52 protein-coding genes (1 of these 52 cut by a window edge) are annotated in these 55,492 nt (G+C 72.3%); 19 read left to right on the top strand and 33 right to left on the bottom strand.

The window, feature by feature from the left end; translation table 11 throughout:
- Positions 1 to 240: 240 nt before the first annotated feature.
- The 7 genes from ACZ4MF_RS37530 to ACZ4MF_RS37560 all read right to left on the bottom strand — a co-directional run bounded on the left by ACZ4MF_RS37530 (position 241) and on the right by ACZ4MF_RS37560 (position 8,519).
- Positions 241 to 1,299, bottom strand: coding sequence for a zinc-dependent alcohol dehydrogenase family protein (locus tag ACZ4MF_RS37530; protein WP_467497282.1), 1,059 nt, complete (start codon positions 1,297 to 1,299; stop codon positions 241 to 243).
- A 325-nt stretch (positions 1,300 to 1,624) separates the two neighbouring features.
- Positions 1,625 to 2,326, bottom strand: a complete 702-nt coding sequence (locus tag ACZ4MF_RS37535) for a hypothetical protein (RefSeq protein WP_467497284.1) — start codon at positions 2,324 to 2,326, stop codon at positions 1,625 to 1,627.
- 107 nt (positions 2,327 to 2,433) lie between these two features.
- Positions 2,434 to 2,781 carry a DoxX family protein gene (locus tag ACZ4MF_RS37540; RefSeq protein ID WP_467497286.1) on the bottom strand — a complete coding sequence of 116 codons (348 nt, stop codon included), beginning with the start codon at positions 2,779 to 2,781 and terminating at the stop codon, positions 2,434 to 2,436.
- The gene (locus ACZ4MF_RS37545; protein WP_467497288.1) at positions 2,778 to 4,811 is read right to left on the bottom strand and encodes an acetoacetate--CoA ligase; all 2,034 of its coding nucleotides are present in this window, start codon (positions 4,809 to 4,811) and stop codon (positions 2,778 to 2,780) included. The genes ACZ4MF_RS37540 and ACZ4MF_RS37545 overlap by 4 nt, the downstream gene beginning before the upstream one ends.
- On the bottom strand, positions 4,808 to 6,442 hold the full coding sequence (mhpA, locus tag ACZ4MF_RS37550) for a bifunctional 3-(3-hydroxy-phenyl)propionate/3-hydroxycinnamic acid hydroxylase MhpA (RefSeq protein ID WP_467497290.1): 1,635 nt from the start codon (positions 6,440 to 6,442) through the stop codon (positions 4,808 to 4,810). The genes ACZ4MF_RS37545 and mhpA overlap by 4 nt, the downstream gene beginning before the upstream one ends.
- Positions 6,439 to 7,377 (bottom strand): fumarylacetoacetate hydrolase family protein, encoded by a 939-nt coding sequence (locus ACZ4MF_RS37555; RefSeq protein ID WP_467497292.1) that lies wholly within the window; start codon positions 7,375 to 7,377, stop codon positions 6,439 to 6,441. Before ACZ4MF_RS37555 ends, mhpA begins: the two co-directional genes overlap by 4 nt.
- A complete protein-coding gene (locus ACZ4MF_RS37560; protein WP_467497294.1) occupies positions 7,374 to 8,519 on the bottom strand; it encodes a VOC family protein in 1,146 nt (381 codons plus the stop codon). The genes ACZ4MF_RS37555 and ACZ4MF_RS37560 overlap by 4 nt, the downstream gene beginning before the upstream one ends.
- Before the next feature lie 138 nt (positions 8,520 to 8,657).
- Between ACZ4MF_RS37560 and ACZ4MF_RS37565 the strand changes: the two genes are divergently transcribed.
- On the top strand, positions 8,658 to 9,293 hold the full coding sequence (locus ACZ4MF_RS37565; RefSeq protein ID WP_467497296.1) for a TetR/AcrR family transcriptional regulator: 636 nt from the start codon (positions 8,658 to 8,660) through the stop codon (positions 9,291 to 9,293).
- 398 nt (positions 9,294 to 9,691) lie between these two features.
- Here ACZ4MF_RS37565 and ACZ4MF_RS37570 read toward each other — a convergent pair whose 3' ends face one another.
- From ACZ4MF_RS37570 to ACZ4MF_RS37585, 4 genes are all read right to left on the bottom strand, one after another.
- Positions 9,692 to 10,363 carry an alpha/beta fold hydrolase gene (locus tag ACZ4MF_RS37570; protein ID WP_467497298.1) on the bottom strand — a complete coding sequence of 224 codons (672 nt, stop codon included), beginning with the start codon at positions 10,361 to 10,363 and terminating at the stop codon, positions 9,692 to 9,694.
- Between the two features lie 202 nt (positions 10,364 to 10,565).
- On the bottom strand, positions 10,566 to 11,201 hold the full coding sequence (locus ACZ4MF_RS37575) for a TetR/AcrR family transcriptional regulator (RefSeq protein ID WP_467497300.1): 636 nt from the start codon (positions 11,199 to 11,201) through the stop codon (positions 10,566 to 10,568).
- A gap of 113 nt (positions 11,202 to 11,314) precedes the next feature.
- Positions 11,315 to 12,361 (bottom strand): zinc-binding dehydrogenase, encoded by a 1,047-nt coding sequence (locus ACZ4MF_RS37580; protein ID WP_467497302.1) that lies wholly within the window; start codon positions 12,359 to 12,361, stop codon positions 11,315 to 11,317.
- Positions 12,362 to 12,525: 164 nt separating this feature from the next.
- Positions 12,526 to 15,747, bottom strand: coding sequence for a bifunctional cytochrome P450/NADPH--P450 reductase (locus ACZ4MF_RS37585; protein WP_467497304.1), 3,222 nt, complete (start codon positions 15,745 to 15,747; stop codon positions 12,526 to 12,528).
- Positions 15,748 to 15,829: 82 nt separating this feature from the next.
- Here ACZ4MF_RS37585 and ACZ4MF_RS37590 point away from each other — a divergent pair, with 82 nt between their 5' ends.
- From ACZ4MF_RS37590 to ACZ4MF_RS37605, 4 genes are all read left to right on the top strand, one after another.
- Positions 15,830 to 16,642 carry a TetR/AcrR family transcriptional regulator gene (locus tag ACZ4MF_RS37590; RefSeq protein WP_467497306.1) on the top strand — a complete coding sequence of 271 codons (813 nt, stop codon included), beginning with the start codon at positions 15,830 to 15,832 and terminating at the stop codon, positions 16,640 to 16,642.
- Positions 16,643 to 17,046: 404 nt separating this feature from the next.
- On the top strand, positions 17,047 to 17,298 hold the full coding sequence (locus ACZ4MF_RS37595) for a hypothetical protein (protein ID WP_467497405.1): 252 nt from the start codon (positions 17,047 to 17,049) through the stop codon (positions 17,296 to 17,298).
- Complete coding sequence (locus ACZ4MF_RS37600; protein ID WP_467497308.1) at positions 17,247 to 17,459, top strand: TetR/AcrR family transcriptional regulator; 213 nt, start codon at positions 17,247 to 17,249, stop codon at positions 17,457 to 17,459. Before ACZ4MF_RS37595 ends, ACZ4MF_RS37600 begins: the two co-directional genes overlap by 52 nt.
- 436 nt (positions 17,460 to 17,895) lie before the next feature.
- On the top strand, positions 17,896 to 19,059 hold the full coding sequence (locus ACZ4MF_RS37605; RefSeq protein ID WP_467497310.1) for a PP2C family protein-serine/threonine phosphatase: 1,164 nt from the start codon (positions 17,896 to 17,898) through the stop codon (positions 19,057 to 19,059).
- Between the two features lie 56 nt (positions 19,060 to 19,115).
- Here ACZ4MF_RS37605 and ACZ4MF_RS37610 read toward each other — a convergent pair whose 3' ends face one another.
- The 3 genes from ACZ4MF_RS37610 to ACZ4MF_RS37620 all read right to left on the bottom strand — a co-directional run bounded on the left by ACZ4MF_RS37610 (position 19,116) and on the right by ACZ4MF_RS37620 (position 20,747).
- Positions 19,116 to 19,445, bottom strand: coding sequence for an NIPSNAP family protein (locus ACZ4MF_RS37610; protein ID WP_467497312.1), 330 nt, complete (start codon positions 19,443 to 19,445; stop codon positions 19,116 to 19,118).
- A gap of 42 nt (positions 19,446 to 19,487) precedes the next feature.
- Positions 19,488 to 19,877 (bottom strand): SsgA family sporulation/cell division regulator, encoded by a 390-nt coding sequence (locus tag ACZ4MF_RS37615; RefSeq protein ID WP_467497314.1) that lies wholly within the window; start codon positions 19,875 to 19,877, stop codon positions 19,488 to 19,490.
- Between the two features lie 384 nt (positions 19,878 to 20,261).
- Positions 20,262 to 20,747, bottom strand: a complete 486-nt coding sequence (locus tag ACZ4MF_RS37620; protein ID WP_467497316.1) for a hypothetical protein — start codon at positions 20,745 to 20,747, stop codon at positions 20,262 to 20,264.
- 371 nt (positions 20,748 to 21,118) lie between these two features.
- On the opposite strand from ACZ4MF_RS37620, the gene ACZ4MF_RS37625 reads away from it, so the two are divergent.
- From ACZ4MF_RS37625 to ACZ4MF_RS37635, 3 genes are read left to right on the top strand one after another with little or no spacing between them, the layout of a single operon-like run.
- A complete protein-coding gene (locus tag ACZ4MF_RS37625; protein WP_030176846.1) occupies positions 21,119 to 21,328 on the top strand; it encodes a ferredoxin in 210 nt (69 codons plus the stop codon).
- Positions 21,318 to 22,673, top strand: coding sequence for an NAD(P)/FAD-dependent oxidoreductase (locus ACZ4MF_RS37630; RefSeq protein ID WP_467497318.1), 1,356 nt, complete (start codon positions 21,318 to 21,320; stop codon positions 22,671 to 22,673). The genes ACZ4MF_RS37625 and ACZ4MF_RS37630 overlap by 11 nt, the downstream gene beginning before the upstream one ends.
- Positions 22,674 to 22,703: 30 nt before the next feature.
- Complete coding sequence (locus ACZ4MF_RS37635; protein ID WP_467497320.1) at positions 22,704 to 23,888, top strand: cytochrome P450; 1,185 nt, start codon at positions 22,704 to 22,706, stop codon at positions 23,886 to 23,888.
- Positions 23,889 to 23,910: 22 nt separating this feature from the next.
- Here ACZ4MF_RS37635 and ACZ4MF_RS37640 read toward each other — a convergent pair whose 3' ends face one another.
- A complete protein-coding gene (locus ACZ4MF_RS37640; protein WP_467497322.1) occupies positions 23,911 to 24,069 on the bottom strand; it encodes a hypothetical protein in 159 nt (52 codons plus the stop codon).
- 236 nt (positions 24,070 to 24,305) lie between these two features.
- Between ACZ4MF_RS37640 and ACZ4MF_RS37645 the strand changes: the two genes are divergently transcribed.
- The 3 genes from ACZ4MF_RS37645 to ACZ4MF_RS37655 all read left to right on the top strand — a co-directional run bounded on the left by ACZ4MF_RS37645 (position 24,306) and on the right by ACZ4MF_RS37655 (position 28,763).
- Entirely contained in the window at positions 24,306 to 26,771 is a 2,466-nt protein-coding gene (locus ACZ4MF_RS37645) for a SpoIIE family protein phosphatase (protein ID WP_467497323.1), read from the top strand.
- A 143-nt stretch (positions 26,772 to 26,914) separates the two neighbouring features.
- Entirely contained in the window at positions 26,915 to 27,667 is a 753-nt protein-coding gene (locus ACZ4MF_RS37650) for a PAS domain-containing protein (protein WP_467497325.1), read from the top strand.
- 58 nt (positions 27,668 to 27,725) lie between these two features.
- Positions 27,726 to 28,763: a lactonase family protein gene (locus ACZ4MF_RS37655; protein ID WP_467497327.1), complete on the top strand. Its 1,038-nt coding sequence runs from the start codon at positions 27,726 to 27,728 to the stop codon at positions 28,761 to 28,763.
- A gap of 72 nt (positions 28,764 to 28,835) precedes the next feature.
- Here ACZ4MF_RS37655 and ACZ4MF_RS37660 read toward each other — a convergent pair whose 3' ends face one another.
- The 4 genes from ACZ4MF_RS37660 to ACZ4MF_RS37675 form a co-directional block, all read right to left on the bottom strand.
- The gene (locus ACZ4MF_RS37660) at positions 28,836 to 29,762 is read right to left on the bottom strand and encodes a sirohydrochlorin chelatase (RefSeq protein WP_467497329.1); all 927 of its coding nucleotides are present in this window, start codon (positions 29,760 to 29,762) and stop codon (positions 28,836 to 28,838) included.
- Between the two features lie 190 nt (positions 29,763 to 29,952).
- Positions 29,953 to 30,927: an N-acetylglucosamine kinase gene (locus ACZ4MF_RS37665; protein WP_467497331.1), complete on the bottom strand. Its 975-nt coding sequence runs from the start codon at positions 30,925 to 30,927 to the stop codon at positions 29,953 to 29,955.
- Positions 30,924 to 31,601 carry a uracil-DNA glycosylase gene (locus ACZ4MF_RS37670; protein WP_467497333.1) on the bottom strand — a complete coding sequence of 226 codons (678 nt, stop codon included), beginning with the start codon at positions 31,599 to 31,601 and terminating at the stop codon, positions 30,924 to 30,926. The genes ACZ4MF_RS37665 and ACZ4MF_RS37670 overlap by 4 nt, the downstream gene beginning before the upstream one ends.
- 121 nt (positions 31,602 to 31,722) lie before the next feature.
- Entirely contained in the window at positions 31,723 to 32,811 is a 1,089-nt protein-coding gene (locus ACZ4MF_RS37675; RefSeq protein WP_402065118.1) for a WD40/YVTN/BNR-like repeat-containing protein, read from the bottom strand.
- Positions 32,812 to 33,083: 272 nt separating this feature from the next.
- Between ACZ4MF_RS37675 and ACZ4MF_RS37680 the strand changes: the two genes are divergently transcribed.
- The gene (locus ACZ4MF_RS37680; RefSeq protein WP_467497335.1) at positions 33,084 to 33,674 is read left to right on the top strand and encodes an Rv1733c family protein; all 591 of its coding nucleotides are present in this window, start codon (positions 33,084 to 33,086) and stop codon (positions 33,672 to 33,674) included.
- Between the two features lie 90 nt (positions 33,675 to 33,764).
- On the opposite strand, the gene ACZ4MF_RS37685 is transcribed toward ACZ4MF_RS37680, so the two are convergent.
- Positions 33,765 to 35,747, bottom strand: a complete 1,983-nt coding sequence (locus tag ACZ4MF_RS37685) for a HEAT repeat domain-containing protein (protein WP_467497337.1) — start codon at positions 35,745 to 35,747, stop codon at positions 33,765 to 33,767.
- A 145-nt stretch (positions 35,748 to 35,892) separates the two neighbouring features.
- Positions 35,893 to 37,572: an acyl-CoA dehydrogenase family protein gene (locus tag ACZ4MF_RS37690; RefSeq protein WP_467497339.1), complete on the bottom strand. Its 1,680-nt coding sequence runs from the start codon at positions 37,570 to 37,572 to the stop codon at positions 35,893 to 35,895.
- A gap of 72 nt (positions 37,573 to 37,644) precedes the next feature.
- Between ACZ4MF_RS37690 and ACZ4MF_RS37695 the strand changes: the two genes are divergently transcribed.
- Positions 37,645 to 38,403 carry a PaaX family transcriptional regulator C-terminal domain-containing protein gene (locus tag ACZ4MF_RS37695; protein ID WP_467497341.1) on the top strand — a complete coding sequence of 253 codons (759 nt, stop codon included), beginning with the start codon at positions 37,645 to 37,647 and terminating at the stop codon, positions 38,401 to 38,403.
- Entirely contained in the window at positions 38,400 to 38,810 is a 411-nt protein-coding gene (locus tag ACZ4MF_RS37700; RefSeq protein WP_467497343.1) for a DUF6221 family protein, read from the top strand. The genes ACZ4MF_RS37695 and ACZ4MF_RS37700 overlap by 4 nt, the downstream gene beginning before the upstream one ends.
- On the opposite strand, the gene ACZ4MF_RS37705 is transcribed toward ACZ4MF_RS37700, so the two are convergent.
- Together ACZ4MF_RS37705 and ACZ4MF_RS37710 are read right to left on the bottom strand one after the other, a co-directional pair.
- Positions 38,807 to 41,155: a DEAD/DEAH box helicase gene (locus ACZ4MF_RS37705; protein WP_467497345.1), complete on the bottom strand. Its 2,349-nt coding sequence runs from the start codon at positions 41,153 to 41,155 to the stop codon at positions 38,807 to 38,809. The two genes, ACZ4MF_RS37700 and ACZ4MF_RS37705, sit on opposite strands and share 4 nt — an antisense overlap.
- A gap of 120 nt (positions 41,156 to 41,275) precedes the next feature.
- Positions 41,276 to 42,355 carry an NADH:flavin oxidoreductase/NADH oxidase gene (locus tag ACZ4MF_RS37710; RefSeq protein WP_467497347.1) on the bottom strand — a complete coding sequence of 360 codons (1,080 nt, stop codon included), beginning with the start codon at positions 42,353 to 42,355 and terminating at the stop codon, positions 41,276 to 41,278.
- A gap of 151 nt (positions 42,356 to 42,506) precedes the next feature.
- Here ACZ4MF_RS37710 and ACZ4MF_RS37715 point away from each other — a divergent pair, with 151 nt between their 5' ends.
- On the top strand, positions 42,507 to 42,863 hold the full coding sequence (locus ACZ4MF_RS37715) for an ArsR/SmtB family transcription factor (protein WP_467497402.1): 357 nt from the start codon (positions 42,507 to 42,509) through the stop codon (positions 42,861 to 42,863).
- Here the strand turns inward: ACZ4MF_RS37715 and ACZ4MF_RS37720 are convergent.
- Together ACZ4MF_RS37720 and ACZ4MF_RS37725 are read right to left on the bottom strand one after the other, a co-directional pair.
- Positions 42,831 to 44,204: a nucleobase:cation symporter-2 family protein gene (locus ACZ4MF_RS37720; RefSeq protein WP_467497349.1), complete on the bottom strand. Its 1,374-nt coding sequence runs from the start codon at positions 44,202 to 44,204 to the stop codon at positions 42,831 to 42,833. The two genes, ACZ4MF_RS37715 and ACZ4MF_RS37720, sit on opposite strands and share 33 nt — an antisense overlap.
- 145 nt (positions 44,205 to 44,349) lie before the next feature.
- Complete coding sequence (locus ACZ4MF_RS37725; RefSeq protein WP_467497351.1) at positions 44,350 to 45,687, bottom strand: FAD-dependent oxidoreductase; 1,338 nt, start codon at positions 45,685 to 45,687, stop codon at positions 44,350 to 44,352.
- Positions 45,688 to 45,895: 208 nt separating this feature from the next.
- On the opposite strand from ACZ4MF_RS37725, the gene ACZ4MF_RS37730 reads away from it, so the two are divergent.
- Entirely contained in the window at positions 45,896 to 46,600 is a 705-nt protein-coding gene (locus tag ACZ4MF_RS37730) for a DUF6214 family protein (protein WP_467497353.1), read from the top strand.
- Positions 46,601 to 46,613: 13 nt separating this feature from the next.
- Here ACZ4MF_RS37730 and ACZ4MF_RS37735 read toward each other — a convergent pair whose 3' ends face one another.
- The 5 genes from ACZ4MF_RS37735 to ACZ4MF_RS37755 form a co-directional block, all read right to left on the bottom strand.
- Positions 46,614 to 47,282, bottom strand: a complete 669-nt coding sequence (locus ACZ4MF_RS37735) for a TetR/AcrR family transcriptional regulator (protein ID WP_467497355.1) — start codon at positions 47,280 to 47,282, stop codon at positions 46,614 to 46,616.
- Positions 47,283 to 47,488: 206 nt separating this feature from the next.
- Positions 47,489 to 48,181: an HAD family hydrolase gene (locus ACZ4MF_RS37740; protein WP_467497357.1), complete on the bottom strand. Its 693-nt coding sequence runs from the start codon at positions 48,179 to 48,181 to the stop codon at positions 47,489 to 47,491.
- A 10-nt stretch (positions 48,182 to 48,191) separates the two neighbouring features.
- Positions 48,192 to 48,389, bottom strand: a complete 198-nt coding sequence (locus tag ACZ4MF_RS37745; RefSeq protein WP_467497359.1) for a hypothetical protein — start codon at positions 48,387 to 48,389, stop codon at positions 48,192 to 48,194.
- A 122-nt stretch (positions 48,390 to 48,511) separates the two neighbouring features.
- Entirely contained in the window at positions 48,512 to 49,447 is a 936-nt protein-coding gene (locus ACZ4MF_RS37750; protein WP_467497361.1) for a M56 family metallopeptidase, read from the bottom strand.
- Between the two features lie 114 nt (positions 49,448 to 49,561).
- Positions 49,562 to 50,119, bottom strand: a complete 558-nt coding sequence (locus ACZ4MF_RS37755; protein WP_467497362.1) for a DUF5134 domain-containing protein — start codon at positions 50,117 to 50,119, stop codon at positions 49,562 to 49,564.
- Between the two features lie 165 nt (positions 50,120 to 50,284).
- Here ACZ4MF_RS37755 and ACZ4MF_RS37760 point away from each other — a divergent pair, with 165 nt between their 5' ends.
- A complete protein-coding gene (locus tag ACZ4MF_RS37760) occupies positions 50,285 to 51,970 on the top strand; it encodes an FUSC family protein (RefSeq protein WP_467497364.1) in 1,686 nt (561 codons plus the stop codon).
- 248 nt (positions 51,971 to 52,218) lie between these two features.
- On the top strand, positions 52,219 to 52,701 hold the full coding sequence (locus ACZ4MF_RS37765) for a MarR family winged helix-turn-helix transcriptional regulator (protein WP_467497404.1): 483 nt from the start codon (positions 52,219 to 52,221) through the stop codon (positions 52,699 to 52,701).
- A gap of 191 nt (positions 52,702 to 52,892) precedes the next feature.
- On the opposite strand, the gene ACZ4MF_RS37770 is transcribed toward ACZ4MF_RS37765, so the two are convergent.
- The 3 genes from ACZ4MF_RS37770 to ACZ4MF_RS37780 form a co-directional block, all read right to left on the bottom strand.
- Entirely contained in the window at positions 52,893 to 53,105 is a 213-nt protein-coding gene (locus ACZ4MF_RS37770) for a hypothetical protein (RefSeq protein ID WP_467497366.1), read from the bottom strand.
- 340 nt (positions 53,106 to 53,445) lie between these two features.
- Positions 53,446 to 54,210: a VOC family protein gene (locus ACZ4MF_RS37775; protein ID WP_467497368.1), complete on the bottom strand. Its 765-nt coding sequence runs from the start codon at positions 54,208 to 54,210 to the stop codon at positions 53,446 to 53,448.
- A gap of 514 nt (positions 54,211 to 54,724) precedes the next feature.
- Complete coding sequence (locus ACZ4MF_RS37780; protein ID WP_356023467.1) at positions 54,725 to 55,117, bottom strand: VOC family protein; 393 nt, start codon at positions 55,115 to 55,117, stop codon at positions 54,725 to 54,727.
- Positions 55,118 to 55,187: 70 nt separating this feature from the next.
- On the opposite strand from ACZ4MF_RS37780, the gene ACZ4MF_RS37785 reads away from it, so the two are divergent.
- Positions 55,188 to 55,492, top strand: partial view of a GNAT family N-acetyltransferase gene (locus tag ACZ4MF_RS37785; RefSeq protein WP_467497370.1) — the 5' portion only. 235 nt of this gene lie beyond the right edge of the window; 305 of the gene's 540 nt are visible here — the first part of the coding sequence; its start codon is at positions 55,188 to 55,190; the stop codon falls past the right edge of the window.

Below are 55,492 nucleotides of genomic sequence, written 5' to 3' on the forward strand. Positions count from 1 at the left end.
CCCGCCGGTACATGGGACTCGACCTCCTGGCCAAGGCCCGCCTCCACCCGATCGAGTCAGAAACCGACGAGACCGTCCTCCCGACCGAACTCACCGCATAGCCTCAAAGAAGAGATCACCGAGTGGCCGTCGATACACCACTCCAGCGGACGTGACCCCGGGGCCCTTCGCGACCAACAGTCATAGCCTTCGCCTCTGCGGAGCCGAATGCCTCTGGAGGGGTCTCAGCGGGACGGCTTCCTACCCATCACCCTCGTAACGGCCCTCGTCGAAGACGAACAGTGGCTTGGTGCCGTGTGCGGGTGCTTCGGCGAGCGCTACGGCTTCTGCGAAGGCTTCGAGCGGGAACGGCCGGCCCGGGGGAATGCTCAGCACCCCATCAACGACGAGGCCGCGCACCCGGGCCAGCGCGTGCAGCGTGTCCTCCGAGGAGGCGGTGCCGAACCAGCGGTTCAGCCAGAACCCACGGACCGTTTTGGTCTCGTAGATGACCGAGCGCGCCTGGAGCGGGATCGTCAGAGCCGCCGGGGCGGTCTGCCGGTGGGTGGAGAGCGCGCCGTAGACCACCAGCTCTCCTCCCGGAGCCAGTGCCTGGGACACTTGGGCGCCGACGGGGCCCGCGACACAGTCGATGGCCTTCCGCACGCCGGCCGGTCCCGCGATCTCAGCGACGCGCTGGATCAGGTCCTCGTCCTCGGTGCAGATGACCTCATCTCCACCGAGCGCTTTGATCTCCTCGACAGCAGTGCGTCGGTGCACGACATTGATCGTGCGAATCCCCAGATGCCGGGACAACTGGATCACGAGTCGGCCGACGGTGGAGCCGGCGGCGGTCTGCAACAGCCATTCGCCCGGCTGTACGTCGAGTTCGCGCGTAACGAGGAGCAGCGCGGTCAATGGATTGACGGCGACTTGGCAGGCGCTGGAGTCGCTCAGCTGCTCGGGGACCGCCAGCAGCCTGTATGTGTCGGCGACGAGGTATTCCTGCCAGGTGCCTGCCACAGGAGGCCCGGGTACAGCCGGGATCGCGGCGACCACCACGCGCTCTCCGACCTTCAGTCCGTCGGTTTGCGGGCCGAGGTCTGCGATAAGGCCCACGCATTCCATGTTGCCCCCGACAGCGGGAAACTCAGGCGAGAAGCCGTAGCGGCCGCGCAGCACGTGCAGATCACTCGCGTGAACCGGGGTCGCCTTCACACGGATCAACGCCTGACCGGCGTCCGGCGTGGGAACAGGCCGTGATTCCAGCCGCAGGACATCGGTGGGCTCGCCGGCCGCTACGGCTACGAGCGCGCGCATGGATCGAGGCATCAGTGGCCCTTCGTCTCTCCGTCCGCGAGGAACCCGGCGGACGCTCCAGGCAGAGCGCTGCCGGGGTCGGCGCCCTGACCGGTGCCGAGACTGTGATCGGCATCGGACTCCTTCAGACCCTTACCGGCTCACCCGAGGCGATCATGCAAGCGGGGCTCACAGGCCGCCAAGGCTCGTGCCGCGGACCCGCTCGCTGCAGCACGAGTTCGGACAGGCATCCGTCACTTCACGCTACGCCCAGCGTGGGGAACGATCTCGGTGGTGGACCATGACCACCGAGAGAATGCCCGCCGCGCCGATCCGGGACTCCGCATCAACCGCTCGTCTCGGCGTCGCCGTCACCCGGCGGATCTCTCCGTCTCCTGCCGTCCGGAGGGGAGTCGTCCCCGTGCTCTTCCAGCAGCTTGAGGAGGGCCGCATCGGCTCTCCTCTGATCTTCCTTCGTCAGCTCGACCGGTGCGTTGTTGTAGACGGTGTAGCGATCTGGATCGATGATGTTGGCAGCCCTCAAGGTGAACGTCAGCAGGGGGCGCCACCCCTTGCGGTGGCCGACCCGCACTTGTATCTGAGCCTTGTAGTCACGGGCTTCCGGGATGAATCCGGAAAACGGTGCCTCGAACTCGATGAAGAGTTGTTGTGCCTCTCTGCCGGGCACGACGAAGCCGGCCGGCAGCCTTGTTTCCTCGTCCGGTCCCGGCTGGAGGCGGGACGGGGAGCACACCCACAGGAGTGGCAGGTGGGATGCGGGCTCGTCGGGGAAGGTCAGGATGAGGTCCTGCACGACGATCGGCTTGGGACCGGTGTTGTGCAGGACGAGCGGAAGCCGCAAGCGGGCCGTGGAACCGTGCACGATCGCCGCGAAGGCATGAGGCTCCCACGCCTTCAGGCGTCCCTGCCGGGCGTTGAGCCACCAGAACGACGCGACGGTGAAGAGCAGTGCGCAGATCGACACCACGCCGGCGCCTGTGAGTGATGAGGACGAGGCCCATGGGGCCGCGGTCATCAGCGGAACCACAGATTCAGTGTGCCAGCCTCAGCGGGGGCCCGCTCACAGGCCCGGTGGCTCCTGGTCGCGTGCGGGACGGAGCCTTTGCCACAGGCGGCCGTCAGCACCTGAACGCGTCACAGGCCGGAAAGGAGCACGAGATACCAGGCGACCAGGGCTGTGCACGCCACCGCGGGGACGAGCTTGGGCACCCCGTCGCCCTTGCGCACGTGCGTGATCACGGCACCGGCGAGCAGCATCAGCAACCCGATACCGGCCAGGCCGCCGCACAGCGGTACGACCGGGCCGAGCGCTACGCCGACGGCGGCTGCCAGCTCCAGGCCGCCGATGACCCGGTAGGCCGCGGTGGTGAAGCCGGCGTGGGTGGCCAGCTCCGGCATGGGACCCAGGGCCAGGATCTTCGCTGTGCCCAGCAGGGTGAAGACCAACGCGATGAGACAGGTCAGCGAGGTGGAGAGGATCACGAGACGCCCTCGGGGGTGTGCTGGTACGGGAGCCGACGGCGTTCGGCTCCCAGGCCGGCGAAGTAGATGATCAGGTCCGGGTTGTCGACCGCCGAGGGATTGAGGACCTGCTCGGCGGGGGTGCCCTGGAGCAGGCGCTTGACGGGAACCTCGAGTTTCTTGCCGGTCTTCGTGTGCGGGATGGCCGGTACGGCGAGGATCTCGTCGGGGACGTGGCGGGGTGAGGTGCCGGTGCGGATCGCGTCGCGGATCTTCTCGCGCAGGGCGTCGTCGAGGGTGACTTCGGGGGCGAGTACGACGAACAGCGGCATCCAGTAGCCGCCGTCGGGTTCCTCCGCGCCGATGACGAGGGCCTCGGTGATCTCGGGGAGACGTTCGACGATGTCGTGGATGTCGGAGCTGCCCAGGCGCACGCCGTTGCGGTTGAGGGTGGCGTCGGAGCGACCGTGCACGATCACCGAGCCATGACCCGTGACCGTGATCCAGTCGCCGTGCCGCCACACGCCCGGGTAGGCGGCGAAGTAGGTGTTCCGGTAGCGGCTGCCGTCGGGGTCGTTCCAGAAGTACAGCGGCATCGACGGCATGGGCCGCGTCACGACCAGTTCCCCGACCTGATCGACGACCGGCCGTCCAGCCCTGTCGTACGCCGCAAGCGCCACGCCCAGGTTCGGGGCGGACAGCTCGCCCGCCCGGATGGGAGTTGTGGGGGCGCTGCCGGCGAAGCCGGAGACGACGTCCGTGCCGCCGCTGGTGGAGGCCAGCCGGATGCCTGCGCCGACGTGGTCGCGGACCCAGGGGTAGGCGGAGGCGGGCAGGGCTGAGCCGGTGCAGCCGATGACGCGGATCGCCGACAGGTCGTGCACGGAGGGGTCGACGCCGAGCTTGGCCATGGCCAGCAGGTACTGGGGGCTGGTGCCGAAGACGGTGACCTCGTGGCGGGCCGCCAGCTCCCAGAGGATGTCCGGGCGTGCGACCGGCGCGGGGCTGCCGTCGTAGGCGCAGGTGGTGGCGCCGGTCAGCAGGGTGGAGACGACCAGGTTCCACATCATCCAGTGGGTGGTGGTGTACCACAGCAGGCGGTCCCCGACGCCCAGGTCGCTGTGCAGGCCGAGGGTCTTGAGGTGCTCCAGCAGGACGCCGCCGTGCCCGTGGACGATGCCCTTGGGCAGGCCGGTGGTGCCGGAGGAGAAGACGATCCACAGGGGGTGGTCGAAGGGCACCGGGGTGATGGTGAGGTACTCGGTGCGGGTGGCCGCGTCCTCCCAGGGAACCGTCAGTCCCGCGGTGCTGGTCTCGGGCCAGGCGAGGCCCACGCGGTCCACGAGGACCGTGGCCTTCAGCGTGGGCAGGGCCGCGGCCAGGTCGAGTGAGGCGGCGCGGCGGTCGTGCGTGGTGCCGTTGAAGAGGTAGCCGTCCGCGGTGATGAGCACGGTCGGTTCGAGTTGGGCGAAGCGGTCGGCGGCGGCCTTGGGGGCGTAGTCCTGGCCGCACACCGACCACACCGCGCCCAGGCTGGCGGTGGCGAGGAAGGCGATGATCGCGTGGGGGGTGTTGGGCAGGTACCCGACCACCCGGTCGCCCTGTCCGACGCCGAGGTCGCGCAGGGTGGCCGCGACGGAGGCGACCTGGGCACGCAGTTCCCCGCCCGTGATCTCGTAGCCGGCTCCGGTCTCGTCCAGCGCGGTGATCGCGGGGGCGTCCGGGTGCAGGTTGCGCAGGGCATGGTGGGCGTAGTTGAGGGTGGCACCGGGGAACCAGCGGGTGCCGGGCATGGTTTCTTCGGCCAGCACCCGCTCGTACGGAGTGGTCGCGTCGACTTCGAAGTACTCCCACACCGCCGCCCAGAATCCTTCCAGGTCGGTGACTGACCAGCGGTGCAGGGCCGGGTAGTCGGTAGGGTCCTGGAGCCCTGCGGCGCCGTGGTGCCGGGCTGCCCAGCGGGCGAAGTCCGCGATGCGGCTGCCGGCGGCCGCCTTCGGGTCCGGAGGAAGGAAGGGCACCGGATACGGGGTGGAGTGCGGGGTGGTCATGGCGTGGTGCTCCTCGGCAAGGGATCGGGCCGGGCTTCGGCGGGGCGGCGGGCCGTGTGCAGCAGGGGAGCCCAGGCGGCGGTGTCGGTGAAGTCGCCGGTGCCGGTGGGGACGGTGTCCAGTACGACGCGGTCGGGGCGCAGCAGCACGGCGTCGGCGCGGCCGCGGGCCAGCCAGGCGGCCAGGGTGCCGTCGTCGTCCAGGTCGCCGACGTGGACCGTGGGTGCGTCGAGTGCTGTGGCCACGCCCGTCATCCGCGGGGTGGGCGGTACGGCGGTCAGGACGGCGAAGGAGTCGCCGAGGATGTCATCGAGGCGCACGCGCCTGCCGTCCCGCAGGATCCAGGGTTGGGGGCAGAAGGTGCCGGCAGGCCCACGTCCGGTCAGGCTGGGGCGGCGCCGTACGAGCGGACCGGCGCTCAGGGCGGGGCTGAGGTCGCGGCTGACCGTCGCGCTCACGCCGGGGATGCGGCAGGCCGCACCCACGACGGTCCGGCGGAGCGCCGCCCCACGGTCCTGGCCGCCGGTCATGGCCCAGCCGATGGCGACCGCGAGGCGGATCACGTGGCGGGCGTGCGGCTTGCGCTCCTGCTCGTAGGTGTCCAGCAGCCGTTCGTCTGCGCCCTGTTGGAGGACGCGGGCGAGTTTCCAGGTGAGGTTGCGAGCATCGCGCAGGCCCGCGCACAGACCCTGTCCGATGAAGGGCGGGGTGAGGTGGGCGGCGTCGCCGAGCAGGAAGACGCGTCCCCTGCGCCACCGGTCGGCGAGGCGGGCGCGGAAGGTGTACTGCGCCTGCCGGATCACCTCGAAGCCGTCGCTCGGCGACGCGTCGAGCGGCACGTCCACCCAGGGGGCGACCAGCTCGCGCAAGCGTTCCAGCCCTGCAGGGCCGTCCAGGAGCTCGCCCTCGGCCATCCGGAACTCCCAGCGGTAGCGGTCCTCGCCTACGCGCATGAACGTGGCCGGCCGGGTGGGGCAGCAGATCTGCTCGGCGCCTTCCCAGGTGCGCACCGGAAGGCTGGTGCGGACGTCGATGACCCTCCAACTCTCCTCGAAGTGCAGGTCCTCCCACACGGCGCCGATGGCGTCACGGGTGAGGCTCCCCGCGCCGTCGCAGCCCAGGATGGCATCGGCCCACACCTGCTCCTCCTCGTCGCTGCCGTCGCGGCGGAAAGTGACCCGGACCGGACCCGTCGCAGTGTGTGATCCGTCGGTGCCCTGGGTGACGGACACGACCTCCACCCCGCCCCACAGCTCGCACTCGGGGCGGCGCTTGAGGGCAGCGCGCAGCAGGCATTCCAACTCGGGCTGGTCGAACATGCTGGTCTGCGGGAAGCCGTGGTGTCCGTGCAGGGACCGCGGAAATTCGGCGATCACGCGGCGCCGGGGGTCCAGCAGCCTCAGCCCGCGGGCCGGGCGCGCGACGGCGGCGAACTCCTCGTGAACGCCGACGCTCTGCAGGATCCGGCGGACCTCGTCATCCACGACGACGGCGCGCGGCAGGGGGTAGATGTCCCGATGGCGTTCCAGGAGCAGGCTGGGCACTCCGCGCTGGGCGAGCAGGAGCGCGGCCGTGACGCCCACGGGCCCCGCGCCGATGATCACCACCGGTCTACGGATTACGGCGCTCACCTCGCGTCCGCCACAGGGTTCCGCTGCTCGCCGAGGTCGATCCGCCCGTCCGGGGTGGCGATCGTGGCGGTGACGACGTCGCCCTCATGCAGGTACAGGGGGTTCTTGGCCTGCCCCTTGAAGAACGCCTTCCACCTGACCGCGGGCGGCAGCAACGCGCTGATCTTCGCGACGGGCTTGGGCGGGGCTTTGAGAGCGGTGCCGCCTGGGGTGCCGGTCAGCAGCAGGTCGCCGGGGTCGAGGGTCTGGAAGCGGGCGAGCAGGCTGAGCGCCTGCGCGGGCCGCACGATCATGTCGGCGAGGGTGCGGTCCTGACGTTGCACGCCGTTGACCGACAGCCGCAGTCGCAGGTTCAGCAGATGGGCGAAGTCGTCCGGCTCAAGCAGGGCCAGGTACGGCCCGGCCGGGGTGAAGGTCGGGTAGGACTTGCTCTCGTAGAACTGGGTCTTGGTCAGTTGCACGTCGCGGGCGCTGACGTCGTTCGTCAGGACCAGCCCGGCGACGTAGCGGGGCAGGTCCTGCTCTTCGACGACGGTGCCCACGGGCAGGGTCGCGCCCATGACGAGGCCGAGCTCCACCTCGTAGTCCAGGAACTTCACGTGCGCCGGGCGGACGATCGTCTCGTGCGGGCCGCTGACCGAGCCGGACGCCTTGCGGAAGAAGGTCGGCGGGATGTCTCCGGTGAAGCCTGAATCCTTGGCGTGGCTGCGGTAGTTGACCATCTGGGCGACCACCCGACAGGGGGTGGTGACCGGAGGCAGCGCCACCAGGTCGACCACCGGCGTGCCGTTGTCGCCGGAGGCGGCGGCCTCGCGGACCGCGTCCCGGTCGGCGAGGAGCTCGGCAGTGGTGACGGCCTTGGTCTCGATGCGGACGGCCCGCTCGTTGCGGACGACCCACCAGCCGTCGAGGGTGCGCAGAACGTTGGTGCTCATGAGCTCATCGCTTTCATCAGGCCCAGCAGGCGTGCGGGGTCGAGTTCGCTGTCGCCGCGCAGGGCATGCATGACTTCGCGCAGCTTGGCGGGGGACGGGTTGGCTCCGAGGAAGTCACGGGTGACGGGCGGCCCCCACTGGGCCAGGCCGCTCGCCGACATCGGCGCCCACCCGGGTTCGAGGTCGCAGGAGAACAGGTCGCCGTCGGCGAAGTGCTCCAGCATGAAGCGGTCGGGGTCGCGCCAGTAGTCGAAGAGCTGGCTGCCCTGGATGTGCCGGCCGATCCCCCAACTGCGCCGATAGCCGCGCTCGGCCAGGTACTCGCCGCCGGCGGCGATCGCGTCGAGGTCGGTGACCTGGTAGGCGGAGTGGACGTATCCGGTGCCGGGCCCCAGGTGCAGGGCGAGGGTGTGGTGGTCGACGGCCAGGCTTCCCTGGTCGCAGCGGATGAACGCCATGGTCGGCCCGCGCCGGCGCTGCCCGTCCAGGAAGAGGAAGTCGCTGACGATCAGGCCGAGGGTGTCCAGGTACCAGTTCAGGGCCCGCATGAACACCCGCGTCTCCAGCACCACGTGCCCGAGTCGCTGGATGCGCGACGGCTCGCGGGGCGGCCGCTGGGTGGCGTTCGTGCGACGGCGCTCGGTACCGGTGTTGAGGATCAGGGGCTGCTGCTCGGGCAGGGCGGGCAGCTGCTCGGCGCAGTGCACGACCCGGACCGGGAAGCCGGAGGGATCGAGCAGGGCGACCGCCTGTCCGCCGCCGGGGACGTCGATGTCGCGGACGTCACTTCCGGTCGCGCGGGCCAGCCTGTCCAGATCGGCCCGTTCGGCCGCACGGAACGCCGGCCCGACGAAGCGGGACGCCTGCCCACGCCGGATGACCATGCATGGGGAGCCCGCGAGGGTGCCGCGCAGCCACAGCTCTCGCTCGGTGCGGGCGGCGATCGCGAACCCGAAGTCACGCGCGAACACCTCGGCCCGGTCCAGGTCCGGCTTCTCGAACTCCAGCCAGGCAAGGTCCGCCACCTTGATGACGGGGTTGCGCGCTCGTCCGGGGTGTTCACCGCGCAGGGCACCCAGCTCGCTGTGGAGATCTTGATGGGGCGTCTGCAGATCAGCCCTGTTAACGGGGGTGTGGGACATGGTGCCCTCCAAGCAACACTGCCGTAATGAGGAAATCATCAACTTTGCCGTTGCTCATCGTCAATAGAGCAGACCCAAAGAATTGAGGGAATCATCAGTCGTGCGGGTGTCATCGGCCCGGTTGTTACACTCGGTCGTATGCCGACGTCAGCCCCGCCCCGCAACCGCTTCGAACGGCGCCGCGCCGAGACCCGTCGGGCACTCATCCGTGCGGCCCGGCAGATCCTCGCGGAGAGCGGGGACACCAGCGCCAGCATCCAGGCCATCGCCGAGCGCGCGGACGTCGGTTTCGGCTCCTTCTACAACCACTTCGAGTCCAAGACGGAGCTGTTCGATGCCGCGGTGACCGACGCCCTGGAGGAGTTCGGCCAGGTCATCGACGAGCGGGTGGAAGGGATCGAGGACCCCGCCGAACTCGTCGCGGCGGGTTTCCGGCTCGCCGCCCGGATGGCCGACTCCCACCCCGAGCTCATGCGGATCCTGCGCGACCGCGGCCTGGCCCAGATCCACTCCGAGCGTGGCCTGTCCCCGCGAGCGCTTCGTGATCTGGAACGCGGCATCGCCTCGGGCCGCTTCAGCGGCACCGACCCGACCACGGCCCTGTCCGCTCTGGGCGGGACCCTGCTGTCCCTGGTCGCGCTGCGGCTGGCCCGCCCCGACCTCGACGGCGACGAGACCGCCTCCGACCTGGCCGAGATGGTCCTGCGCATGCTGGGCCTCCCCCCGGACGATGCGCACGACGTCACCCGGCGCCCGCTGCCCGGTCTCGCCTGAAAGTCCGGCGCGATGTGCGCCGCCGCTGGCCAAGGCGCGATGGACCACGTACGACGGCAACCGTCGCACTGCATGCCGGGCCGCCGATGATCCACGAGGTCGTGGACACCACATGGCGGCCCATGCCTGCGGACTGGGTCGCCATGCGGTGTCATCGGCCCGGACCCACGGCCTATCGCTCGTCGGACCCGCCGCGAGACCAGCCAAGGGCCCGCGGCGGTCGCCACGATCGTCGCTCTCAGCCGGTGAGCCATTTCAGCGATGCCGGGGAGCCGGATGTCAGCGCCGCCCACCACGAAGCCGCCGCGGGCGCGCGTCGGGCAGCACGGTGTCTCGCCGCCCGACACGCACCCACGGGCGCTCGTGGCGGGGCGCGCCAGTCACCCCCTGGAGCTGCTTCAGTGTTCCTTGAGGGCGGCGGCGACCTCGGCCGGCTTCTGGATCGGCGTCCAGTGGCTGATGTCCAGCCTCAGAAAGCGGGTGGCGCGCACGGAAGCGGCCATCTTCTCGCCGAACTCGACGGGGCAGACCGGGTCGAACGCCCCCCAGAACACCAGAGACGGTCCGGCCAGGTCCGCCAGATCCGGTTCCCACTCGGCACCGACCGTCAATGCGGAACGGTACAGCTTGGGAATGCTGTCGCGCATGGTCTCGTCCATGCGGCCGGCCGTCTGTTCGGCCGGCTCAGCCGGGATCTGGAGGTTGTCGGTCAGGTCCTTGGCGAACGCGGCCGCGTCGTACTCCTTGGCCCAGCGGTCGCCCGCGACCGGGTCCTGCCACAGCTTGGCCAGCGGATGCCAGACGTACGCGGCGCTGACCGGACCGTTGCTGCCGGCCCACGTGCGGATCAGGTCCGGCCGTACGGAAGCCACGCGCGCGGTGAGGAGGCAGCCCCAGTCATGGCCGACCAGGTCGACCGGCTCGCCGATTGCCTCCAACCGCTCAATGAGCCAGGAGACGTACTCCTCCTCGGTGCAGTCGAAGCCCTCGGGTCGCGGCGAACCGAAACCGGGCAGGTCCCAAGCCTCCACGTCGCTGCGGGTGAGCTGCTCGCGCACGCCGTCCCACACATGTCCAGAGATTCACCCTTGGAGGAGTTCATTCAGGCCCGCCATTCTGATCCACGGCGTACGCGACACCCACCATGCAGCTGCACGCACCGGACGCCGCGTGGCCCGCCCGTCGGGCGGACGACGGGAATGTGACGACAGGCCCTAGCTGCGTCTCGATCGACGCTGGTCAATGAGTCGGTACAGCCGTCCTGACCGGGCGTCACGCTTGCTCACGCAACACGGCCCGAACTCGGCGCGATGCGATCTGCGGTGCCACGCCGGCGGCGACGAGGAACGCTGTCACCGCAGCCTCACCCGTGGGGTCCGCCCACATGGATGCGGTGTTCTCCTCAGCGAGGGCCAGCATCAGGGCTTCCAGCGCCTGGGCGAGGACGGGCGCGGGGACGTGGTTCGCGAACACGCCTTCGTGCTGGCCACGTCGTATGGCCGCGATGGCCTCTTCGCGGGCAGGGGCCAAGGTGGCACGGATGGTCTCCTCTCCCAAGTGGCGGCGCCCCAAGGAGATGAGCACGCGGTACTGGTCGCCCACCGCCCATGCCGCCAGGGCCATCCGTGCCATTGCCTCCAACGGATCAGCACCCGGGATACGGGTTGCGGCGAACGCCTGTTGAAGCGCCCGGGCTGCTTCCTGCGTCAACTCGGTGATGAGCGCTTGCCGGTTGGCGAAGTGTCCGTAGAAGGTGCGTCGTGCGATGCCGGCCGCCAGGGCGATGCTGTCGAGGCTTGCGTCGGGGTCGTCCCGCAGTCTCCGCCGAGCGGCGGCGAGAATGCGTTGACGGTTCGAGCGGGCGTCGCTGCGCTGCGGCGTGCGGCCCGGTGCTTTGGTCGGCTGCATGGCTCCATCTCCACGAGTTCTGGCTGCCGGGAAACCGTGGGCGCCGGTGCTCCCTCACGCACCGGCGCCCACTCGCCCCTGCCCAGGGTGGCTTGTCGTCCTGCTGACGGGCGTCAGGGGACGAGGATGAGGCGGATCGGGTCGCCGATCTTGTTCTCCAGTCGGTGGACGGCGTCGGCGGCCTCGACGAGCGGGATGTGGTCGGTGATGGAGGGAGCCAGGTCGAGCCGTCCGGCCGCGGTCAGCTGCACCAGCTCGGAGACGGACTCGGGGAAGCCGCCGTAGTGGCCGCGCACCTGCTTCTGCAGGTAGTTGAAGGTCAGGCCCTCGGTGATGGTCAGTGGCCGGGGTGTGATGCCCACCAGGATCAGGGAGCCGCCCAGGCCGAGCACGGAGGCGGCCTGGTCGCGGACGGCGGGGACGCCGGCGCAGTCGAAGGCGAAGTCCAGGCCGCGTCCGCCGGTGGCTGCGCGGACCTGGTCGGCGAAGTCGGGGGCCGCCGGGTCGAGCGCGAGGTCCGCACCGAAGGCCAGGGCGCGCTCGCGGGCGCTGGGCAGCGGGTCGACGGCGATGATCGGGGCGGCGCCGACCAGGCGGGCGAGGCGTACATTGTGCGCGCCGACTCCGCCCACGCCCCAGACACCGACGGACTGTGCGGCACGGACGCCCGCGGTGGCGACGACGGCGGCGTAGGGGGTGGAGACCGCGTCGGGGATGATCGCGGCCTGGTCGAAGGGGAGGCTGTCGGGGACGGGGACGAGGGTGTCCTCGCGGGCGATCACGTACTCGGCCCAGCCGCCGTCGTAGTCGATGCCTGCGGTGAGCATCCGGGTGCAGGGGCGGTGGCGCACGCAGCCGGCGCACGTGCCGCAGGTCTTGCCGGCCTCCAGGGTGACGCGGGTGCCGACGGGCAGGTGGCGCTTGAGGTCGGGGCCGAGGGTGTGGACCACACCGGAGACCTCGTGGCCGACGGTGATGGTGTCGGAGGTGGCGAACAGTGGGACGAGGGAGCCGTCGAGGAGGTGGACGTCGGAGAGGCAGACGCCGGCGGCCTTGACCTCGATGAGGACCTCGCCCGGGCCGGGCACGGGGATGGGGACCTCTTCCACGGCGAACTTCTTGCTGTCCAGGTGGAAGCGTCCGGCGAGCATGGTGTCCATGGGGGTCGGCTTTCTGCGAGCGGCACCGCCCTGCGGTTCGGGCCGGTGGGTGCCGTGTGGTGTCTGGCGGGCTTGTGGTGGCCGGTAGGCGTGCGGACGGCAGCGGGGGGTTCCGCACGCCTAGGGGCGGCTGGGGGTCGCACGCCTTGATGGCATGCGACGGTTTAGGCGAAGACGTCCTGCTGGTAGCGCTCGTCGGCCTCGAGCTGGGCGAGCCACTGCTGAGCGGTCTCGTCGTCGCTGCCGGTCTTCTGACGGTGGATGGCGGCGAGGGCCTCGCGGACGGCGGGTGCCATGCGGCGGCCGTCGCCGCAGACGTAGATGTACGCGCCGTCCTCGATGGCCTGCCACACCGTGTCGGCGGCGTTCGCGATGGCGTTCTGCACGAACCGGGCCGGGTGGCCGGTCACCGCGGAGTAGGCGATGTGCGCCTGGGCGATGCCGGCCTGCTCCCAGTCCTGCATCTCCTGCTGGTAGAAGTAGTCGTGCTCCGGGTGGCGGCAGCCGACGAACACCTGGGACAGGCCGATTTGGGTGCCGTTGGCGTGCTGCCAGGCGCGCTCCTCCAGGAAGCCGCGCAGCGGAGCGATGCCGGTGCCCGGTCCGATGAGGATCAGCGGCGTGGCGGGGTCGGCGGGCGGGGCGAACGTCGGGGAGGGCACGCGGACGTAGCCGTAGATGACATCCCCGGGTTCGAGGCCCGCGATGTAGGCGGAGCAGGTGCCGCGGTACTGGCCGTCGCCGGACAGGGCCGGGCCCTCCAGCAGGCCGACGGTCAGGCGCACATGGCGCGGGTTGGCCGACGGGGCGGAGGAGATGGAGTAGAACCGGGGACGGATCGGGCCCATCATCTCCAGGAACACCGCCAGCGGCAGCTCGACCGCGGGGAAGCGCTCCAGCAGGCCCAGCACCGAGATGCGCTTGCCGAGGATCTCCTTGCTGTAGCGCTCCTCGGTTTCCTCGGTGTCGGCGGTGTACGCCTGGAGCTGCGGCCGGGTCCACGGGCACTGGGTGTGCTCGGCGAGGGTCTGGATCTGGGAGCGGGTGGCCACGTCCTGCAGCTCCAGGAACTCGGTGAGCAGGATGCCGGCGGTGACGGGGGTGCCGACCGGCAGGTGGGTGCGGCCGCCGCTGGGCTGGTCGAGACGGAGCACCTGGTCGTACTCGACACCCAGCCGTGTGAGCGCGCGGTCGACCAGGGCCGGTCCGTTCTTGGCGAAGACGGCCAGGTGGTTGCCGGTGTCGTAGGTGACACCGTCCGGCAGCTCGAAGGTGATGGACTTCGCGGACGGGCGCGGCGGCTCGATCTGGAAGTCCCACAGGCCGGTCGCGTCCGCCACGAGCTCCTCGTTGGCCACCACCGTGAGCGGGTGCGCCTGCTCGGAGACGATGGCGGGGCGCACGTCGGACTCGGTGAGCAGCTGGACCTGGTAGCGCGGGCCGCTCGTCTCGGAGGTGTCGGCGGCGTACTCCTCGGCCAGGGTGGCCCACAGGTTGTTCATCCAGCGACTCGCCATGCCGTCGAAGTCACCGGCGGCGTCCGCGATACCGCGCTCGACGACCGGGGTGGCGCCGGCCGCCAGCAGACCTTCCTCGATCCGCTTGGGGAATGCCTGGTAGGTGGCCACCCACTGGGTGTTGCCGGCGCCCAGCAGCGCGAACCGCACGTTCGACAGCGCACCCTGCGGCAGACCGGCGGCGAGCAGGTCGTCGAAGCGCTGGGCGTTGTCGGGGGCCTTGCCGTTGTAGCTGGCGGCGACGACGGCGAGCAGGCCCTCGGTGGGCAGGTTGTCACCCAGCTCGTCCAGGCTGATGAGGGTGGTGCCGAAGCCGGAGCGCTCGCCGCGGTCGGCGATGGTGCGCGCCAGGTCCTCGCAGGAGCCGAGACTGGAACCGTAGGCGACGGTGAGGTTCACCCCGACGCCGCTGACCGCGGCCGGCGCCTGCGTGTCGTCGCTCTGCACGTCCGCGGCGCCGAAGACGGTCCGCTGGTGCTCCGGACGACGGCGGACGATCAGTTCGAAGTTACCGGGCTTGCGCGTCAGCGCCTCCCGGACGTCCATCTTGTAGTCGCTGGTGTCGGCGAACTTGAACTTCTGCAGCACCAGCGCCAGCGCAAGACGGGCCTCGGTGAGCGCGAACTGACGGCCGATGCAGGCCCGCAGACCGTTGCCGAACGGCTTGTACGCGTGCGGGTGCTGCTGGGCGCGGTTCTCCGGCAGCCACCGGTCGATGTCGAACTCGTCGGGGCGCTCCCACGCCTTGGGGTGGGTGTGCAGCGGGCCCTCCAGGATGTTGACCCGCGTTCCCTTCTTCAGCTGGTAGCGGCCGCCGATGACGGTGTCCTCCAGCGGGGCCTTGCCGAACGCCGGGATGGGAGCCCACAGGCGCAGGGTCTCGTCCAGGACCCGCGGGATGACGTCCAGCTGCATGATCGTGTCGTAGTCCGGGACGGTGTCGCCAGGCAGCAGGCGGTCCACCTCGGCGTACGCCTGGGCCAGGACGTGCGGGTTGCGCATCAGCGAGTAGGTGGCGAACGACAGCAGGCCGCTGGTGGTCTCGTGGCCGGCGATCAGGAACGTCAGCACCTGGTCGCGGACGTTGTCGTCGGCCAGCAGCTTGCCGGTCTCCGGGTCGGTGGCCTCCAGCATCAGACCCAGCAGGTCCTCCTCACCGGTGCCCGTCCCCTCGCGGCGCTCCTTGATCACACTCTCGACCAGGTCCTGCATCAGCCGGATGTTGTCGCGGTACCTCCTGTCGTCCGCCTTACGGAGCTTGGTCATCATCGGCAGCTCCTGCGAGCGCCGCAGCGACTCCACCAGCGCGCCCAGCAGCGCGTTGAGGAAGGGGTGCAGTTCATCCTTGTCGAAGGACTTGAACCGGTGGCCGAACCCCGACAGGGCGATGGTGTCCAGCGTCAGGCGGGTGTAGTCGTCGGTGATGTTGACCGGCTGCCCCTCCCGGCGCTCCCACTTGCCCACCAGGTTCTGGGCGATCTCCAGCATCTGCCCGTAGTAGGCCTTCATGGCCCGCTGGCTGAACGCCGGCAGCAGGACGCGGTGCGCCATGCCCCATTCCTCTTCGTGCTGGTGGGCCGTGAACAGGCCCGATCCCGCGAAGTCCCGGACGTGGTGCAGCGGCGTCTTGTCGATCTGCTTGAAGAACCGCGTCTCGTCGCAGACCTCGGCCACCAGGTCCGGGTCGTAGACGAAGACCTGCTCGATACCGGCGATGTCCATGCCGTAGAGGCCCTCGGGGAACTGCTTGGACAGCTCGCCGAAGTACGCGACCGGGTTGGTGTCGGGGATCTGCGGCGTGTTGCCGAGCAGGGGGATCCCGCGCGGGGACCGGATGGGGCGAAGGCCGTTCGCGGAGTGCGTGGTCATGGCTTGCTCCTTTGCGTGGAGAAGAGGGGGAAGGGCAAGGGCGCCGGCCGATGCCGCGCTGCACGACAGAAACATACGTCGTATGGAATTGAAACCGTACGCAGTACGGAAAGTGGAGCGCAACCCCGAGCGGCCAGGCGACAGCTGTGAGGAAGCTCATTTCCATACGCCGTACGGAACTGATATCGTACGTGGTATGGAAAAAGCGAGGCGCCCCCCGCGGGGCACCAGGAAGAGAGACGTGCCTCTAACCGAGGCCGGGATCTATGTCGCAGCCCTGCGGCTCATCGACGAGGACGGGGTCGAGGCGCTCACCATGCGCAAACTCGCGACCGTGCTCGATGCGAACCCGATGTCGCTGTACCACCACGTGGCGAACAAGGAAGCCGTGCTGCGCGGCGTGACGAGAATGGTCGGAGCGCAGTTCCGCACCGTGACACTGGAGGACGCCCCCTGGCAGGAGCGCATCCGGCTGCTCGCCACGGACTTCCGGACGCTGGCACACCGTCATCCGAAGCTGCTGGCCTACTCGTTCAGCCATCAGCCCGACTTCATCCAGCAGGACGACCCGTTCTGGACCGCGCTCACCGCGATCGTGGCGGCTGCCGGCGTGCCGCAGTCAGAGGTCCCGGAGATCGCCGCGCTGATGGTCGCCGTCGTCATCGGTGTCCTCACCGCCGAACTCAACGGCGCACTCCACCAGTGGGCGAACCTCAGGCCCCCCGGCCCTGACGCCGACGAAAACGGGGCCGCGGATGCAGACCCTGGCTCTGCGGATGCAGCCCCTGAAGGCCCTGACCAGGACCACATGTTCCGCCTCGTGCTGGACACGCTGATCACGGGCCTGGAAAGCCGGCTCACCGGCGATCGTGACGGCCGGGACGCCGGCCTTTGAGCCAATCCTCCTGAGGCGCTGCGCCCCAGGCACTGGCCCCTGAGTCGCCCCCGCAGTCGGGCGATCTCAGGCTGCGACATGCGCGAGCCACCCCCCTCACATCGGGGAACACCGCCCGGCGGGGTGGTTCCACAGCCTCTGCACGGCAGCCGTATGCCGACGCTGAACCGTGAAATGACCACGGTCGTTGGCTTCTTCCTGGTCTCCCTCCTGAAGTTGGGAGACCGTCGGCCTCGTCGAGCTGAATCACCCGCGCCACCCGTTCACCGAGGCGGCCATGCCGCCGAGTGCTCCCGCCCCCGAGCGCGAAGGGGCGCCCCGTACCGGATGAGCAGTACCTGATCTCTCTTCCGTTCTTGTCTCTCTTCCGCCATCCCCCGTCCGCTGTCCGGAGGGCTCCCTCCATGTCCCGGAACGCCGCCGCCGCTGCTCGCGGCGCCGAGGCCGCACCTGAGAATGTGCCCGACCCGTCGCACCAGCGCCGCTGGTGGATCCTGCTGGTCATCTCACTGTCCATGCTGATGGGCGTCCTCGACGGCACCATCGTGAACCTCGCCCTGCCGTCCGACCAGCACGACCTCGGCTTCTCGGAAGTCGTGAGGCCATGGTCGCGGCGGCCACCGCGTTGCTCACGGAAGGTGGGCTGGAGGCCGTGACACATCAAACGGTTGCGACTCGTGCCGGCGTCGGCAGGGCAACCGTCTACCCGCCGGTGCCGGCTGCCGTCAGGCTCCCAACGCCGTGGTGCTGGGGACCACCAAGTACATCGACGCAACCGTCGGCCGGTTGCACGCGGAAGTGGCCAGGAGATCCGTGACGAGGACATTGCGCGGCTGTCCCCGCTCAGCACAAGAACCTCAACGTGCTGGCTCGCTACCGCGTCACCGCCTCTGTCCGTTCTTCGCAGTCGGCCACCCCTTCCTTCCGCGCCGCTGCGCCGATCGCCTTCGCCGACGCTCTGCTCGCCTGGACGGTGTACACGGCCCCGATCTCGTAGGGCTCCAGGAACCGAGCGTCTGGCAGTGGCCAGGACCCAGGACGCCGGCGTTCGGCTCGCTCGCTCCGGACCACGGACCCGCTCTGGCCACGGCGGCACCGCCCGGAACCAGTTTCCCCCGCTGACCTGGGCTGGTGACCAGCCGTTATGGGCGAGTACTCCCGCCCGCGCTCACATGCACCATCGCGAGCCGTACCGACCTCGACAGCAACCGACGCGGGGGCGTGTACGGCCGAAGAGGGCGTAGAAAGGGCGTATGGGTGCGCGAGGTGTATCGGGAGACCGCCCCCTGGAGCAGCGCGCGGGGCGCGGGCTGCTGGTGATCGCGCTCGCACTGATCGTGGCCATCACCGTGACGGACATCGGTATCGGCACCAGTGTTCATCTGGGCCCGTTGCTGGTCATCGCGCCGACTCTGACCGCCTCCTTCGCCGGTCCGCGGCTGACCGCTCTGGTCGGGGCTCTGGCGCAGGCAGCCCTGGTGATCATCTCCGTCTTCCACGGCGGGCTGACCACGACCAACCACGTGGCGCAGCTCATCGCCCTGGCCGTGCTGTCGGCTCTGGTGGTCTTCATCACCTACGTGCGGGAGCGGCGTGCCCGGGAGCTCAGCCGGGTGCGGTCGGTGGCCGAGACGGCACAGCGGATTCTGCTGCGGCCTCCGCCCCGCCGGGTCGGGCCGTTGCGGGTGGCCTGGCTGTATCTGGCCGCGGAGGAGGAGGCCCAGATCGGGGGCGACCTGTTGGCGGTCGCCCGCGCCGATCATCCCTGCACCCGGGTGCTCATCGGCGATGTCCGGGGCCATGGGCTGGCCTCCATCGGTGAGGCGTCGGTGGTGATGGGCGCGTTCCGTGAGGGCGCTCACCGGTACGACACCTTGCCCGAGCTCGTCACCGCCGTCGAAGACAGCGTCTGCCGGAACCTGGAGGAGGTCGCCGACACCGTGCACGACGCCGACGAGCACTTCATCACCGCTGTCCTGCTCGACATCCCCGATCAGGGCCCGCAGGCCGAGATGCTCAACTGCGGCCATCCGCCGCCCCTGCTGGTCCGTGGAGACCAGGTGACCGTCCTGTACTCCCGCCGGCCCGCGCCCCCCTTGGGCCTGTGCGCCCTCTGCGTACGAAACGACCGCACCGACCCGTTCACCTTGGAACCGGGTGACATGCTGCTGCTCTACACCGACGGCGTGATCGAAGCCCGCTCACCGGACGGAGCCTTCTACCCCCTCGCCGAACGGGTCGCCACCTTCCCCGCCTCAAGCCCCAACGCTCTGCTGCACCACATTCACCGCGACCTGCTCGATCACACGGCAGGGCGACTCACCGACGACGCCGCTTTCCTGATCATCGAACGCACGCCCTCACGTCATCTGCACCGGCCGCCCCTCATGTCCCCTGCCGGGGGATCTCCCCCATGACGAGACCTGTTGGACGCCGGCCCCCGTGGCCGAAGCATCCGGTCGCACGAGAACCCTCAGCGCAAGGGTGAGTCGGCGGTGGGCGTCAGCGCGGTCTCGGTGACGGCGACGATCCGGCTGAGGTCGAAGCCCTCCATATCGGCGCGGAATTCCGGGCTGGCCAGATACGCCAGCAGCCGCTCCTCCACGTCGTCGCCGTCCCTGTAGGAGACGAGGGCGTACAGCTGGGGCGTCTCACTGCCGGAAGCCGCGGGCACCGTCCAGACACCGTGCGTGGTGATCCGGTGCTTCGCCATGCCGGGAATGTGCTTGGACCAGATGTCCTCGTAGGCGACGAGCGCCTTCCGGCTGCACAGCGTGTAGACACGAAGCTGGTACTGGGACATGAACAGTCGATCCTTTTCTGTCTGAGCATGGATGTTCAGTGGTCAGCTTTGCGAGAGCAGGTATGCCAGTTCGGCGTCCCAGTCGATGCGCTCCGACTCGGTGCCCCGTGGCACCAGGGCCTCCGTGCGCTCCAGGAAGGTCTTGACGTCGCGCAGGGGGACCTCGATGAGGGCGGTGCCCGCGCGAGACCCGAGAGCGATGTACATCGCGGGGTCACCACGGTCGGCGGCCGACCGGATCCGGACGTCTCCATGACCTGCGCAACCGTTCAGGCCGTCGGCCAGAAGGTCACGCCCCAGGACCCATTCGACCGGCTCGTCGCTGTGGACGAAAAAGGCGGCACGGACGACGCAGGGATCAGCAGGCTCGTACCGCAGCCGTATGCACAAGGGCTGTGAGTAGGTGCGCGAGACGACGAGCTGCGCGGTCACCGCCCGAACCACGGTCCTCGAAGGCTCCATGGGCATTCACTCCAAGGCACCCCCTTGCCTCGGCTGCGGCCCGGCGCTCGTGGCGACAAGCACGCATCGAATCAGGAGGTGTTCAGCGGGGCCCGGGCGCCGGACGGCATCGGCGGACCGCGCGGGTGGTGGCGTCGCGGCAGTTGGGCGACGCGCGCCTGTGGCACGAGGTGGTGCCGCAGGCAGGTGTAGAGGGGAGCAGGGAGCAGGCCCTCGCTCGATCGCCCGCTCGATCGCCCGCCCGGGCGGCGGGCAGGGGACCGCCGATCCGTGACCAGCGGTCGCATCCCTGCCGCCGACAGGCACCAAGGCGAGGGGGACGGCCTCCGCTCAGGGGCACAGGCGGGACCTGTCTTACCGGTCACCGTGGTTCCGGTTGGAGTGGTCCCATCCGTAGTAGTCCCAGCCACCGTGGTTCCGGTCGTAGTGGTCCCAGCCGAAGTAGTCCCGGTCACCGCGGTTCCAGTCGTGGTGGTCCCATGCCCGGCCGTCGCGCTCGTAGCGGTTCCAGTCGTGCCGGTAGGACCTGTCGGACTTCCACCCGCGCCCCTCGTCGTCCCAGCGGTAGCAGCGACCATCGCGGCTGTGCCAGAGGGAGTCGGCGACATGGTCGTCGTGGTGCCAGCCACGCTGTCCGTCCCAGCAGTAGCCCTGCTCGATCAGGTAACCCACGCCGTGGTCCCAGCGGTAGTCGGCGGCGTTGACGCCGACGGCCGACCGCTGGACATGCACAGAGGCGGGAGTCGCGGCCGAAGCGGTGCCCCCGGCACCGACAACGGCGACACCCGCGACCGCCACGGAGGAAACGGCGACAGCAATCCGCTTCGTGAGCTTCTTCATGATCTTTCCTTCCGGTTGGTGCGATCTGCACCAACGGCTGCTTTTGCAGGCGATGTGAGGCGCCCGGCGTTGGGTGGCGTTGTCCGCCAGCAGTTCCATACGTTGTATGGAATTGCCCTGCCAGGATAACCATACGACGTATGGAAATGGGGAGACGGTGACAGTGACTCGGGTCACCCGGACCGCCTGGCCGAAGGGGGCGTACCTGAACGCCTTTCAGCAACTGGAAGGTACTTCCCGGGAGTTCATCCACTTCCCTCTCACCGTGCCGGCCCGAATACCGGCTCTCGATCACAAGGCGTGCAGGCATCCGGGTCTGGTCCCATGCTGGAGATGAGGGGGGTGTGACAACGGAGGAAGAAGTGGTGGACATGCGGACCGTTGTCGACCTCACACGCTGCCAGGGTTATGCGCAGTGTGTGTTCCTCGCGCCGGAGGTGTTCGAGCTGCACGGCGAGGAGGGACTGCTGTACGCCACGGCCGTGCCCGACGACCAGGTGGAGCGTGTACGCCAGGCCGCGGCTGCGTGCCCGGTGCAGGCGATCCTCCTCGGGGAAGAGGTGAGCACCGGTGCCCGATGACCTGAAGGACGGCCGCATCGTCATCATCGGCGCGTCGCTGGCCGGGCTGAGAGCGGCCGAGGCGCTGCGCGAGGAAGGGTTCACGGGCTCACTGACGGTGGTGGGGGACGAGCCGCATGTGCCCTACGACCGGCCGCCGCTGTCCAAGCAGGTGCTGCTGGGCCAGGCGACGGCGGACACCCTCCAGCTGCCGATGCGGCGGGACCCGGACGCCGAGTGGCGCCTCGGCGTGCGCGCCACCGGTGTGGACCTGCTGGCGAAACGGGTCTCGCTCGAAGACGGTGAGTCCCTGCCGTACGACCGGCTGCTGATCGCGACCGGAACCCGCGCGCGGCCCTGGCCCAACCCGGCGGAAGGCGCCCTGGACGGGGTGTTCACCCTGCGCACGCGCGAGGACGGCGCGGGACTGGCCGAGCGGCTGGCCGCGCGGCCGGAGCGGGTGCTGGTGATCGGCGGCGGCTTCACCGGCTCGGAGATCGCCTCGGCCTGCCGGGAACTGGGCCTTGAGGTGACCGTCGCCGAGCGCGGCCCCGCACCCCTGGTGGGCGCGCTCGGCGGCACCCTGTCCAAGCTCGCCGCCGTCATGCAGCGCAACCACGGCGTGGATCTGCGCACCGGGGTGACGGTCACCGCCCTGAACGGCAACGGCAGCTTCACCGGCGCGCAGCTGTCCGACGGCAGCCGCGTCGAGGCGGGCGTGTGCGTCGTGGCGCTGGGCGCGATCCGCAACGTCGAATGGCTGGCGGAGTCCGGGCTGGCGGCCGGCCCGCGCGGCATCGCCTGCGACGCAGGCTGCCGCGCCTTCAACATGTACGGGATCGTCACCGACGACGTCTTCGTCGCGGGCGACGTCTCCCGCTTCCCCCACCCGCTGTTCGGCTACCAGATGCTCTCCCTGGAGCACTGGGGCAACGCGGTCGAGCAGGCCGAGGTCGCGGCCCACAACATGGTCAACCCCGGACCGCTGCAGCGCCCGCACCTGGCCATCCCGGTCTTCTGGTCGACCCAGTTCGGGCTCAACATCAAGTCGGTGGGCGTGCCCACCTACTCCGACCACGTGGTCATCGCCCAGGGCTCCCTGGAGGCACGCCGCCTGGCGATGGTCTACGGCTACCAGGGCCGGGTCACCGCAGCCGTCACCGTCGACATGGCCAAGGCGCTCGACTATTACCGGCACCTGATCGAGACCGCCGCTCCGTTCCCGCCCCCGCCCGGCGCGCAGGACCGTGCGATCGCGGCCGACGTCGCGATCCCCTCCGCCGTACCGGACCCCTCCGTGCTGTCGCACGGTCCGACCGTCGCACTCACCGGTCACCTTCCGGACCGCCGGCTGACGGTGGTGTAGCCCCCACCCCGCCCCCTACGAGGAGCCGTCATGGACTCCGCGACCTTGCTGGCACGGATCACCGACTACGCCAGCCGCCCCAACCCCTATCCGCTGTACGCGGAACTCCGCGAGGCCGGTCCCGTGGTGCCGCAGGCCGACGGCGGCTACCTGATCGGCACCTACCATCACATCGCCGCTCTGCTCCACGACCCACGGATGAGCGCCGACCCCCGCACCCGCGGCGAGGCGACCCGCAAGCCGCCTTTCCTGCGGCTCGACGACCCCGAGCACCACAGGCTGCGCACCCTCGCCATGCGGCCCTTCGGCCCCCCGCACAGCCCGGGCCGGGTCGACGGCATGCGCGGCGAGATCGACCGGATCACCAGGGAACTGCTGGAGCCGTTCGAGGTGGGTCGGCAGATCGACATCGTCGACGACTTCGCCTACCCGCTGCCCGTCACCGTGATCTGCCGCCTGCTCGGCGTGCCGCACGAGGACGAGCCGCTCTTCCGGGCCTGGTCCGACGCGATCGTCGCAGCCGCGGACGTCAGGCCCGACGAGGACACCGCCGATACCGACAAGGCCGGCGACCAGGCGCGGATGGAGATGGGCGGCTACCTGTTGAACCTCGCGGAACAGCGCCGCGGCAAGCCGGGCGACGACATGCTCTCCGCCTTCGTCAACGAGGCCGACCCGGCTATGCGGCTCACCGACGAGGAACTCGCGGAAACCGCTGTACTGCTCCTCATCGCCGGACACGAGACGACGGTCAATCTGATCACCAACGGCGCCCTCACGTTCCTGCGCCAGCCCGAGCAGCTGGACCGGCTGCGCCGGGAACCGGAGTTGCTCCCGCGTGCGGTGGAGGAGCTGCTGCGCTACGAGCCCCCGGTCCACATGCGTGAGCGCATCCCGCACGCCGACATCGACGTCGCCGGCACCCTCGTCCCCGCAGGCGCGTCCGTCGTTCTGGTCCTGGCCTCGGGCAACCGCGACCCGATGCGGTTCCGCGATCCCGACCGGTTCGACCCCGCCCGCCCGGACAACCAGCACCTTGGCTTCGGCAGCGGCATCCACGCCTGCTACGGCGGACCCCTGGCTCGCGTCGAGGCGTATGCCGCGCTCGGCGCCCTGCTTCCCCGTCTCGGCAGCGCCCGCCTGGTTGAAGACCCGCCCCCGTACCGGCAGAACGCGATGCTCCGCGGACCCCGCCACCTGCCCATCCAACTGTGAACCGAGGGGCACGGCGTCCTCGTCAGGCTACGGCGGGAAGGGGGCGCCGGACGCTGCCGCGGGCTTCGTCCGTGGAGAAGCCGAGCGCGTGCGGGAGCTTCTCGGCCCTGCCGTCCCAGACCCTGCGCTGCAGCGAGGCGCTGAGTCGCAGGCATGGCGGCGAGGCGCTCAGCCGGATCATCCAGGGCTTGCAGTTGTTCGTCCACAGCTCTTGATCATTTGGTCAATGCTGATGAAGGGCTTGACGATGAAAGGATTGCATCTGATTATTTCATCATAAGTGGGCGGAATGTCGCATATAGACATGCCCCACGTGTGCCGCTCAACCGGACAACGCCGTTCACCACCGCTGCACACAGAGCCGTCGCGACACGTGCCGACGCTCCCTTCACCTCCGCACCGATGGGATGAACCGCGATGACGTACACCGACCACACACCCTTCGCCGAGCCGGTGAGCCACCGTGAGATACCCGACGCCGCAATAGCGGTCCTCGATGCCGAGGGCACCGTGGTGGGCTGGACGCAGGCCGCGCAGGAGCTTGTCGGCTACTCGGCCGGAGAGGTGGTGGGACGGTCCGCCGCACACGTGCTGCCACCACCCGAGGACGCCCGGGGGGCGCCGGCGTTCGCCGAGCAGTGCAGGGCGCGGGGTGGCTGGTCCGGCACCGCCGCGATCCGCCACCGTGACGGCCACACGCTCAGGCTGACGGTGCGGGTCTCGTCGTTGTGGGGGCAGGACGCCGCCACCCGGTGGCTGATGTCCGTGACCGACATAGGTTCCTTGTCCTCGGGGGCGACCGGCGGACCGGTGCGGGAGTCGCTCCTTGCCCGAGCCCCGATCGGCATCGCCGTTTATGACCCGCGGCTGCGCTGTCTCTGGGTGAACGATGCCATGGAGCGTCACGACGGCGTGCCTCGTCACCGACGCTTTGGGCGCGGCCTGAAGGACTCGCTGCCCGCCGTCGAGGCCGAAGCCCTTGAGGTGGTGATGCGGCAGGTGCTGGAGAGCGGGACCACGATGGTGCACGAGTACCGGGCGTGGCCGCCTGCCGATCGGCGCCGTGAGCATGCGTTCTCGGCCTCGTTCTTCTGCCTCCAGGGCGCGGACGGCACGCCAGTGGGCGTGTGTTCCATGACCGTGGACGTGACCGGGAACAGGCGTGCGCGTGAGCGCCTCGCCATCCTCAGCGAGGCCAGTACGCACATCGGGAGCACTCTCGACGTGATGCGGACCGGGCAGGAACTGGCCGAGCTGGCTGTACCGCTGCTGGCCGACCACGCCCTCGTCGATCTGGTGGAGTCTGTTCCGTTCGGCGTCGAGCCGTCGGCACGGATCGGCACGGCGAGTGGCCGTCCGCAGTTGATGCGCCGTGCCGGTGTGGCCTCCGTCGACCTGGGTGTCCTGGAGTTGCCGTGGGTGCGTGAAGAGGTGGTCCACGCTCATCCGGATTCGCCGTTCACCGCCGCCGTACGCACGGGCCGGTCCTACCTGGAGCCGGTGCTGGACACCCGTGCCGGTCCCTGGGTCGACCACGATCCGGTGCGGGCTCAGAAGGTGCGTGACAGCGGCGTCCACTCCTTGATGGTGGTACCCATCCGTGCGCGGCGCTGCGTGCTGGGACTGGCGCTGTTCGGCCGTTCCGTGGAGCAGACGCCCTTCCAGGAGGACGACCTGCTCCTCGCCGAGGAGCTGGTCACCCGCGCGGCGCTCTGCCTGGACAACGCGCTCCAGTACGCCCGTGAACGCACCGCCGCCCTCACGCTGCAACGCGACCTGCTGCCCCATCGGGCGCAGGACGGCGGTGCCGCCGTCGAGGTCGCCTCGCGCTATGTGCCGGCCGATATGGACCACGGCGTGGGGGGTGACTGGTTCGACGTGATCGAGCTGTCCGGCGCCCGGGTGGCCCTCGTCGTCGGCGACGTGGTCGGCCACGGCATCAACGCCGCTGCGACCATGGGCAGGCTGCGCACCGCCGTGCGCACCTTGGCCGACCTGGACCTGCCTCCCGACGAACTGCTGGCACACCTCGACGACACGGTCCGACGGTTGAACGACGAGGACTCCGATGACTCCGGCCAGGCCCCCGCGGTGGTGGGCGCCACCTGTCTGTACGCCGTCTACGACCCGGTCACCCGGCGGTGCACGATGGCGCGGGCCGGACATCCGCCGCCCCTGATCGTCGGCGCACAGGGTGGGGTCACCGTCCCCGACCTGCCCGCCGGAGCCCCGCTCGGCCTTGGCCTCGGCCTGGTTCCCTTCCAGTCCGCTGAACTGGAACTGCCCGAGGGAAGTGTGATCGCTCTCTACTCCGACGGGCTGGTGGAGTCCCGGGACGAGGACATCGACGTCGGCCTGGACCGCCTGGGCGCCGCCCTGGCACAGCCGGGCGCGTCCCTGGAGGACATGTGCTCGCGAGTGATGGAGACCTCGCGCAGTCACACACCGGCCGACGATGTCACCCTGCTCCTTGCCCGGACCCGCGCTCTCGAGCCCGCTCAGGTCGCCTCCTGGGACCTGCCGAACGAACCGGTCACCGTCACGACAGCCCGGCGCCTGGCCGCCCGTCAGCTCAGGGAATGGGGTCTGGAGCCACTCGTGACGCCCGTGGAGTCGATCGTCAGCGAGCTGGTCACCAATGCCATCCGCCACGGCGACGGCCCGAGCCGCCTACGGCTCATCCATCACCGGGTGCTGACGTGCGAGGTCTCCGACAGCAACACCGGCCAGCCACGCCCCCGCCATCCCCACACGCTCGAGGAGCACGGCCGCGGCCTCCACCTGGTCGCACAGCTCTCGCGCCGGTGGGGCTCCCGCTCCGCAACGGACGGCAAGGTCGTCTGGGCCGAACAGGACCTGCCCTCCACGGCCGGTACCCGGTGACCCGTCGGCGAGCCGGGCGGCCGACAGCGAACGTCCGCGCGTGCCGGTATCCCGTAGCAGCAGGCTCCCACCAGGAAGCCAGAGACATGGACCACCCAGTGAACGGTGAAAACGCCGCCTCGGCAGGCGCCTCCCCAGCAGCGATGAGCGACTCCGGTGCCCGCCCCGGCGGCAGGGTGTCCGCCTTGGACGGCCTGGCAGCCGCGGTGCTCGACGATCGAGGCGTGGTGGTGGGGTGGACCGGGACAGCAGAGGATCTGACGGGGTTTCCCGCCGACGATGTCCACGGCCGCCCCGTGCGGGAACTGGTGGCCGACCTCCCGGACGACCTGAGCGGGGCCACGCACGTGCCGGCGTTCGGCCGGGTACGGCTGTGGCACCGGTGCGGCCACACTGTCGACGTCACTTTCCGGACCACAAGGCTGGGCACCTCTGCGGAGCTCCTCGTGCTGGCGGCGGCCACCCATCACGTCGCCGACCATCAGCACGGCGCGGCGCTCCTGCGGGCCCTGTCCGCACAGCACCGGATCACCATCGCTCTGCACGACACGGACCTCACCACCGTGCAGACGAATGCCACGCAGGACGCTCTCGACGGCCGTCCGGTACAGCCCGGCACCCGGCTGAGCGACGTGCTGTGCGCCGAGGACGCCGAGAACCTCGAGGCGGTACTGCGCCGGGTACTCGAGACGGGGGTCCCCGTGGTCCACAGGAGCCGGCAAGTGAGCCTGCGGCACCGTCCGGCGCGGCGGCACGCGCTGTCACTGTCCGCCTTCCGCCTGGAGGACGCGCGCGGACGTCCCACCGGGGTCGTCGGGCTCGCGGCTCGTAGGCGCACGAGTCGACGCCGCAATCCGGGGACGCGCCCTGTGTCTCTTGGTCTAGACCCCGCGTGATCGACTGCTACCGTCGGCCCCGGACCGGCTCCACCGGGACGACCGAGAGGGGACAGCGGTGGCACAGGACGGCAGCTCCGGCGGGCACCGGGCGTTCATCGGCTCGTTCACGGCGGCGGGCGGCCCCGGACTGGTCACCGCGACCGTCGCGCCGGACGGCGGCGCCCTCACGCTCGGCGCCACCGCCGACGACGTCCGCGACCCGTCGTATCTGGCCCTCTCACCCGACGGCGACACGCTCTACGCGGTCAGTGAGACGGCCGAGGGCGCCGTCGCCGCCTTCCGGGTCGGCGGCCAGCGGCCGGAACTCGCCGGACCACCCGTGCCGGTGGACGGCAGCGGCCCCACCCACCTCGGCCTGTACGACGGTCACGTGCTGACCGCCAACTACGGCTCCGGCAGCGTCACCGCCGTACCGCTGCGCCCGGACGGCACCCTCGCCGCCAAGGCCTCCGGACTGCTCCAGCACACCGGCTCCGGCCCGCACGACCGGCGCCAGCGCGGCCCCCACGCGCACCAGGTCCAGCCCGACCCGAGCGGCCGCTGGGCCGTCAGCATCGACCTCGGCACGGACTCGGTACGGGTGTGCGCCCTCGCGGCCGGCGTCCCCGTCGTGCACCGCGAGATCGCCCTGCGCCCCGGCGCCGGCCCCCGTCATCTGGCCTTCCATCCGGCAGGCCGGCACGCCTACGTCGTCAACGAACTCACCCCGACGGTGACCGTCTGCCGCTGGGACGCCGCCCGCGGCTCCCTGAAGCCGCTGACCGAGGTCCCCGTGCTGCCCGGCGCCCCGGCGGGCGACGCCTATCCGTCCGGCATCGTGGTCTCGCCCGACGGCCGCTTCGTGTGGACCGCCACGCGCGGCGAGGACGTCCTGTCGGTCCTCGCCGTCGAGGGCGACGCGCTCCGCCTCGTCGGCGCGGTGACCTGCGGCGGGAACTGGCCACGCGCGCTCGCCGAGCGCGCCGGCTTCCTCTACGTGGCCAACGAGCGCTCCGGCGACGTCACCTGGTTCGCCGTGGACGAGGCGACGGGGCTGCCCCGCTACGACGGCTCGGTGCCGGTGCCCGCGGCCTCCTGCGTCGTCTTCGGCTGAGTGCGAAGGGCCCGCTCCGGATGTGGAGCGGGCCCTCGGCCGTGCGGATGCCGGGTGGGTGCCGGCGTGGAATCAGCGGACCGGCGTGCCCTGCGGCTGCTGCGGGGCGATGCCCAGCGCGGTCGTGTACTTGGCGAGGGCGAGCTTGCCGATCGCCGGATACGCGCCGAGCGACTCGGCCGTGGCGCAGCCCGCCTCCTCGGCGGCAGCCGCGAGCAGCCCCGCGTCGATCTCCGGGCCGATCAGGTACGGCGCCAGGGCCAGCTGCTGCGAGCCGGACGAGCGCAGCTGCTCGGCGACGGAGGAGATCGAACCCTCCTGGTCCAGGGCCGCCGCCATCACCGGCACGGCCAGGCGCGCGGCGAGCAGCATGCCGGTGATCCCAGCCGCCTGCACCGCCTCGTCGCCGCCCACGGACGCCAGGATGATGCCGTCCGCGGCGGTGGCCACGGTGAACAGCCGGGCACGGTCGGCGCGGGCCAGGCCCGCCTCGGACAGCCGCACGTGCAGGCCCTCGGCGAGCAGCGGGTGCGGGCCGAGGACGTCGGTCAGTTCGGCGGCGACCCGGCTGTCCATCACGGACTGGCGGATCCGGCGCAGCAGGGCGCTGTCCGGACCGGCCAGCAACGGCACGACGACGGCGACCGGGCCGTCGGGCTCCTTGATCCCCTCGACACCGGCGGCGACGGCCTGCTCATAGCGGGCCGCGCGCTCCTCGGCGGCGTGCGCCAGCACGGAGCGGAGCGTGGGGAACTCGGCGTCGTCCCCGTCCAGGTACCCGATCCGGGCGTCCAGGCCGGGCAGCTCGGAGCGGGCGATGCTCACGACCTCCTCGGCGAGGCCACGGGTGGCGGTGCTGGGCGCGCCGGGCACCGCGAGGACGAGCGCGGGCGCGCCCTCGGGAGCCGCCAGCGGTTCCGGTCGGCGGTGCCGTCCGGGCTGACGAGGTCGCGGCATTCGTACTGGCAGGCCGGACGCGGGTCCAGTGGGGGAGCTCATGGCGCCGCATGTTACTGGCTTCGGGGGTTCCTCCGTTCGGGGAGGGTGCAGGTGAGCGGTATCCGTCCTGTTTTGTCTGATGAGTTACGCACCAAGGACACGTGTTCCGGGCACATGCCGGGAACATGGGCCGACAGGGCGAACAATCCGCTTTTACGGTGATCTCGTCCCACTTGCCCCGCCCGTTCGCTCAACCCCCTCGTACGGGAACCACGGAGAGCATCGCCGGTTCACTCGGCAGAGTGAGCCGCCCCGCCGCGAGGTCGGCCGCGATGCGTACCGAGCCGTGCAGGGGATCGCCCTCGGCCGGCACCTGCCGGGCGTGCGGCAGCCTGCTCGCCAGCTCCTCGCGCAGCGGTCCGATGAGGGGCTCGCCCATGCCGAACAGGCCGCCGGTGAGCGCCAGTTCGGGCGCCCCGTCCGCCGGGCACACCGCCGCGGCGGAGTCGGCCATGTGCCGCGCCGCCGCGCGCAGGACGTCCGCGGCCACCGGGTCGTGCGCGGCGCACGCGGCCACCGCGGGCGCGAACGAGGCCAGCACGGCGGGCCGGTCGGTGCGCGGGTAGAGCCTGCCCGGCAGTTCGCCCACCGGGCCGAACTGTTCCTCGGCGCAGGCCAGCAGGGGTACGGAGCCGCCGTCGCGGCCGTCGTGGGCGCGCAGCGCCGCCTCCAGGCCGGCGCGGCCGATCCAGGCACCGCCGCCGCAGTCGCCGAGGAGATGCCCCCAGCCGTCGGCCCGCCGCCACCGGGCGAGATCGGTGCCGACCGCGATCAGCCCGGTGCCCGCGGCGACCACGGCGCCCGGCCGCGGCCCGAGGGCGCCGACGTAGGCGGTGACGGCGTCGGCGGCGAGCGCCACCCGCCGCACCCCCAGCTCCCGGGCCAGGGCGCCCGGCAGCTCGGCGCGCAGGGCGTCACCCAGCGTGGCGAATCCGGTGGCGCCGACGACGGCCGTGTCCAGCCCGTCCACGCCGGCCTCCACGGCCGCCGCGCGGGCCAGGGGGAGGAGCTGCGCCAGCAGATGGGCCGGATCGATGCCCCGCGCACCCGTGCGGACGGGTTCCCGTGACTCCCGCCGGGCGGCCGGCGCCCGGCCCGGCACGCCGACGGCGACCCGGACACCGGAGCCCCCGGAGTCGACCGCCAGATATCCGGGGACGGTCACGGCAGACGCCAGTCCACCGGCTCTCCGCCCTGCTGGACCAGCAGGTCGTTGACCCGGCTGAAGGGGCGCGAACCGAAGAACCCGCGGTCGGCCGACATCGGCGAGGGATGCGCGGACTCCACCGCCGGCAGGCTGCCCAGCAGCGGCCGCAGATTGCGCGCGTCCCGGCCCCACAGCACCGACACCAGGGGTTTGCCGCGCGCCGCCAGCGCCCGTATCGCCTGCTCGGTGACCTCCTCCCAGCCCTTGCCGCGGTGGGCGCCCGGGCTGCGCGGAGCCGTGGTCAGCGCCCTGTTGAGCAGCAGGACGCCCTGCTGGGTCCACGGGGTCAGGTCGCCGTTGGACGGCTGGGCCAGGCCCAGGTCGGTGTTCAGCTCGCGGAAGATGTTGATCAGGCTCGGCGGCAGCGGGCGTACCTCGGGGGCGACCGAGAACGACAGGCCCACCGCGTGCCCGGGGGTCGGATACGGGTCCTGACCGACGATCAGGACCCGCACGTCGTCGAAGGGTTGCTGGAACGCCCGCAGAACGTTGGATCCGGCCGGGAGATAGGCGCGTCCCGCGGCGATCTCCGCGCGCAGGAAGTCGCCCATCTGCGCGATCCGCCCGGCGACGGGTTCCAGGGCCTTCGCCCAGCCCGGTTCGACGATTTCATGCAAGGGTCGTGGTGCCACGGGCGTCACCCTACTGCCGTACACGGGCCCGTGATCAACCGATGGCCGGAGCCCGGAGCCCGGAGCCCGGAGCCCGGAGCCCACGCCCGCGCTCCCGCCGCGCACGCGGGCGTGGGAGACGTCAGCCGATCACCGCCGCCCGCACGCACAGCACGTCCGGCAGGTGCGAGGCCAGCTGCTGCCAGCTGTCGCCGTCGTCGGACGATGCGAACACCTCGCCGTTGCGGTTGCCGAAATACACACCGGCCGGGTCGGCGTCGTCCGTGCACAGGGCGTCCCGCAGGACCGTGCCGTAGTGGGCCTCCGGCGGAAGCCCTTCGGCCAGCGGCTCCCAGGTACGGCCCGCGTCCGTGGTGCGGAAGACCCGGCAGCGGTGCTCGGCGGGCACCCGGTCCGCGTCGGCGTTGATCGGGAAGACGTACGCCGTGTCGCCTCGGCGTGGATGCGTGGCCACCGCGAAGCCGAACGTGGACGGCAGATCCGCGCCGATGTCGGTCCAGTGCCCGCCCGCGTCGTCGCTGCGGTACACCCCCCAGTGGTTCTGCAGATACAGCCGGTCCGGGTCGGCCGCGTCCTTGGCGATCTTGTGCACGCACTGGCCGAACTCCGGGTTCGGATCCGGCAGGAACACCGCGGACACACCGGAGTTGGACGGCTCCCAGCTCGCGCCGCCGTCGGTCGTGCGGAACACCCCGGCCGTCGAGACGGCCACGGTCACCGCCTTCGGATCGCGGGCGTCGGTGACCACCGTGTGCAGCCCCTCACCGCCGCCGCCCGGCACCCACTGCGCGCGCGTCGGATGCTCCCACAGCGGCCGGACCAGCTCGAAGCTCTCGCCGCGGTCCACCGAGCGGTACAGCGCCGCGGGCTCGGTGCCCGCGTAGACCACGCCGGGCTCGGCCGCTGCCGGATGCAGCTGCCAGACGCGCTCCAGCGAAGCGCCGGTGTCCTTCGGGAACTTGACGGCCGGCCGCTCGGGCTCGGTCCAGCTGCGGCCGAGGTCGTCGGAGTGGAAGACCGACGGTCCCCAGTGCGCGCTGTCACCGCCCGCCAGCAGCCGGGGCCGGCCCTCCCGGGTGTCGATGGCGACCGAGTAGATCGCCTGTGCGTTGAAGTACGGGCCGTCGTCGAACTCCCAGCTGCCGCCGCCTTGTCGCCGCCCGATGAACAGACCTTTTCGGGTGCCCACCGCCAGCAGAACGTCGGTCATGCCGATCACCTCCGGGACGCCGTTGTCCAGGTAGTCGTCAGATATCGGCCAGTCTGCACCCCACCACTGACACTCTCCCTCCGAGCGTGCGTCTGCGCAGGTCACGGCGGTGTCGTCGGCCTGCGGCGGGGATCGGCCGGATGCGTTCCGGCATGTGCCTGCGCGAACCGGGTGTCTCGTGCGACCGTCGAGGAGACGGCTCGTCGTGAGCAACGGAGCGATCTCCCGCGTATGGGAGGGCGGTCCGGCCGGTCGGTGCGCTCGTGAGGAGGATGCCTTTGAAGGCGTTCCGTGGTCCGAAGGTGTGGCTCTGGCGCTGGCGGCGCAACCCGCTCAAACGCCGGGCCGACGTGGTGGAGGCCTGGGTGGTGCTCGGCACGTGGCTGCTGACCGTCGTCGCCGGGGTGCTGGCCGGTCTCGCGGCCGCCGGGGCGGTGGAGCACGGATTCGCCCGGGAGCGCGCCGAGTGGCGGCCCGTCGTGGCCCGTGTCGTGGGAGCGGCCAGGCAGACCTCGTCCCCGCACGCCCACACCTCCGGAGAGGAGCGGGTGTGGGCCGAGGTGCGCTGGACGGTCGCCGACGGCACCGCCCACACCGGGCAGGTCAGGGTGGGGCTCGGCAGCAAGGCCGGTACGCCGGTCACCGTCTGGACCGATCCCCAGGGCCGTCTCGTCGGCCGCCCCACCTCCGCCTCCGAGGCCGCTTTCCGGGGCACCCTCATCGGCGGGCTGGTGGGCACGGGCGCAGCGGCCGTCCCGCTCGTCGGCGGTCTGGCCCTGCGCCGCCGGCTCGAACGCCGCCGGATGGACGCCTGGGACACGGAATGGGCACGGCTCGGCCCACAGTGGGGACGGACGGTCTGACCACCACACCCACACGAGCCACCCCGAACACTCCCAACACCCCTGCATCATCAGCCACAACACCCACCGCACCGCCGGTCGCATCACCCGCTACACCATCATCAGCACCTCCCGGCAGGCGCGCAGCAGTGCCTCGTCGTTCGGTACGCCTCGGCGGCAGGACGCGCCCGCGCGGGCCAGATGGCGGCGTGGGGCGGCCAGTTCCGCCGTGACGAGGTCCCGTAGCGGGGCCGCGGCCGGGCCCATCGTGGTCAGGCAGTGGGCGATCGTGCCGCGGGCGCGCAGGTCCTCCGCCCAGGCCGCACGGAGGACGGGGAGCACGGGCTCCGGATCCGCGGCGATGTGCCACAGCGCGCACGCGGCCGACGTCCGCTGCCCTGGCCGCCCCGACCGGGTGGCGCGGCGCAGTGCGGGCAGCGCGGGCCGCGCGGCCGGACCGAGTCTGCCCAGCCGGCGTGCGGCCACGCACCGGCTCGCAGGCTCGCCCTCGGTCAACTCCCGCAGCAGGACCGGGAGTACGGCGGCGCCGTCCCCGTCCGCCGACCAGAGCGCCCCGGCCGCCGCGGCCGCGTGCCGGGTGGGCAGGAGCGCGTGCAGGAGCGGGACCGCCCGCGCGGTGGCGCCCAGGGCCTCCAGCGTTGTGATCACCTGACGCGCCAGCGCGTCCCGTGTCCCCAGGGCGTCGGGGGCGTCCGACAGCAGCCGCAGCACCTCCGGGACCGCCTCCGCGTCCCCCGCGGCTGCCACCGCCGCCAGCAGCGGGGCGGCGAGCCGGGCGGCGGACGGGGAGGACAGCGGGACCCGGCCGAGCCGGTGCCGTACCGCCGCAGCGAGCGGAGCCGCGGCGGCGCCCAGGTGGCTCAGTTCGAATCCCAGGTCCACGGGCGCGGCCGGGCCCGCCAGGAGCTGGGCCAGGGCCGGGAGCGCGCGGGGATCACCGCTCCTGGCCAGTGCCTTGAGCGGGCCGCCGAGCGCGGGGGAGCCGCGCTCCCAGCGGTGTGTCCACAGGTCGGGCCGGGCGCACACGAGCGCGTGCAGGGCCTCGGCCGCGGGCGTCGCCAGCGCGTACAGCTCCGCCAGGACCACGACCGCCGCGTCCCGCAGCCGGTCCTGTTCCGCGCCCAGTTGGCGGCCCAGCAGCGCGACGGTCGCCGTGTGGTCGCCGCGCCAGCCGCGCAGCAGGGCCGCCGCCAGCCACACCGCGTTGCACCGGTCCACCGGGTCCGCACTGGTCAACTGCCCGGACAGCAGGGCGCTGCGGTCCGCCACACGGTCGCCCAGCGCGGTGTGCAGGGTGCGCAGCAGCCGGGCGCCCTCCTCGTCCGAGGGACGCAGTCGCCGCAGCCGCCCCACGAGGGTGTCGGCCGCGGGCTGCTCGGCGGCGCCGGCACGCCGCGCGGACCGCTCCCGCAGCAGCCGGACCGCCGTCGGCACCAGGCCGGCCGGAAGCCGGGCGGGCGCCGCGAGCGCGAGCTGCCCGAGGGCGGCCAGCCGCAGCCCCGCTTCGTGCGGCGGCGCGCTCAGCTCGGCCAGGAGGTCCACCGCGGCGTCGGCGTGTGCGCGGTGCCGGAGGGCGAACAGGCCGAGCGCCTCGGCGAGGGCGAGCAGGACGGGGCCGTCCCGCTCGGCCCGCAGCCGTCGCCGTAACACCTCCAGGGTCCGCGCGGGCTCGGTCGGGAACCGCACGAGGGCCCCGGCCGCCGCCGCGCGCAGTGCCGGGTCCGGGTCCGCGGCGAGCGGGACGAAGTCCTCCGCGCCCGCGCGCACCGCCTCCCACGCGCGCGTGTCCCCGTCCGGACCCGCCGTGCCGACGCCGACCAGCAGTTCCACGATGCCGGCCCGGTCCGGGACCTCCGCTCTGGCCGCGAGCGAGAACAGGAAGGGGACGCAGACCGGTGTCGCGTCGTACACCCCGCCCTCGTGGCGCAGCGCGCCGTACATCCCGTCGAGGGCTGCCGCCCGCTCGGCGTCGTCCGCGGACTCCAGCGCCCGCAACCATCCGGGCACGTCCCGCGCGCTGCCGTGGGCATGCCGCAGCGAGGCCCAGTCGACCTCGTCGATCCCCGTGAACACGTAGTCCTCCCCCAGGCGAGTGCCACCTGATCGCGAGTGTGCACCACGGCACTGACAACGGTCCGCAGTCACGGTCTGACTGTGTGCGATCCGTCGGCTGTCACCGGCCACACGCGCGTGGCCGGCACTCGCTGGGGGAGAGGGGTCAGTTCAGGCCGGGCAGGGCCCGCTCCAGGATCGCGTCGAGGCCGGTCCCGGCGGACAGCGTGCCGAACGCGTGCCCCCAGTCGCCGTCCAGCCTGCTCGCGCAGAAGGCGTCCGCGACCGGCTGCGGGGCGTACCGGACCAGCAGCGAGGCCTGCAGGGCGAGTGCCATCCGCTCGACCAGCCGGCGGGCGCCCACCTGGTCGGTTTCGGCCAGCTGGTCCTTCAGCCCGGCCACCGTGGCGTCCAGCCGGGCGTCCGCCCCGCGCGCGAGGGCGAGTTCGGCGAACAGCGCCTCCGCGGAGTCCGGTTCGCGGCCGAGGGCGCGCAGTACGTCGAGCGCGTTGACGTTGCCCGAGCCCTCCCAGATCGACAGCAGCGGCGCCTCCCGGTAGTGCCGGGGCATGCCTGAGTCCTCGACATAGCCGTTGCCGCCCAGGCACTCCAGGGCCTCCGCCGTGAACGCGGGGCCGCGCTTGGTGACCCAGTACTTGCCCACGGCGGTGGCGATCCGCCGGAAGGACCGCTCCCCGGCGTCCCCGCGCACCGCGCGGTCGGCCGCGCCGGCCAGCCGCAGCGTGAGCGTCGTCGCCGCCTCCGACTCCAGCGCCAGATCGGCCAGGACGTTGCGCATCAGAGGCTGGTCGAGGAGCCGGGCGCCGAACGCGCTGCGGTACCGGGCGTGATGCCCCGCCTCGACCAGCGTCTTGCGCATCAGGGTCGCCGTGGACATCACACAGTCCAGCCGGGTGCAGTTGACCATCTCGATGATGGTCTTCACCCCGCGCCCCTCCGGCCCCACCAGCCAGGCCACCGTCCGGTCGAACTCCGGCTCGGAGGACGCGTTGGAGCGGTTGCCCAGTTTGTCCTTCAGCCGCTGGATGCGGAACGTGTTGCGGCTGCCGTCCGGCAGGATCCGCGGCACCAGGAAGCAGGACAGGCCGCCCGGGGCCTGCGCGAGCACCAGGAACACGTCGCACATCGGCGCCGACGTGAACCACTTGTGCCCGCGCAGGGTGTACACGCCCGGCTCGCCGGTGGGCGTGGCCGTCGTGGTGTTCGTCCGGACGTCCGAGCCGCCCTGCTTCTCGGTCATGCCCATCCCGGCGAGCAGACCCGGCTTCTCGGTCGGCAGGCGCAGCTCCGGGTCGTACTCCCGGCTCGTGAGCAGCGGTTCGTAGAGCTTGGCGAGGTCCGGCTGGGCGCGCAGCGCGGGGACGGCGGCGTACGTCATCGACGTCGGGCAGCCGTGCCCGGCCTCCGTGTGCCCCCAGACCAGGCCGCCAGCGCTGCGGGCCACGTGGGCGCCGGGCCGCTCGTCCGCCCACGGGGCACCGGCCAGGCCCTCGGCGACCGCCGTGCGCATCAGGTGGTGCCAGCTGGGGTGGAAGTCGACCTCGTCGATGCGGTGGCCGTAACGGTCGTGGGTGCGCAGTTCGGGCTCGTGCCGGTTGGCCAGCTCGCCCCACTCCTGCGCCTCCGCGCTCCCGGCGCGCGCCCCCAGCCGCCGGAGGTCCTCCTCGGCCCACCCGGCGCCCTCCCGGCGCAACCCCTCCAGCAGGGCCCGGTCGTCGGAGGCGTCGTACGGGGCCAGGGGCGGGGCCTGGTTGGTGACGACGTGCGTGGCGTACTGCGGCTGAGCCGAGGACTGCGGCCGTTGCTGTGCGGGTGTGGAGACCATACCGTCATGTTGCACTCTTCCTGCGACTGTAGCAACAACGCAACAACGAGAGCGCACGTAGAGTACGTGCCCATGCGCATGAACGTCCCGCCCGAGCCGGAGGACGCGGATTTGCGGCCGCTGTCCGCGCGGTCGGCCGTGCTGAGCCTCCTGCTCGGCGCACACCCGCCCGAGCTGCCGGTGAAGGACCTGGTCCGGCTGGTGGAGCCGTTCGGCGTGGGCGGCTCCACGCTGCGTGCCGCGCTCAGCCGGATGGTGGCCGCCGGGGACCTGCGGCGCACGGACGGCGTCTACCGGCTCAGCGACCGGCTGCTGGCCCGCCAGCGCCGCCAGGACGAGGCCCTGCGTCCCGGCACGCGCGCGTGGGACGGCGACTGGGAGATGGTGGTGATCACGGCGACCGGCCGCGGTCCCGCGGAACGCGCCGACCTGCGCGCCCGGTTGACCACCCTGCGCCTGTCCGAGCTCCGCGAGGGCGTGTGGCTGCGCCCGGCCAACCTCGACCGCTCGCTGCCTGCCGACATGCACCGTGTCGCCCTCACGTACACCGCCCGCCCCGACGATCCCGCCTCCGAACTGGCCTCCCGGCTCTGGCCGTTGGCCGCCTGGGCCGCCACCGCGCGGACGCTGCTCGCGCACACGGCGGCCGGCCGCGGCCCGGCGGACCGCTTCACCGCCTGCGCGGCGGCCGTTCGCCACCTGCTCACCGACCCCGTCCTGCCGCCCGCGCTCCTTCCGGCCGACTGGCCGGGGGAGGCCCTGCGCACGGCCTACGCCGACTACCAGCGGGAGCTGTCCGCATCGGTCGGCCGCAGAGAGCGCGCCGCATGACGACGACGGCTCTGGAGGCGTTCCTGCGGCACCGCTTCGAGGAGGAGGAACGGGTGGCCCGCGACGCGGTCGCCGGTGCGCCCGGCGCGGTCTGGGGCGTCGTCGCGGACGAGATCGAGCAGGTGCTCACGTCCCGGGACGGCGGGTCCACGCACACGCCGATGGTGCAGTTCGGTGCCGAGGACCCGGTGAAGCTGCTGACCCACGTGGCCCGGCACGATCCGGCCCGGGTGCTGCGTGAACTCCGGGCGAAGCGGGCCCTGCTGGCGGAGCACCGGACCGGGGACGACGGCAGATGCCGTACCTGCCGCGAGGGCGAGCACCCCCGTGCGCCCTGCACCACCCTGCGCCTGCTCGCGCTGCCGTTCGCCGGTCATTCCGAATACGACGACCGCTGGCGGCCCTAGGGGGTGTTCGACCGTTCCGGCGCCGGGAGCCGTTCCGGGTGCGTGTGTCGCACTGGAAAGGAATGGCCGTCGGTCACGAGTTCGTCCGGTCCACCGAGTCCGCCGGGGACTTCGCCGGATGCGCCACAAGCGGCGTCGTCGGCTTCGCCGCCGGTCGCCCCGGCCCCATCGGCACCCCGCCCGCCGTGCGCCAGGCCCAGCCGGATCTGCTCTTCCTCGACGATCAGGCGCGCCAGGTCCGAGTCCGACACGTCGACGGCGTCCGGGGTGGCCTCCGCGAGCGCGCTGCGGCGGGCGTAGGTGTCGAACAGGCGGGCCTTCCGGTTCAGAATCTCCACCATCCTCTCGTCCACCCCGCCCGGCGCCAGCAGCCGGTGCACCCGGACCGGCCGTACCTGGCCCATGCGGTGGGCCCGGGCCACCGCCTGCTGTTCGACGGTCGGCTTGAGCTGGGGCTCGCAGATGACCACGACGGAGGCGGCCTGGAGGTTGAGGCCGACGCCCGCCGCCTGGATCTGTGCCAGCAGCACCGCCGGGCCGGACACGGCGGCGAACTCGTCGACCAGCGACTGACGCCGATCGGGCGGCACGCTTCCGGTGAGCGGGCCGAGCACCGGCCCGCCGCCCCGGCGCGGGTCGGGGCCGAGCGCCTCCCGCACCACACCGAGGACGTCCCGGAAGGCGGAGAACACCACCACCTTCAGCCCGTTCTCCCGCGCCTCCTGCACGATCTCGCGGAGCCGGACGAGCTTGGCGGACCGCTCGGGACGGGCGTACGCCGCCCTGCGCATCGCCATGAAGTTCCCGGAGCGCACCGCCTCGCGGTACGCCTCCTCGTCCGTGGCGCTCGGTTCCTCCCACTCGTCCGTGTGCTGGAGCGCGGGGAGTTCGGCGAGTACGTCCACCTGGTTGCGGCGCAGATAGACGGGGGCGACCGCCTTCCGGAAGGCCACGGAACCGGGCAGCCCGGCACGGTCGCCGATGCGTTCCGCCACGGCCTCGTCGAGCATCCGGACCAGGTTGCGGAACTCGGCGACCCGGTTCTCCATCGGTGTGCCCGTCATGAGCAGGACCCGTTCGCAGGGCCCGGCCCACTGGGCGACGGCCTGGGAGCGCAGGGTCTTGGGGTTCTTCACGCAGTGAGCCTCGTCGACCACCAGCATCCCGATCTCAACCCCGTCCGGCACCGGGAATCCGCGCAGGGCGTCGAAGGTCGTCACGGCGACCCCGCCCCGCCCCTTCCAGTGGGCGAACGCCGCGTGCCGGTCCGGTCCGTGCAACGGCGTGACATGCAGCGAGGTGCGCGCCTCGATCTCCCGTGTCCAGTTCACCAGGACGCTCGCCGGACAGACGACCAGGAAGTGGCTCTGCCCCGCGGCGGCCAGATGCGCCAGCGCGGCCAGCGCCTGGATCGTCTTCCCGAGCCCCATCTCGTCGCCGAGCAGGACCCGGCGCTGCGCCAGCGCGAAGCGGGCCCCGAACGCCTGATAACCGCGCAGCGACACCCGCAGCCCGGAGTCGTCCACCTGCTGGCCGTGCACGCGCTCGGCGATCTCGTCGGGCAGGAAGCCCTCGGCGGCCGCCGTGTCGGGAGCGCGCCCGGAGATCTCGGTGAGCAGGCCGTAGTACTCGGCGGAGCGCAGCTCGAAGTCCACCCAGGCCGCGAGGTCGTTCGACGGCGCCCGCAGCAGGTCCACCGAGGCCTGCGCGAGCGCCCCGGGGGTGCCGGCGCGCTCGGCGTCCGCCACGACCGTGCGCAGTTGCTCGACGGCCGCCAGCGCGCGGGCCTTCTTGTCCTGCCCGGCGACCAGCAGGCTCAGGCGCCCGGCGGCGGGCCCGGCGTCGGACAGCAGAGGTGCGAGGCGCCGCGCGAGCACGCCGGCCGCGCCGACGGCACGCCGCGCCTGCGGCCCGGCCTCCACCAGCACCTGAAGCGCCCTGACGAGCGCCGTCGTCCGCGGCTGCGGCCGGTCCACGTCGAGGTGAACGGCGACGGTCTCCCGTACGGCGTCGGCGAGCCGGCGCGCGGCCGCGACGATCTGACCGGCGGTCCGCTCACCCACCCCGGGGATCTGCCGCAACCGGTAGGGGCCGGCGTCGAGCACCTGACGCACCGTGTGCAGCCCGCTGCCGTCCACCTCGTTCAGCCGCAGCCGCCCGCCGGTGGCGTCCTGGAGCCGGGCCACGGGCAGGGCGTCGAGCGCCTGCTCCACCGCCGCGTCCTCGATCGGCCGCAGTGCCGCCCGTACCGCCTCGACGGCCTTGTCGTGGTCGTCGGCCAGCGAGCGTGCCGCCTCGTACAGCCGCGCCGCGCGCGCGACCGCCTCCCGTTCCCTGCGCCCCATCCGCTCTCCCCTCGCCCCCACATCCTGTCACCGGCCGGTGCGGACCTGGGGGAGACGGGCGTGCGACGAGGCCCGGCAGTGTCGCCGTGCCGAGGGGTGGCCGGCGGCGGGCCGTCGCGCTCAGACCGACCGGTGGTACTGCACCGGCACCCGGGTCTCGGCGCCCAGCTCGCGCGCCGCCTGCCGGGCCCAGGAGGGGCTGCGCAGCAGCTCGCGGCCGAGCAGGACGGCGTCGGCCTCGCCGTTCGTCAGGATCTTCTCGGCCTGCTCCACCTCGGTGATCAGGCCCACGGCGGCGACGGGCAGCGGCGTCTCGGCCTTCACTCGGGCGGCGAACGGCACCTGGTAGCCCGGCTCGACCGGGATGGTCACGCCGGAGGCGTTGCCGCCCGTGGAGACGTCGAGGAGGTCCACGCCGTGGGCGTGCAGATCGCGGGCGAGGCGCACCGTGTCCTCCGTGGTCCAGCCGCCGTCCTGGAGCCAGTCGGTGGCCGAGACGCGGAAGAACACCGGCTTGTCCTCGGGCCACACCTCGCGTACGGCGTCGACGACTTCAAGGGCGAAGCGGGTGCGGTTCTCGTACGAGCCGCCGTAGGCGTCGGTGCGGCGGTTGGAGTGCGGCGAGAGGAACTCGTTGATGAGGTAGCCGTGGGCGCCGTGGATCTCGGCGACCTCGAAGCCCGCGTCGAGCGCGCGGCGCGCGGCGCCGGCGAACTCGCCGACGATCACGGCGATCTGATCGATCGTCAATTCCGTTGGCACGGGATGCCGTTCGTCGAAGGGCACCGCGCTGGGTGCGACCGGCTGCCAGCCGTGCGCCTCCGGTCCGACCGGCGCGCCGCCCTTCCACGGCCGGTCGGTGGAGGCCTTGCGGCCGCCATGGGCGAGCTGGATGCCGGGCACCGAGCCCTGGGCGGTCAGGAAGCGGGTGATCCGGCGGAAGGCCTCCACCTGGGTGTCGTTCCACAGGCCGAGGTCGTAGGGGGAGATCCGGCCCTCCGGCGAGACGGCGGTGGCCTCGACGATGATCAGGCCGGTGCCGCCCGTGGCGCGCGCCCCGTAGTGCGCGAAGTGCCAGTCGTTCGGGGCGCCGGTGAGCGGCCCCTCCGGGGCGGCCGAGTACTGGCACATCGGGGGCATCCACACCCGGTTGGGGATGGTGACTTCGCGCAGGGTGAAGGGCTCGAAGAGCGCGCTCACGACGGACTCCATTCGTCACGGGACCGCTGGTCGACTCGTACGATAACCCTCGTACTACGAGAGATGTCAAACTACGATGGATGTCGTACAATGGTCCGTGGGCCACGATCGTGTATCGCTGGGCCAGGACCATGTGACGAAGGGCGCCGCCGTGACCGACACCGCCACCACCGGCCGCGCGCTGCCGCACCCGGAGCGGGACGAGATCCGGCTGGAGACCGTGCTGCATGCGCTGGCCGATCCGATGCGGCTGCGGATCGTCCGTGAACTCTCCGCGGGTGAAGGGGAGTCGAGCTGCTCGCAGTTCGACCTGCCGGTGACCAAGTCCACCACCACGCACCACTTCCGGGTGCTGCGCGAGAGCGGGGTCGTCCGGCAGGTCTACCGGGGCACCGCCAAGATGAACGTCCTGCGCCGGGACGATCTGGACGATCTCTTTCCCGGGCTGCTCGACAGCGTGCTCGCCGCCGCCGCGCTACAGATCCGCCGGCTCGGCGGCGGAGCCTGAACCCGCCTGCCCCGCCGAGTCGCCGGCACCCGAACCCGCTGTCGCCGTACGGTGGTTGAAGAGAAGGTTCAGCACGATCGCGGACAGGCAGCCCGCGCTGATGCCGCTGTTCATCACCGTCCGGAACCAGTCCGGGAAGCCGTCGTACACCGTGGGCACTCCCACCGGCAGCATGCCGATCGCCACCGAGACGGCCACCACGGTCAGGTTGTCGTTGCCCCGGAAGTCGACCCGGGCCAGCGTCCGCAGCCCGCTCGCAGCGACCGTCCCGAACATCACCAGACCGGCGCCGCCCAGCACCGGCGCCGGGACCGCCGCGACCACCGCACCCAGCTTGGGCAGCAGGCCGAGCAGTACCAGGATCCCGCCGGCCGCCGCGACCACCCAGCGGCTGCGCACCCGGGTCATGCCGACCAGACCCACGTTCTGCGCGTACGCCGTGTAGGGGAAGGTGTTGAACACCCCGCCGAGCACGGTCGACAGACCGTCCGCGCGCAGCCCGTCGGCCAGCGACCGCGGCTCGACCTTCCGCCCGGTCAGCTCACCGACGGCGATCAGGTCACCGGTCGTCTCGGTCATGCTGACCAGCGCCACCACCAGCATCGACACGATCGCGGACACATGGAACGCCGGGGCGCCGAAGTGGAACGGCGTGCTGATGCCGACCCAGTCGGCGTCCGCGACCGCGCCGAAGCGGGTGATCCCGAACGGCACCGCGACCGCCAGGCCCACCGCGATGCCGATCAGCACGGCGATCCGGGCGAGGAAGGCCGGCGCGAACCGCTGCACGCCGAGCACCACCGCCAGCACGAAGGCGGCCAGCGCCAGGTTCCTCGGCGCGCCGAAGTCCTTCGCCCCGGCGCCGCCGGCGGCCCAGTCGCCCGCCACCGGCAGCAGCGAGACCCCGATGATCAGGATCACCGTGCCGGTCACCAGCGGCGGGAAGAAGCGCAGCAGCCGGCCGAAGACCGGCGCCAGCAGCATGATCGCCAGCCCCGCGACGATCACCGCGCCGTAGATCGCGGGCAGCCCGCCGTTCGTCGTCCCGATGAGCACCATCGGCGACACGGCCGCGAACGTACAGCCCTGCATGATCGGCAACCGCACGCCGAACCGCCAGAGGCCGACGCACTGGATCAGCGTGGCGACGCCGCACACCAGCAGATCGGCGGTGATCAGATACGCCAGGTCGGCGGGCGACAGCTTCATCGCGCCGCCCACGATCAGCGGCACGGCGACGGCGCCCGCGTACATCGCGAGCACGTGCTGCAACCCGAAGGCGGCCAGCTGCCGTACCGGCGGTATCTCGTCGACGGGGTGCACCTCTGCGGTGGTGGCCATGGGGACTCCAGCAAGCGGCGGGTGGGGAGTGACATCCGAACAGGAGGAGACCGTAGGCGCCTTGAACAGTTTGTTGATTTCCGGACTGTTGCCGGTGTGTGTCACCCCGGCCGCCCGCCTCCGCGGCACGGCGGAGCAGGTCCGGCTACGCCGAGCGGGCCGCCGTGCGCAGCGCGTCCCAGTCGGCCAGCTTGACCACGCTCCGCCCGAGCCGCGCGCCCAGTGCGGCCTCGGCCCGCCGGATCGCCAGCCAGCCCGACCACGGCACGGGATCGAACCCGGCCGCCCGCAGCGCCGGCACCGGATCCGCGGGCACCTCCCTGGCGAGCAGCGCGGGCGCGTCCGCGAGGAGCGAGGCGGCCGTCTCCTTCGCGCAGGGCCGGTTGGTGCCGATGACACCCGTCGGGCCGCGCTTGATCCACCCCGCGACGTACTCGCCGGGGGCGGGCGCACCGCCCCGCACGATCCGGCCCGCCTCGTGCGGCACGGTGCCGCTCACCGGGTCGAACGGCAGCCCGTCCAGCGGCACTCCGCGATAGCCCACCGACCGCAGCACCAGCTGGGCCGACACCTCCTCGTACCGGCCCGTGCCCGTCACCCCGCCCCGTCCGTCCGGTGCCGTCCGCTCGAAGCGCACGGCGCCCACCCGGCCCCCCTCGCCCGCGAGCAGTTCCACCGGCCGCAGGAAGAAGCGCAGGGCGATCCGCCGCGCGGCCGGCTCCGGCGCGGGCTCCGCCCAGCCGCGCAGCACCTCCAGATTGCGCCGCGACACCCCGGGCAGCGTGCCGGGGTCGCTCGGATCAAGCGCCAACTCATGCGCCCGTACGGTCACTTCGGTGCCGGGCAGATCGCCGAGCTCGCGCAGCTCCTTGGTGGTGAAGCGGGCCTGCGCCGGGCCGCGCCGCCCCACCACGTGCACCTCGGCGAGCCCGCTCTCCGCCAGTGTGTCGAGAGCCGCCTGCGGGATGTCCGTCGGGTTCAGCTCCGCGGCGCCCCGGACCAGCATCCGTGCGACGTCCACCGCCACATTGCCCACTCCGATGACGACGGCCGAGCGCACACCGTGCAGAAAGCCCGCGTCGATCGCGTCCGGATGAGCGCTGTACCAGGCCACGAAGTCGGTCGCCGACCAACTGCCCGGCAGTTCCTCGCCGGGGATCCCGAGGCGGCGGTCACCGGCCGCGCCCACGCAGTACACCACCGCGTGGTACATCTCCCGCAGCCGCTCCACCGGCAGCCCGCCCGGGCCGCCCACCCGGACCCCGCCGAGGAACCTCACCCGCTCGTGTTCGAGCACCGACGCGAGACTGCCCTGGAGCGACTTGATCTTCTCGTGGTCCGGGGCGACACCGTAACGGACCAGGCCGTACGGGCACGGCAGCCGGTCCAGGACGTCCACGTGGACCCCGGGATCCCGCTGAACCAGACTCTGGGCGGTGTAACACCCGCTCGGGCCCGAACCGACGACGGCGACACGCAGCACAGCGGAACTCCTTGAGGGAAGGAGAGTGTGCGGACGTCACCAGCATGGCACCGCCCGGCGCGGTACGGCAGGGGCCGCCGGGGTGACGTGGACGCGTGTCCGTTCGTATGGAGTGTGATCATGCGGTTACGTTGCGTGCGTGCCTGGAGCATCCTTTCTTGATCTTTCTGACCTCAATCTGACTGATCGGGACCCGGAGGACGGTGCGGTGTCCGTGTGGCCCGCGTGGGAGGTGCGGGAGCGTGACGGCACCTTGTCCTGGTTCCACGTCCGGCTGGCCTTTCCCGACGGCGCCCGCGTCGACGCGCTGGCCGTCGCTCGCGAGGGACGCGTGTCCATCGAGGACGTCCAGGCCGACCCGGCCCTGTCCCTCGCCGACCTGACAGCCCTCGCGGACTGGCTCAAGGGGCCGCTCGCCGGCGCGTGCGGGGTGGCGGTGGACGCGGCGGACGGACGGGCGGACCAGGGCGAGGGCGCGGCGGCGGGTGCGCGGGCGGAAGCGGTCGAGGGGGCGCAGGAGTGGGTGGTCGAGCAGGGTGCTCGTGCGGCGGAGGAGCCGCACGAGGTGAGCGTGAACACCGCGGCGGGTGAGGGCGCTGAGGACGGTAAGGGCAGCGAGTGTGGCGAGGGCCGTGTGGGCGGTGAGAGGGACGAGGGCGGTGTGAGCGGCGAGGCCGACGGGGAAGCAGCCGGCGTCTGCGCCACGGCTCGACGGGAACGGTCGGCCTGGCCGCGCGGTGTCGAGGGATGCCGGCGGGCGGCCCAGGAGTACCGCGCCGCGCAGGAGGAGGGTACCGACCCGGTGCTCGCCGTGATGACCGCGACCGGACGCAGCCGTCGCCGCTCCCTCAAGCTGATCGCCCAGGCGCGGGACGCGGGGTTCTTGACGGCTCGTCACGCGCGCCGCGGCTGAGGGCGGTTGGCCGTCAGTCCTGCTCCGGCCGGGCCTCCGTGGCGAAGAACCGGGACAGGTCCCGCTTCCGCGCCCCGGTGGCCGGCTCGCTCTCCGGCGGCACCCCCATCGCCCAGTCGAGCCCGTACCGCTGGAACAGTTCGGCCCGCAGGACCGGCAGGGGCATCGGTGCCCCGGGCAGCAGTGCCGCGTACACCGCTCCCATCAACAGGGCCCGCAGCCTTGGGTAGTCGGCCGGGACGTCCTCCGAGCCGTACCGGGCGACGGTGTCCCCCAGCAGTTCCCCCAGCCGCTGCTGCTCCGGGCACTGCACGAGGCCCTCCGCCTGCAGCAGGCCGGCCATGTGCTGGCGCATCAGGACGGGGTGGTCGCGGGTCAGGCCCAGGACGGCGTCGATGGCCCGGGCCAGCCGCTCCCTGCCGTCCTCGGTGTGCGGCTCGCGCTCCAGCGCCTCCTCCAGCGTGCGGTGCATCAGCCGGTGCACGGCGGACTGCACCAACTGGCGCTTGCCGGGGAAGTAGTAGGACACCAGTCCGCGCGCCGAACCGGCCCGGTCCGCGATGTCGCCCAGCGTGGTGGCCTCGAAGCCGTGCTCGCCGACCATCTCCACCGCCGCCTGCAACAGCCGTTCCCGGGAACGCCGTCGCAACTCTTCATTGACCGAGGCGCTGCGCGGGGACATCCTGTAACTCCTGCGTTGACTGGCTGCCAGCCAACTATACTCAACGCGGGAGGCCCCGCCATGGGCGGGGCCGGTCCAGGGCTGCCGTCCGTCTGGGGCGACGCGGGGGATCGTCTCAGACGGACGGCGCGTGAGCGAGCCATTGCTCTCCACACCCTTCAGGGCCCCTACCCGAACGGCCGCGGCTCGGCGACCCGGAGGCGGCTTCAGTCCACGAGGTCCAGCACCGGCAGCAGTGCGCCGGGCCGCTCTTCCACCGGCAGATGGTCGACGAAGTGCACCCGGCAGCCGAGCGCGGCCGCACCGCCGTCCGCCTCCTTGCTGTCGCCGACCATCACCACCTGGCGCGGATCGGCTCCCAGTGCCGCGCAGGCCACCGAGAACAGCCGCGGGTCCGGCTTCTGCACCCCGTGTTCGTACGACAGCACGTACGCGTCCACGTACCCGTCGAGCCCGTGATGGCGGAATACCGGGCGCAGGTCCCAGCCGATGTTGCTGACCACGCCGATCCCGATCCCGCGCTCGCGCAGCGTGCTCAACACGTCGACCGCGTCCGGGTACGGGGACCAGGCGGCGGGCGTCATGTGTCGCTCGTACAGGGCGTCGTACAACTCCGGCCAGGGCAGTGGCACTTGGCGGGCCGCGCCGGTGTAGGCGGCCCGGTGCAGCTGTGCGGTCTCGTCCCGCACCGCCCACACACCGGCCAGTTCGGTCGGCAGCACGACCGGTTCCACGCCGCTGCCCGGCAGCGCGCCGGCCGCCTCCAACGCCCTCGCCGTGTCGAGTAGTTGTGGTTCAGGGAGGCTGTGCCCCGACGTGTTCAGCGTCGCGCGCAGCCAGGACTCGGTGGACTCGATCCGGAACAGGGTCCCGGAGAAGTCGAACAGCACAGCAGCCATGCCCTCGACCCTATCGGGGGCGGTGTCCAGGTGAGTTGAGCCGGCCGATCCCGACCCGCTCGTGCACCAGCGCGGCCGACGCCACCACCAACGCCCCGAACAGCCGGCCGCCGAGCACGTCCGAGAGCCGGCGCACGCCCAGCCGTACCCGGGGTGCTCCGACGCCGAGGCCGCCTTCGCCGACCGCTGTACGAGCGTGGCCGCGCACACCAGGCGCATCGTGAGCGGGTCCCAGTGGGGCGGGACGAGGCCGGTCGGCGGGGGCCGTGGCCGGCACCCCGGCGGCTCGCCGACGGCTCCCCGACAGCGCCTCGGCGGCTCCGTGGCGGCTCAGCCCAGTGCCCGCAGCCCCGGTACGAGGGCCACCAGCACCGGGATCACCGGCACCAGCGCGGCCAGCGCCGTCAGGCGGAGCCGGTGCAGGGCGGGGAGCCGGTCCGGGGCGGCGAGCAGGCGGTGTACGCGCTGTGGGACATGGGCCTGCGGAGTGGGGGAGGGGCCGAACACGCCCCGCTCCTCGTTCAGTTCGACCAGGGCCAGCGCGGTCGTCAGCCGGCCGAAGCGCCGGGAGGCCATGTCGTCGGCGGCCAGCTCGACCAGCCGGTGCATCTCGTCGCGGAACGCGGCGAACACCGGTACCTGCGGGAACCCGCCCGCCAGCGCGGCCGAACTGTGCAGCAGCCAGTCGTGCCGGGCCTGTGCGTGACCCTGCTCGTGCGCGAGCAGCGCGTCCAGCTGACGCCCCTTCAGGCGGCGCAGCGTGGCCGTGGTGATGACGAGCTGGGGCGCGGCACCGGACAGCCACCAGGCGTCGGGACGGTCGCCCTCCAGCACCACCAGCCGTCCGCTCACCGCCTCCTCGCCGGGCAACAGCGGTGCGCGCACGAGGAGTTCGGTCCGCCGTGCCCGCCGGCGCGTCCGGGACCGTACGACCTCGCGCACCAGCATCGCGAGGCTCCACAGGCCCCCGGAGGCGAGCAGCACGGCGGTGGTCGCGGCCCACGGTCCGGCGGCGCCGAGCGCGTAGGCGTCCACGACCGCGCGCGGCGCCGGGGCGAACACGTTCCCGCGCACCGCCGCCCAGGCCGCGGCCGCGCTGAGTGTCATCGAGAGCGCGCAGCACAGCAGGACGGCCACCACGACGCACTGCCACACCCACAGGGCGACGACCGGTTCGCGGTCCGCCCAGTCGGCCCGGGCGAGCAGCCGGGGAGCGGCAATGGCGGTCACGGCGCCGAGCAGCAGCAGTGCCACGGGGACCATCATGGGCAGCACCCTATGAGCGCGAGGCCGCTCACCGTACGGCCCGTGACGCCGAAGTGACGTAGGCAACGCTCCTGTGGGGTGCGTCCTCGGGTCCTTGGGCCCTCGGGCGCTCGCTCACATCGTGAGCAGCATGGCCACCATCCCGATCCCCATCGACAACCGGCAGGCCCGGGCCAGTTCCGGGCGGTCTCCCCAGCGCGCCGGTCCGGATCGCGGTCCGGCCGTGGCGACCGTGGCCGGCACCAGGCGGGAGCCGGTGAGGAGCACGTACCCCGTGAAGTAGACGAGGAGCGCGCCGGTCAGCACCGGTACGCCCGAGCCGCCGTGCGCATGGTGGGCGGCGGGCGGGGCCACGGCCATCGCCGCCGCCATGTAGACCATCGCGGACGTGCCCACCAGATGGTGCAGATGGTGCGGCGCCGTGCGGGCGGCCCACAGTGCGCGCAGGGCCGCCGCCCCGAACACCGCCGCGTACGCGGGCCACGCCCACCGCGGCGGGGTGAAGGCGGCCGCCGGTACGGCCATCACGGCCATGCCGAAGCCCATCAGCGCCTCGCCGCCCGCGGAGCGGCGCTGCTCCTCGACCCCGCTGCGCATCCGCAGCAGGCAGTAGACCCCGGTCGCCGCGCACAGCGCGACCAGCAGCCAGGCAGCCGTCAACGGTCCGTGCACGCGCACCTCCCCGCTCGATGCTCGGTCGAGGGATGCGATGCCCGGGCCGAACGGGGCGCACGCGAGCGCAAGGGTGTACACGGGGAGCATTCGACGGAGCACAGCAGGTGAGCGGGGACGGGCGGCAAATGCTTTACGAGTAAAACACATGCTAAATTCATGGGTATGAGCAGTGCGCCCTTTCGCCGACTTCCCTTCTCCGGAGTGCTCCGCCTCGGGCGGCCCTCCGACATCTGGTTCAAGCCCGCGCTGAGCGCGGTCGCCGCCATCGCCCCGCCCAACCTGATCCTGCTGGCGCTGGGCCGCCTCGACCTCGCCATGTACACGATGGCCGGATCCCTGTGCGCGCTCTACGGCCACAACCGGCCCTACACCGCCCGCGCCCGCGTCCTCGCCTGGGTGGTGGCCGGCATGGTCGGCGGCCTCGCCGTCGCGCTGCTCGCGGCGTCGCTCACCACGAACGCCGTCGTCCTGGTCACCGTCGGCGCCGTCATGGCGGCCGTGCAGAAGACCGTGTGCGACGCGACCCGGCTCGGACCGCCCGCCAACGTGGTCCTCGCCTTCATCAGCTCCGCCTCGCTGTTCGCACCGCAGACCCTCGGCCAGGTCCCCGGGCACGTCGGACTGGCCCTGGCGGCGGGCGCCTGGGCCTGGCTGGTCGGCATGGCCCCCGGGCTGCTGCGCCCGCACGGCCCCGAACGGCGCGCCACCGCCCAGGCCCTGAACGCCACCGCCGCGTACGCCGCCACGGACCGCACCGGCGACGGACACGCCAAGGCCCGTGCCGCGAGCGCCGCCGCGATCCACGCCGCCTGGCAGTCGCTGCTCGCCGCACGCCCCGACCGGGCCCGCCGCGCCCTCGAACAGCTCGTGGTGCGCGCCGAGGTCGCCCTCGCCGCCCCCGCCGACAGCGACCCCGCCCGCCTGCGCGCCTGGGCCCGGGAGCTGCGCGGCACGGGCCGGATACCGCGGGTGGCACCGCCCCGTGAGTCCCCCGACGAACTCCTCGGCGTGGACACCGAACTCGCCCTGCGGCCACGGTCGTTGCGGCACCGCCTCGCCCCGCTCGCGCCGATCGCCGCGCGCACCGCGCTCGGCTGCGCCCTCGCCGGCTACGCCGCCCTCGCGCTCGGCGTCGGCCGCCCCTACTGGGCCCTGGTCACGGCGGCCTCCCTCTACCAGGCGAACGTCACCCTCACCTGGCACCGGGCCGTCCAGCGCGTCGTCGGCAACCTCGTCGGCGTGCTCGCCTTCGCGGTCCTCGCCCCGCTCGCCCATCTCCACCCGGCCGCCCTGGTCCTGTGCTGCCTCGCCCTCAGCTTCGGCGCCGAGGCGCTGATGGGCCGCAACTACTGGCTCGGCAGCGTCTGTGTGACCCCGATGGCGCTGCTCATCACCGAGTTCGCCCGCAGCCAGGACCCTGGGCGGCTGATGACCGAGCGGGTCGTGGACACCCTCGTCGGCGCGCTGGTCGGCTTCGGCGCGGCCGTCGCCGTCACCAACCGGCGCGCGGGCGACCGCCTCGGACACGCCCTGAGCACGACCGAACGCGCCCGCGAGCACGCCGCCCGACTGCTGGCCGAGCCGCACCCGGCGCCCCGTGCCCTGGAGTCCGCCCGCCGTGCCCTCGCCGCCGCCCTCGCCGACCTGCGCGCCACAGCCGACGCCGCCTTCGGCGAATGGTGGCAGCGCGCCCTGCCCGAGGAGCGGGTCGTGCTCGCCGAGCAGTCCGGACACCGTACGCTCGCGGCGACGGTACGACGCCAGGGGTACGTGCCGGGGCAGGACGAGGAGCAGGCCCGGGGCCGGAGGCGGGACCCGGGCCGGGCGACGGAGGACATACGGCCATGACGGCGAGCAACGGCGGACCGGCACCCGCGGACGACACGACCGGGGCGGAGGCGGGCACGGGGGCCGGGGCGGAGGCGAGACCGAGCCGGGGCGTGGAGCGGACCGACACGGGCTCCGGCACGAGTCCCGGCGCCGACGTCGTGGGCGAGACCGGGAGCGGGACCGGGAAGGCCGCCCGTACGGGTACGGCCACCGGAACCGACCCGGGCCCCGGTTCCGAGGCCTCGCCCGGTGACACCGTCGCCGCCGTGGTCCGGCAGTGGCGGGCCGTGCACCCCGAGCTGGACACCGGGCCCATGGAGGTCATCGGCCGGATCAACCGCTGTGCCGCCCTGCTCCAGCAGGCCGAGGACGCGCCCCTGCGCCGGGCCGGTCTCAGCCGCCCGGAGTTCGATCTGCTCGGCGCGCTGCGCCGCACCGGCCACGAGCTGACCCCGGGCGAGCTGGCCCGCGAGACCTTCTCCTCCGGGGCCGCCGTCACCAAGCGGCTCAAGCAGCTGACCGAGCGCGGGCTGGTCGAGCGGCGCGGCGACTCCCGTGACCGCCGCGTCGCCCACCTCCGGCTCACCGACACCGGCCGTGACCTCGTCGACGGCATCCTTCCCGAGCAACTCGCCTACGAGACCGCCGTACTGTCGGTCCTCGCCCCCGAGGGGCAAGGTGAACTCGCCGGTCTGCTGGGGGAGTTGCTCGGCCGCCTGGAGGGCCGGATGGGGGCGCTGCGCGCCTAGGGCCTGTCGTCACATTCCCGCCTGCCGTGCGGCGTCTGGCACGCGCTCCCCCGGAGGGGGCACCCCCAGCCGCGTTGCCGTCGGTCGCCGACTCCCCCCACGCGTCGACTCCCTCCTCCGCCGTGCGGCTGCACGCACCGGACGCCGCGCGGCCCGCCCTTCGGGCGGACGACGGGAATGTGACGACGGGCCTAGGGAGGCCGGGTCAGAGGACGTCGTGGACCGTCGGCGGTCGCCGTATTCCGCGTGACGGTCGGCTCGTGCGGGAGGCCGAGCGGGATCGCGCGCACCTCGTCCAGCCGGACCTCGGCGCTCGCCAGGTCGTCGGCGAGCTGGGCCGTCTTCGTGGCCGTGACGATCGGGACGACGTTGCCGGGCCGCCCCAGCATCCGGGCCGGCGCCACCTGTGCGGGATTCCATCCGCCCTGCTCGGTGATCTTCGCAGCTCCGCAAGGGTGTTGGCCCGAACGATCTCCCACGCGCGCCGGCCCGACACGCCCCTCGACCGACTGCACGAGGTTCTTCCGGTGATCGCCCGCGAAGTCGGGGTCCCCGTCGCGGGTGCCGCCGGTGCACTTGCCCGCCGGGACGAAGAAGTCCCGCCGCCCGGCAAGCAGTTCGAGGTGCCGATGGAGTTCCCGCCCGCAGGGGCCCGCTTGAGTGAAGCCGAGAGTGGGGAGAGTGGGCAGGGCGCGATGCGGGCGCCGCCGTCCTTTCCTGGTGCGTGGCGGGATCGCCCGCTCCTCAGCCCTCCGGGTCCATCAGGTGCACCCCGAAGGCCGCGCCCTGCGGATCCCGCAGCACCGCGATGCGCGGGCCGTCCGGCACGGTCGCGGGAGGCATGACGACGGCACCGCCCGCCAGGTCCGCGACCTCGGCGGTCGCGTCCACGTCGGCCACCGCGAAGTACGGCATCCAGTGCGCCGGCACGTCGGGCGGGAACCGGTCGGTCATGTCGGCCATGCCGCCGAACTCCGCGCCGTCGAGGGCCCACTCCGTGTACCACTCGGAGGACTGGGCGCTCCAGTCGAACACCGTGGTGTAGAACTCCCGGGCGCGGCGGGTGTCCCGGGTGGCCAGCTCCACCCAGCCGAGTGTGCCGGGCGCGTTGAACAGCCCGGCGCCCCGGAACGTCCGGGCCTGCCACAACTGGAAGGCCGCGCCCGTCGGGTCGAGGGCCACCGCGAACCGGCCCACGTCGAACACGTCCATCGGACCGACGACCACCGCCCCGCCGGCCTCCTCCACACGCCGCACCGCCGCGTCCGCGTCCGGCACGGAGAAGGAGACGTTCCAGGCCACCGGCTGGGACTCCTGGTAGAGCGGGGTGAGCGCGGCGACGGGCGCGTCGCCCAGGTGGGCCACCGTGTACCCGCCCGCCTCCGGCCGCGGGTCCGTCTCGGGACGCCACCCGAACAGCTCGGCGTAGAACCGCTTGGCTCCCTCCAGATCGATGGTCGCCAGCTCGGTCCAGCACGGGCCGCCGGTCACGGGCTTGTCGAACTCCATCGCGGTACCTTCCGGACGAGCGGATGGGCGGACGGGCCCGGCGCACCCCGCGGAGCCCTCTCCCGGCACGCTAACCCCACCCCACAGGCCCGGCCATCCGGGACGCCCCCGCCCCCGCCCACCCCCACCGCCCTGCCCGCGAGCCCGAGCCCACGCCCGCCGGACCGTCTTCGGGAGCACGGCCACGCTCCGCCGGGCGCCTCGCCGCTCCACCGCTCGGGAGGCCCTGCGCGGGGCCGGACCGACCCGGTCACCCCCACCGCCTCGCCCAAGAGCCCGGGCCCCACGCCCGCAGACCCGTCTTCGAGAACACGGCCGCACCCGGCCGGCGGCCACGCTGCCCCACGGACCGGGAGGCAGCGTGCGGTGCCGGACCCGAGAGCCCTCGGCCGGGCGGCCTGACGCACGGCGCGCCCGCCGACGCAGCCGCACGCGAGCCCCGTACCGGCACCGCGTCAGCCCGGCACCGCACACCCCCTCGGCCCCCGTGGCACCGCCACCGGCCGTCCCCGGATCAGATACCCGGTCGGTACCGCATCGGATGTTCCGCCGGGACCTCCACCAAGGCGATGCGGGTGTCGTCCGGATCGGCGATCCACATCTCGATCAGGCCCCACGGCTCCTTCACCGGCGGCCGGACGACGGCGACGCCCTTCGCGCGAAGCTCCTCGTGCGCCGCCGTCACGTCGTCGACCTGGAGCCACAGCCGGACGGCGGGCGACGGCGGGGTCTCGGAGCGGCCGGAGACCTCCAGGAAGCCGCCGCCGAGGAAGTAGACCGTGCCGCGCTCGGGTCCGGTACCGAACTCGCGATAGACGCACAGCCCCAGCCGCTCGCCGTAGAAGACACGGGAGCGCTCGGGGTCGGTGGGGGTGAGCAGCGTCCGGCTGCTGAGTACATGCACCATGCCGGCGGAGCCTACTGGCAGGGTTACCCTCGACCCTGGCTCAGCCACGCCCGAGATCGAAAGGCCGCCCATGGACACCAGCGCCACCTCCGTCACCTTCCGCGATGCCACGGACGCCGACGTCGACGCGCTGGTCGCCCTGATCGAGTCGGCGTACCGCGGCGACGCCAGCCGGGCGGGGTGGACCACCGAGGCGGACATCCTGGAGGGGCAGCGCACCGATCCCGAGGGTGTGCTCGACGTGATCAAGTCGCCCGACAGCCGGCTGCTCGCGGTGGAGCGGGACGGCCGTATCGTCGCCTGCTGCCAGCTCGAACACCGCGGTGACCACGCCTACTTCGGCATGTTCGCCGTCAGTCCGACCATGCAGGGCGC

The organism is Streptomyces sp. NPDC025793 (genome assembly GCF_055558375.1).

What these genes read in the sequence shown, in the direction of transcription:
- ACZ4MF_RS37530 (WP_467497282.1), bottom strand. Translation starts at nt 1,299, where the DNA reads ATGCGCGCGCTCGTAGCCGTAGCGGCCGGCGAGCCCACCGATGTCCTG.
- ACZ4MF_RS37545 (WP_467497288.1), bottom strand. Translation starts at nt 4,811, where the DNA reads ATGACCACCCCGCACTCCACCCCGTATCCGGTGCCCTTCCTTCCTCCG.
- ACZ4MF_RS37555 (WP_467497292.1), bottom strand. Translation starts at nt 7,377, where the DNA reads ATGAGCACCAACGTTCTGCGCACCCTCGACGGCTGGTGGGTCGTCCGC.
- ACZ4MF_RS37560 (WP_467497294.1), bottom strand. Translation starts at nt 8,519, where the DNA reads ATGTCCCACACCCCCGTTAACAGGGCTGATCTGCAGACGCCCCATCAA.
- ACZ4MF_RS37565 (WP_467497296.1), top strand. Translation starts at nt 8,658, where the DNA reads ATGCCGACGTCAGCCCCGCCCCGCAACCGCTTCGAACGGCGCCGCGCC.
- ACZ4MF_RS37575 (WP_467497300.1), bottom strand. Translation starts at nt 11,201, where the DNA reads ATGCAGCCGACCAAAGCACCGGGCCGCACGCCGCAGCGCAGCGACGCC.
- ACZ4MF_RS37580 (WP_467497302.1), bottom strand. Translation starts at nt 12,361, where the DNA reads ATGGACACCATGCTCGCCGGACGCTTCCACCTGGACAGCAAGAAGTTC.
- ACZ4MF_RS37585 (WP_467497304.1), bottom strand. Translation starts at nt 15,747, where the DNA reads ATGACCACGCACTCCGCGAACGGCCTTCGCCCCATCCGGTCCCCGCGC.
- ACZ4MF_RS37590 (WP_467497306.1), top strand. Translation starts at nt 15,830, where the DNA reads ATGGAATTGAAACCGTACGCAGTACGGAAAGTGGAGCGCAACCCCGAG.
- ACZ4MF_RS37595 (WP_467497405.1), top strand. Translation starts at nt 17,047, where the DNA reads ATGTCCCGGAACGCCGCCGCCGCTGCTCGCGGCGCCGAGGCCGCACCT.
- ACZ4MF_RS37600 (WP_467497308.1), top strand. Translation starts at nt 17,247, where the DNA reads ATGGTCGCGGCGGCCACCGCGTTGCTCACGGAAGGTGGGCTGGAGGCC.
- ACZ4MF_RS37605 (WP_467497310.1), top strand. Translation starts at nt 17,896, where the DNA reads ATGGGTGCGCGAGGTGTATCGGGAGACCGCCCCCTGGAGCAGCGCGCG.
- ACZ4MF_RS37610 (WP_467497312.1), bottom strand. Translation starts at nt 19,445, where the DNA reads ATGTCCCAGTACCAGCTTCGTGTCTACACGCTGTGCAGCCGGAAGGCG.
- ACZ4MF_RS37620 (WP_467497316.1), bottom strand. Translation starts at nt 20,747, where the DNA reads ATGAAGAAGCTCACGAAGCGGATTGCTGTCGCCGTTTCCTCCGTGGCG.
- ACZ4MF_RS37625 (WP_030176846.1), top strand. Translation starts at nt 21,119, where the DNA reads ATGCGGACCGTTGTCGACCTCACACGCTGCCAGGGTTATGCGCAGTGT.
- ACZ4MF_RS37635 (WP_467497320.1), top strand. Translation starts at nt 22,704, where the DNA reads ATGGACTCCGCGACCTTGCTGGCACGGATCACCGACTACGCCAGCCGC.
- ACZ4MF_RS37640 (WP_467497322.1), bottom strand. Translation starts at nt 24,069, where the DNA reads ATGATCCGGCTGAGCGCCTCGCCGCCATGCCTGCGACTCAGCGCCTCG.
- ACZ4MF_RS37645 (WP_467497323.1), top strand. Translation starts at nt 24,306, where the DNA reads ATGACGTACACCGACCACACACCCTTCGCCGAGCCGGTGAGCCACCGT.
- ACZ4MF_RS37650 (WP_467497325.1), top strand. Translation starts at nt 26,915, where the DNA reads ATGAGCGACTCCGGTGCCCGCCCCGGCGGCAGGGTGTCCGCCTTGGAC.
- ACZ4MF_RS37660 (WP_467497329.1), bottom strand. Translation starts at nt 29,762, where the DNA reads ATGAGCTCCCCCACTGGACCCGCGTCCGGCCTGCCAGTACGAATGCCG.
- ACZ4MF_RS37675 (WP_402065118.1), bottom strand. Translation starts at nt 32,811, where the DNA reads ATGACCGACGTTCTGCTGGCGGTGGGCACCCGAAAAGGTCTGTTCATC.
- ACZ4MF_RS37680 (WP_467497335.1), top strand. Translation starts at nt 33,084, where the DNA reads ATGCCTTTGAAGGCGTTCCGTGGTCCGAAGGTGTGGCTCTGGCGCTGG.
- ACZ4MF_RS37690 (WP_467497339.1), bottom strand. Translation starts at nt 37,572, where the DNA reads ATGGTCTCCACACCCGCACAGCAACGGCCGCAGTCCTCGGCTCAGCCG.
- ACZ4MF_RS37695 (WP_467497341.1), top strand. Translation starts at nt 37,645, where the DNA reads ATGCGCATGAACGTCCCGCCCGAGCCGGAGGACGCGGATTTGCGGCCG.
- ACZ4MF_RS37700 (WP_467497343.1), top strand. Translation starts at nt 38,400, where the DNA reads ATGACGACGACGGCTCTGGAGGCGTTCCTGCGGCACCGCTTCGAGGAG.
- ACZ4MF_RS37705 (WP_467497345.1), bottom strand. Translation starts at nt 41,155, where the DNA reads ATGGGGCGCAGGGAACGGGAGGCGGTCGCGCGCGCGGCGCGGCTGTAC.
- ACZ4MF_RS37720 (WP_467497349.1), bottom strand. Translation starts at nt 44,204, where the DNA reads ATGGCCACCACCGCAGAGGTGCACCCCGTCGACGAGATACCGCCGGTA.
- ACZ4MF_RS37735 (WP_467497355.1), bottom strand. Translation starts at nt 47,282, where the DNA reads ATGTCCCCGCGCAGCGCCTCGGTCAATGAAGAGTTGCGACGGCGTTCC.
- ACZ4MF_RS37740 (WP_467497357.1), bottom strand. Translation starts at nt 48,181, where the DNA reads ATGGCTGCTGTGCTGTTCGACTTCTCCGGGACCCTGTTCCGGATCGAG.
- ACZ4MF_RS37750 (WP_467497361.1), bottom strand. Translation starts at nt 49,447, where the DNA reads ATGATGGTCCCCGTGGCACTGCTGCTGCTCGGCGCCGTGACCGCCATT.
- ACZ4MF_RS37760 (WP_467497364.1), top strand. Translation starts at nt 50,285, where the DNA reads ATGAGCAGTGCGCCCTTTCGCCGACTTCCCTTCTCCGGAGTGCTCCGC.
- ACZ4MF_RS37775 (WP_467497368.1), bottom strand. Translation starts at nt 54,210, where the DNA reads ATGGAGTTCGACAAGCCCGTGACCGGCGGCCCGTGCTGGACCGAGCTG.
- ACZ4MF_RS37780 (WP_356023467.1), bottom strand. Translation starts at nt 55,117, where the DNA reads ATGGTGCATGTACTCAGCAGCCGGACGCTGCTCACCCCCACCGACCCC.